Origin of the sequence: Nocardiopsis sp. NPDC006198, assembly GCF_040613895.1 — a bacterium.
Lineage (GTDB): Bacteria > Actinomycetota > Actinomycetes > Streptosporangiales > Streptosporangiaceae > Nocardiopsis > Nocardiopsis tropica.
Map to the genome: position 1 here is coordinate 1 of NZ_JBEXSY010000028.1, position 57,671 is coordinate 57,671.

A 57,671-nucleotide genomic window follows, 5' to 3' on the forward strand; every position below is an offset into this window, starting at 1 on the left:
TCACCAGGCCCGCCTCCACCTGGAGGATCTTCACCGCGGCGGAGATGAGCTTCTCCTCGGGGAGGTAGCAGTGGCCGTCGCCCGTGGACTCCGAGGCTCCCGGGCGCCGTCGCGCGCCTGGTCGGATCAGGGGCAGATCGTGTTCAGGTCGGTGGCCTCCGAGCCCACCTGGCGGCCCGGGTCGGCGGGCTCCTCCTCGTCCAGCCCGGTGTACTCCTGCCACTCGGTGCGGTCGTCGCCCTCCCCGGCGGCCTCCTCCGCGTCCTCGCCGCCCTCCTCGGGCGAGGCGGAGGGGGAGGCCTCGTCGGGCATGTCGTCGGTCTCCCCGCTCCCGGCGGCGATCGCCTCGGCGACCAGGTCCCTGACCTCGTCCCAGTCGGGGTTGGCGGTGTTGACCTGGGGCGGGGACAGCTGGAACGTGCTCATCCGCCCGGTGTCGGTGACCAGGTCGGCCAGTTCGATGAACGCGGGCACCTTGCTCTGGGGGATGTCCGTGCTCAGGGTCCGCTTGGTGGCGCCCGCGAGCCTGCGGTAGCTCGTCAGGATCGTCGTCGGCTCGACCTGTTCCGTGACGTACTTGATCAGGCAGCCCTGGCGGCCCATCCGCCCGTAGTCGTCGCTGTTGACCCGGGACCGCCCGTACCAGAGCGCCTCGTGGCCGTCGAGCCTGCGCAGGCCCGGCTCCAGGACCCCTCCGTGGACGCCGTAGGGGATCGGCTCCTCGATGCGGACCTGCACGCCGCCGATGGCGTCGATCAGGTCGCGGAAGCCCATCATGTCGACCATCGCGTAGTAGCCGATGTCCAGGCCGACGTTGTAGCCGATCACCTTTTTGAGGGTGTCGGCGGACGGGTCCCCCACGACGGGGTTGAGCGCCAGCTCGTCCGGCTCCTCGGCCACCGTCTGGTACACGTCGTTGAGGAGGAGGTCGAAGCCGTACGGCTCGGGGTAGCGCTCGGCGAGGGCGCTGTCCTCCGGGAACCGCACGTTCTCCAGGTTGCGGGGCAGGCCCACCAGGACGGCGTCGCCGGTCTCGGGGTCCATGCTGGCGACCATCATGGTGTCCGTGCGGACCCCGTAGCGGTTGTCCGCCGAGTCCGCGCCGATCAGCAGGACGTTGACCCGCTCCGCCCCGTTCCAGGGGTCGGCCGCGTCGTGGGGGGGCAGTTCGGGGTCCTCGTCGCCGCTGAACACGTCGGCGAGGGTCTCGTGGGCCGTGTACCCGCCGTGCAGGGCCAGCGCGGAGGGCGCCGCGATGGCCAGGCACAGGACCAGCACCACGGCCCCGCTGAGCAGCCGCCGGCCCAAGGGCATCCCCGCGGGTCTGGTGATCGTCCAGGAGTGGAGGACGACCGCCAGCCACAGGACCGCGGCCACGAACACCAGGCCCATGGCGCCCAGCAGCCAGCGGCTCTGGACCGCCATTCCGGCGAGCAGGGCCATGGCCCCCGACTCGTGTGCGCCGATGCGCCAGGCCGAGAAGGCCAGGGCCGCGATCCCGGCCAGGTACAGGCCGAGGATCACCGCCCCCGCGACCCTGCGCCGCATGCGCAGGTGGGCCAGGCCCGGGAGGGGGACCGACGCCGCGGTCCACAGCAGCGCCCGCCCCGTACTCAGGCGCGCGGGCGCCTCGTCCCGCTGATCGTCCTCCGCTGCCACCGACGATTCCTCTCCAGCATCGGGACGGCTGGGTCCGCCCCGTTCGGTTGTCCCCCGTCGCCCTCGCCGCGCGACGGTCACGCCCCGGGGCCCGGCTCCGTGTCCGGGGCCCCTGTCGGGTCCGCGTCCGGCGGGGCCGCGGGGAACCCTCCCCGGCGGCGCCCGTCACGTCGGACGCTCGGTGCGGTACGCCTCCCGCCCCGGGGCACGTGTGCCCTGCCGGAGCGGTGTGCGAGGGTCCGCAAGTTCAGTGTGGCGCTTTGTGAGAGTTGTGCGCACGACTACTCACTCAAGAGGGATGTTCTATACAAGTCTGTTATGTGGTCCCGACGCCGTGGTTGGGGGATTGGATGATGCTTTCGGGCCGATCAAAGGGGTGAATCAACCGATTTCTTTCGCGATCAGTAGTGAACGGGCTCCACAGCTGCGATGATCTGGCCGCAGGAGGGGGCGTCGTCCGGGGGAAGGGCGGCGTCATGGGAACGAAAGGCACCATCGTGCTTGATGCGGTTGACGCCGCGCTTATGCGCGCGTTGCAGGGGGACGGCAGAGCGACGTTCCAGGCGCTGGCCGACGGAGTCGGCCTGTCCCGGACGGCGGTTCGCGCCAGAGTGCGCCAGCTGGTCCAGTCGGGGGCGATCCGGATCGTGGGGGTGCTGCACGCCGGAGTCGTGGGCATGGAGGTCCTCGGTCATGTGTCGTTCCGGGTCAGCGGCCCCGTGGGGCCGCTGCTGGAGGCGCTGGGCGAGCGCGAGGCGGTGACCTTCGCGGCGCAGTCGGCCGGGAGGTTCCCGGCCGTCGCGCAGGTGCGGGTGGCCGACGACGGAGCCCTCACCAAGGAGCTCACCGACCTCCGCTCGCTGCCGGGGGTGGAGGGCGCGGAGGTCTTCCGCGCCAACGCCGTCTTCAAGGACGCCCACAGCAGCGTGCGGGAACTGCGCGACATCGAGTTGGACGCCCTGGACTGGCGTCTGGTTCGGCAGTTGCTGAAGGACGGCCGGGCCTCGTACGCGGACCTGGCCCGACAGGTGGGCCTGTCGCAGGCGGCGGCCCGCTCGCGGGTCGTGCGGCTCCTGAACTCCGGTGTGGTGCACGTGACCGCGCTGGTGGAGCCGTCGGCGGTGGGGGCCAACGAGCAGCTGGGCTTCGGCCTGCGCTGTCGGGGCGACGCCGAGGCGCTGGGCTCCGCGCTGGCGAACATGCCCCGCGTCTCCTTCATGGCCAGCGGTTTCGGCCGCTACGACATCATCGGCACCCTCACCGCCCCGGACCGCTGCCAGCTGGTGGAGGCGCTGGAGTCGGTGCGGTCCGCGCCGGGCGTGGGCTACGTGGAGACCTGGGACCACCTGTCCGTGCGCAAGGAGCGCAGGGGCGGGGAGCGGCCGGTGGAGTGGTTCCCCGGCTGAGCGGGGCCGTCCGGGCCGACCGGCCCCGACCAGGCGCGGGCCCGGTCGGGGCCGGCCCTGTGCGTGACGCAGGGTGGGAGGCCGCGTGCGCTTCGGGCTCATCTGTAACCATCGGTAGCATTTTTACGTGTTTCCGCCACGTATGGCTTGCGTCACGCTTAAGTTACCCGTGAGTATGGAGGAGGTCGGTCCGAACCGGCCGCACCGGGCGCGGGTGTAGTGGGAGGCTGACGTGGCGCTTGCGAAGACGTTGACGGCTGTGGGAACGGTGGCACTGGCCCGCTGCGGCGGCCGGCCCTTCGGCACGCACCTGTTCTCGGTCTGGCCGGGGGCCGCGTTCGCCGCGACCGCCTTCCCGGTGCGCTGTACACCGGGGGACAACCTCGCCCTCCACGTGGCGGTGGCCCAGGCGCCGCCCGGGGCCGCCCTCGTCGTGGACGTGGCGGGGGAGTCCGAGTACGGCTACGTCGACGAGATCCTCGCCGTGGCCGCCCGGACCCGCGGCGTGAGCGGCATCGTCCTGGACGGCTGCGTCCGCGACATCGCCGCCATCGCGCGCTGCGAGCTCCCCGTGTTCGGGGCCGGGGTCGCCGTCCGCGAGGCGGGCCACGAGGCGGGCGGCTCCGTCGGCCGGGAGATCAGCATGACCGCGAGCGGCCCGGCGCCCCTGCCGGTGCGCCGCGGCGACTGGATCGTCGCCGACGACGACGGCGTGGTCTGCCTGCCCCGGGGGCAGGTGAGCGCCATCATCGCCGAGACCATGAGCAGCCTCTCCCGGGAGCAGGAGATCATCGACGCCGTGTACGCGGGGGAGAGCACCCTGGACCTGCTCGGCCTGGACCCCTCGCGGGTCTCGGGCTGGGAGGGGGCCGCAGGGAGCGGGAGCCGGCCCGCAGCGGGGCGCTCCCGGGCCCTGGGCGCGGTGCGCCGCGACACCGCGTCACTCGCGGCCGAGGGCCACCCTGCGGCGGGGCGACCCCGTGTGGGGCCGCGCCCGGCCGTGGGCGAGGCCTACCGGGGAGACTGAGCCCCGTCCGCGTGCCCGGACCCGTCCTCTCCGGACCGGCCCGGGCTCCCGCCCCGCGCGGCGGCGCCGGCGCCGCGCGTCCGGGGCGTCAGTCCTCGGTGAGGGACAGCAGCTCGTCGATGTAGCAGGTGGCCTCCCGGGCGGCCGCCGCCGGGTCCGCGGAGCGGATGGCCTCGGTCAGCTTCGAGTGGTCCACGCCGTCGGTCTCGGACGAGGGCTGGTTCGTGGCGCCGTCGTTCTGCTCGTACGCCGTGTGCGCGATGCTGGCGTACACGACCTGGGCGATGTCGTCGTACAGGTCGATGAGCAGGGTGTTGTGGGTGGCGTTGACGACCGAGCGGTGGAACGTGAAGTCGGCCTCCACGAACGCGCTCATGTCGCGGTCGCGCCAGGCGGCCTCGCGCAGGGCCATCGCGCGGTCGATGTCGGCCATGTCCTCGTCGCTGTGGCGCAGGGCCGCCAGTCTGGCGGCCTCCACCTCCAGCGCGCGGCGCACCTCCAGGTTCTCCCGCAGGCGGGAGCGCTCCAGGCGGCGCCGGAGCGCGCCGCCGAGCTCGCTGGAGGCGCGGACGAAGGTGCCCGCACCCTGGCGGATCTCCAGCAGGCCCGCGTGGGCGAGGGCGCGGACGGCCTCACGCACGGTGTTGCGGCCCACCTCGAGCTGGTCGGAGAGCTCCGACTCGGTGGGGATGCGGTCGCCGACGCCCCATTCACCCGAGTCGATCTGCGCTCGTAACTGACTGATGACCTGGTCTACGAGACCGGTCCGGCGTGTCGAGGCGAGGGGCACGCGTTTACCTCCTAGGGGCGGGTCGCCGGATGACAGGGCCAGCGCACAGGTACGGAACGGTTAAGGCCGGAGCTTAGACCAGTTACCGTCGGGAATTGGCCTCGAACGGCAATGCGTTATCCTCATGAAGTACATCCGGTCATCCTACGAATCTGTGAGTCGCCTTCCATGAGCGCCGGATCAGCGCCCCACACGCCCGTGACGAGCGGTCCCCCCGCAGGCACGACCGCCCCCGCCCGCCCGCCGCGGGCCGTCCTCCTGCTCCTCGCGGCCGGCATCGCCCTCGCCGCCCTCAACCTGCGCACGGCGATCACCAGCGTCGGCCCCGTGCTCGGCGAGGTCACCGCCGGACTCGGGATGACCGCGGTCGGCGCCGGCCTGCTCACCACGCTCCCCGTCCTGTGCTTCGCCCTCTTCGGCGGCCTCACCCCGACCCTGGCCCGCCGCCTGGGGGAGCACCACCTGCTGGTCTACGCGCTGACCGCCGTCACCGTCGGCCTCGCCACCCGCGCGCTGGTGCCCGAGCCCTGGATGTTCCTGGCCCTGAGCGCCGTGGCGCTCTCCGGCGGCGCGGTCGGCAACGTCATCCTCCCCGCCCTGGTCAAGCAGCACTTCCCCGACCGCGTCGGCCTGATGACCACGGTGTACACCACCGCCCTGGCCCTGGGCACCACCATCGCGGCGGCCTCCACCGTCCCCCTGGAGCAGTCCACGGGGGAGTGGCGGATCGCCCTGGGCGCCTACGCCCTCTTCGGCGTCGTCGCCGCCGTGCCCTGGCTGCTGGCGCTGCGCCACGAGCCCGCCCCCGGGGACCCCTCCCAGGCGCTGGGCTTCCGCCAGGTGCTGGGCACCGGCATCGGCTGGCAGGCCATGCTGTACTTCGGCACGCAGTCCTCGGTGGCCTACATCATGTTCGGCTGGTACGCGCAGATGCTGCGCGACCAGGGCATGTCCCCCCAGACGGCGGGACTGGCCCTGTCCTACCTGACCGTCCTGGGCATCCCGATGTCCCTGGTGCTGCCCACCCTGCTCACCCGGCTCCGCGACCAGCGGCCGTTCGTGGTCATGTTCGCCGCCGCCTACCTCGCGGGCCTGGCCGGGCTGTGGTTCTCCCCGCTCTCGGGGGTGTGGGTGTGGACCACCCTCGTCGGCATCGGCATGGGCAGCTTCGTCTTCGCCCTGACCTCCTTCGCGCTGCGCACCCGCACCGGCGCGGGCACGGCCGCCCTGTCGGCCTCCAGCCAGAGCCTGGGCTACCTGATGGGCGGAGCCGGCCCCTTCCTGTTCGGCCTGCTGCACGAGGCGAGCGGCGGCTGGCACGCCCCGCTGCTGCTGGTGGTGGCCCTGGTCGCGGTCAACCTGGGTGTGGGCCTGCTGCTGGGCAGACCCGGCCACCTCGAGGACGCCATCCGGGACCGCGCGCTCAGAAGGGAAGCCAGTCGATCCGGCCGATGAGGTACACGGAGCCGACGAAGGCCACGATGTCGATGACGGTGTGCGCGACCACCAGCGGCATGACCCGCCCGTAGCGCAGGTAGAACCAGCCGAAGACCAGCCCCATCACCAGGTTGCCGAAGAACATGCCCACCCCCTGGTAGAGGTGGTAGAAGGCGCGCAGCACCGAGCTGGCGAGCACCGCCTTCCACGGCGCCCAGCCGAGCTGGCCCAGCCGGTGCAGCAGGTACCCGACGACGATGACCTCCTCCAGGACGCCGTTCTTGGCGGCCTGGAGCACGAGGACGGGCACGTCCCACCAGTTGCCCTCCAGGGTGCTGGGCACGATCGTCAGGGTCAGGCCCAGGTTCCAGGAGACCACGTACACGGCCAGGCCCCCCGCGCCGATCAGCGCGGCCAGGGCGGCGCCGGTGCCCAGGTCGAAGCCCGGCCTGCGCACGTCGAAGCCGATCGTGCGGGAGGACTCCCCCGAGCGGCGCATGAGGTAGGCCACCAGCAGCACCGGGGCCAGTGAGAAGACCAGCGCGTACAGCTGGCGGGACAGGTCCAGCCAGGGGCGGGCGTCGGCGCGCGGGTTCACCAGGCTCGCGGTCTGCTCGGCCAGGCCCCCCGGAGCCGTGAGCACGCCCGCGAAGGAGATGATCGCCGATACCGCGGACGCGCCCAGGGAGAGCGCGAGGACGCACACGACCTCCCAGCGCAGCAGGCCCCGCTCCGGCGGTGCTGTGGGGGAGGACGGCGTCCCCGCGTCCTCGGCGGTGTGCGGTGCTCGGGTCTTGTCGGTCACGCGTCGCAATCTACGCGCTGTGCGCCGGACGCGTGACCGGGGGGCTCAGGGACGGGGCTCCCCGGTGTCAGCCCTCGCCGTCGTCGTCCTGGTCGTCCTGGTCGTTCTGGTCGTCCTGGTCGTTCTGGTCGTCCTGATCGTCGCCGTCGCCGTCCTGGTCGTCGCCGCCGTCATCGCCGTCGTCGTCCTGGTCGCCGTCGTCCTGCTGCTCCGTGTCCACGTCCGGCAGGACGTCGTCGCAGGCGGCGGTGCCCAGGACCACGAACGCCGACAGGGCGCCCACGGCGAGGACGCGGCGCAGGACGGGAAGGGTCGCGAGGAGCGGGTCGAGGAGTTTCACGGGTGCCTCCTGGTCTCGTGGCGGGCCGGCGGGCGCCGACCCCGCGCGGTCGCCAGCCTAGGTCCCGGTACGGCGGGCGGCCAAAGCGACGCGTGCGCGAATCCGCGACGGAGGACGCCCGAAACCGGACACGGACAAGCCGCCGGCCATACGCGTGTGACACGGACCGCGTACGGCCGACGGCCAGGGGGCGGAGTCCGTCCCGCCCCGCCCCAGCCACGAAAGCGGGGAGGGACGGACTCCTGGGAACGAAGACCAGGTCAGTGAGCCGCTGAGAACTGGTCTTCTTCGGTGGAGCCGGTGAGAGCCGTGGTGCTGGCCTCGGGGGAGATGGTCGTGCTGATCGCGTCGAAGTAGCCGGTGCCGACCTCGCGCTGGTGGCGGGTGGCGGTGTAGCCGGCGGCCTCGGACGCGAACTCGGCCTCCTGGAGCTCGACGTACGACGTCATCCCGTTCCGGGCGTAGCCCTTGGCCAGGTTGAACATCGAGTGGTTGAGCGAGTGGAAGCCCGCCAGGGTGATGAACTGGAACTTGTAGCCCATGTGGCCCAGCTCGCGCTGGAACTTCGCGATGGTCGCGTCGTCCAGGTGCCGCTTCCAGTTGAAGGACGGCGAGCAGTTGTAGGCCAGCATCTGGTCCGGGTACTCCGCCTTGATGCGCTCGGCGAAGTCGCGGGCGACCTCCAGGTCGGGGGTCGCGGTCTCCATCCAGAGCAGGTCGGAGTGCGGGGCGTAGGCCAGGCCGCGGGCGACGCAGGCGTCCACGCCGTTGCGGAAGCGGTAGAAGCCCTCGGCGGTGCGCTCGCCGGTCACGAAGGGCCGGTCGCGCTCGTCGATGTCGCTCGTGATCAGGGTCGCGGCCTGGGCGTCGGTCCGCGCGATGACGAGGGAGGGGACACCGGCGACGTCCGCGGCCAGGCGGGCGGCGTTCAGGGTCTTGACGTGCTGGCCGGTCGGGATGAGGACCTTGCCGCCCAGGTGGCCGCACTTCTTCTCGGAGGCCAGCTGGTCCTCCCAGTGCACGCCGGCCGCGCCGGAGGCGATCATGCCCTTCATCAGCTCGTAGGCGTTGAGGACGCCGCCGAAGCCGGCCTCGGCGTCGGCCACGATCGGGGCGAGCCACTCGGGAGCGGTGTCGTCGCCCTCGGACCAGGTGATCTGGTCGGCGCGCAGCAGGGCGTTGTTGATGCGGCGGACCACGGCCGGGACCGAGTTGGCGGGGTAGAGGCTCTGGTCCGGGTAGGTGCTGCCGGAGAGGTTCGCGTCGGCGGCGACCTGCCACCCGGAGAGGTAGATGGCCTTCAGGCCGGCGCGGACCTGCTGGACCGCCTGGTTGCCGGTGAGGGCGCCGAGGCTGTTGACGTAGTCCTCGGTGTGGAGCAGGTCCCAGAGGCGCTCGGCGCCCCGGCGGGCCAGGGTGTGCTCCTCGGTGACCGAACCGCGGAGCTTGACCACGTCGTCGGCGGAGTAGGTGCGCTCGATACCGGCCCACCGGGAGTTGGTCTCCCAGTCGCGCTGGAGTTCGGCGCTGGCTTCCTGACGTCGAGCGCTGGTGCCCATGTTCGTTCCCGCCTTACGTGTAGTCCCCAAGGTGTTCGCACCGGTCGAGGGAGTTCCTGCCAGGACCAGGGGCTGAGCCCTGGGCGTATGTTCCCCGCCGGTAACTATGATTCTTGGTGAAGTTCCAGAGCTTTTCCACTTGAAATCGTGCGAAGATCAGCGATTCTTTCCGTAAGATGAACCCATGGCGTACTTTGGTGCTGAAGAAATACCGTCTTTGACAGGTGACCTAGATCTCGTCACCTTTGGTCAGCGGCTCCGTCATCTGCGGCGCGCGCGAGGTATGACCCTCTCCGACCTGGGAGAACGCGTCGGCAGGGCCCCCTCCCAGCTCTCCCTGCTGGAGAACGGCAAGCGCGAGCCCAAGCTCTCCCTCCTCACCTCCCTGGCCTCCGCCCTCGGCGTCTCCGTCGAGGAACTCCTCTCCAAGCAGCCCCCGAGCCGGCGCGCGCAGCTGGAGATCTCCGTGGAGGAGGCCCAGCGCGACTCCCTCTACCAGGAGCTCAACCTCCCCCACCTCAAGGTCGGCAAGAGGGTCCCCAACGACGTGCTCGAACACATCGTCGGCCTCTACGACGAGCTCAAGCGGCGCCACGCCAAGCCCACGGCCAGCCCCGAGGAGGCCAGGCGGGCCAACGCCGACCTGCGCCGGCAGATGCGCGAGCGCGGCAACTACTTCGAGCAGATCGAGAAGGCCGCCACCGAGACCCTGGACGCCGTCAACTACACCGCGGGCGCCCTCTCCCAGGGGCAGATACTCGCGATCGCGACGCACCACGGGTTCAGCCTCAGGTACGTGCAGGACCTGCCCCGCTCGGTGCGCTCCCTCACCGACCACGTCAACCGGCGGATCTACCTCAAGCGCGAGACCACGCTGGGCATGCACAGCCCGCGCACGATCCTCCTCCAGACCCTCGGCCACGTGGTGCTCGGCCACGGCCAGCCCCGGGACTTCGGCGACTTCCTGCGCCAGCGGGTCGAGGCCAACTACTTCGCGGCGGCCGTCCTCATCCCCGAGAGCACCGCCGTCACCTACCTCCAGGAGGCCAAGCACGCACGCGACCTCTCGGTGGAGGACCTGCGCGACGTCTACTCGGTCTCCTACGAGATGGCGGCCCACCGGTTCACCAACCTGGCCCACCGCCACCTGGACCTGGTCTGCCACTTCATCCGCAACGACGAGACCGGCATCATCTACAAGGCCTACGAGAACGACGGCCTGGTCTTCCCCACCGACGAGACCGGCGCCATCGAGGGCCAGCGCATGTGCCGCCAGTGGTCGGGGCGCCAGGTGTTCGCCTCCCCGGACCGCTACTCGATCTACTACCAGTACACGGACAAGCCCAACGGCACCCACTGGTGCGTGGCACACGTGGACCCGAGCCGGGAGCGCAACTACGCCATCACCCTCGGCGTGCCCTACAAGGAGTCGCGCTGGTTCCGCGGACGGGAGACCACCAACCGGACCCAGTCCAACTGCCCCACCGGCGAGTGCTGCGTGCGCCCGCCCGCGGACCTGGCCGCCCGCTGGGAGGGCAACGTGTGGCCGTCGGCCCGCGCCCACTCCCACGTGCTGTCGGCCCTGCCCTCGGGCACCTTCCCGGGCGTGGACGAGCACGACGTCTACACGTTCCTGGAGAAGCACAGCGTGGAGGACCGCGCCTGAGGCGCCGGAGGAGGACGGACGGAGAGGGGTCGGGGCCAGGGGTCCCGGCCCTTCGGTGTTCCCGCGGCGGGGACGGCCCTGCGGTCCCGCGGGCGGCCGGCGGAACCCGGCGACCCCGTCTCCGGGAAGGTCCTCGGCCGCCGCGGACGCCTTCCGCCGGCTGGAGCAACCGCACGTCAGGGGCCGGTACCGGGCGTACCAGCTCCTTGTCGTTTGCCCGAACCGCCTGTACCGGTAGTGGTACCGCCTTCGGGTGGTGCGTGTGCCGGTGCTCCGCCGAGGGGGAACCGCTTCGCGTGGTGCGCCGCTCCGTCCCCTTCGACACCCCTGAGAGGGAGCCCATGAACCTGCCCGCGAACATCCGCACCCTGATTCCCGTCATCGTCGGCGTCATCGTCGGCGCGGCCGTCCACCACGCCAGCTCACGGGGGATCGTCATCCCCGAGGGGTCCCTGGCCGAGGTGGTGACCCCGGTCGTGTCCGGTGCCGTCACCGTGGCCTACTTCGCGGCAGGCCGGTTCCTGGAGACCCGGGTCCCCGCCCGCGTGCGCACCGTGGGGCGTGTGCTGCTGACGTGGGGGCTCACCCGCCAGACGCCGGCGTACGGTCCGGCGGGGGAGGCGGAGGCCTCCCGCGCTGCCGCGTGAGGCGACCGTCCCTGATGCCCGACCTCCGATGAGCACGCCGTTCCCGAGCGTGCGTCCGACGGGTGGGGACCTGCCGGGCGGCGACCGGCCCCCGCGTCCTTTCCCGTGGGTTCCAGCGATCCCCGCAACACCCTGGATTTCAGGGAGTTGCGGGGACCCCGAGAATCCCCCCTTCCCGGACGCGGGGGCCGCTCTCGTGTTCCACCGTCCCGCTGAGTCCGGTCGAGGCGACTTCCCCTCGTGGTGCCGCTTCCCGGGTTCAGGGCTGCCCGACCTCGTGTCCGAGGGCGGCCATGTGCGCCATTGCCGCGGCAATGGCAGCGGCAATACTCGTCCCCGTCAAGCAGGGAAGGACCGGTGAATCCGAGTGACTCGACGGGTGCCCGCGCACCGCACACGACCCGTCCGAGACCCGGGTTGCACCGACGGAACCAGCGCTCCGACCTGCATGGACGTCACCGGATCGGCAGGCCGGTGACGGCGCGGCCGATGATGAGCCTCTGGATCTCGCTGGCCCCCTCGAAGATGGTGAAAATCGACGCGTCGCGGTGCCAGCGCTCCACCGGGTAGTCACGCGTGTAGCCGTTGCCCCCGAGGATGCGCAGGGCGTTCTGGGTGACGAAGGTGGCGGTCTCCGAGGCGTAGAGCTTGCTCATGGAGCCCTCCGCGTTCGTGAAGTCCTTGCCGTTGCGGGCCATCCAGGCGGCGCGCCACACCAGCAGGCGGGCGGCGTCGATGCGGGTGGCCATGTCCGCGAGGAGGAAGGCCACGCCCTGGTTGTCGCCGATGGGGCGGCCGAACTGCTCGCGCTGGGTGGAGTAGTCCCGCGCGTACTCGTAGGCGGCGCGCGCGGTGCCCACCGCCATGACCCCCACGCTCGGGCGGGAGGCCTCGAAGGTCTTCATGGCGGCCTGGCCCTTGGAGCTGCGGCCCTCGCGGGCGCGGGCGAGGCGTTCGTCGAGCTTGTCCTTGCCGCCCAGCAGGCACGAACCGGGGACCCGGACGTCGTCCAGGACGACCTCGGCGGTGTGGGAGGCGCGGATGCCGTGCTTCTTGAACTTCTGGCCCTGGGACAGGCCCGGGGTGTTCGGGGGCACGATGAACGAGGCCTGGCCGCGGGAGCCGAACTCCGGCTCGACCGAGGCGACGACGACGTGGACGTCGGCGATGCCGCCGTTGGTCGCCCACGTCTTGACGCCGTTCAGGACCCACTCGTCCTTGGCCTGGTCGTAGACGGCGCGGGTCCTGATGGCCGAGACGTCGGACCCGGCGTCGGGCTCCGACGAGCAGAACGCGCCGAGCTTGACGTCCTCGGCGCTGCCGAACATCTGCGGGACCCACTCGAAGAGCTGCTCCTGGGTGCCGTTGGAGGCGACGGAGACGGCGGCCAGCCCCGTGCCGGTGATGGACAGGGCGATGCCGGGGTCGCCCCAGTAGAGCTCCTCGAAGGCGACGGGGATGCCGAGCCCGCTCGGCTCCAGCCACTGGTTGGCGAAGAAGTCGAGGGAGTAGAGCCCGATCTTGGCCGCCTCCTGGATGATCGGCCAGGGGGTCTCCTCGCGTTCGTCCCACTCGGCCGCGGCGGGGCGGATGACGTCGGCGGCGAACCCGTGGGCCCAGTCCCGGACGTCGCGGACGTCCTCGCTCGGTTCCAGGCTGAAGGCGGGCGCGGGGGCCTCACTCATGCGCTTACATCCTTTGTCGGACCCTCCGGGGGCGGAGGGGCGGTCAATGCGTGTTACCAACGGTAACAGCAGGATCTTCCAGGCACAATCGTCCGCCGGGCGCGGCCTGCCCCTCGGCGGCGGAGGCAGGCCGCGCCCGGCGGGGCGAGCGGGTGCCGCCGGTCGCGCCCCCGCCTCCCCCGCCGTTCGACCGACCCCGCCCTGGCCGGATCCGGCCACAGCGCCCGGCAGTCCCCGTTCCGCCGAACCCGCGGCCACCGCGGCGGATCGTAGAAGGCCCGCGGAGAACGGGGACACGGCTGCCAGGGGCCTTCCCGACACCGCCGGGAGTCCTCCGGCGGGCACGAGCACCCCACCGGACGACACACCGACGAGCAGTACGACACCCTCCGCGCCGCACGGCGCGGGGAGCCCACCCGGCGGATACGCCGCGCCGGTCCTGTCCGCGGCCCCCTCCGGGCCGCGCCGGGCCCCGCGCCGCCCGCCCCGCCCGCCGTCACGACGAGACCGCCGACCGGACCGGTACACCGGCCGGCGGCGGAGCGGTCCACCTCATCGACTCCCACGACACCCCTAAGGACCCCCGATGACCCCCAACCGCACCACCACCGCCGCCCTCGCGACCGCCGCCCTCGCACTCGGCCTCACCGCCTGCTCCGTCAGCGTGGACCCCGACGAGATGGGGCTGGAGTACAACGCCGGCCTGTTCTCCTCCACCGCCTTCGACCAGTGCGTCGAATCCGGGAACCGGGAGTACTACGGCCCGGGCGACGAGGTGTACGTCTACCCCGGCGGCCAGCGCACGTTCACCTTCTCCGGCGGCGACGAGGCGGAGATGTCCTCGGAGACGGTCGTCACCGCCGACAACCTGGAGATGACCTCCACCGGCGTCGTGACGTTCCAGCTCAACCCCGACTGCGACGTGTTCCAGCAGATGCACGAGCTGGTCGGGACCAAGTACGAGGCCCACGAGGACGAGGGCTGGAACGAGATGATCCGCGACTACGTGGGGCAGCCGCTGCGCCGGGCCCTGGACGACGCCAGCGCGGAATTCGAGTGGCAGGCCCTGTACTCCGACGACGACGCGAAGCGGGAGTGGGAGTCCCGTGTCGGGGAGCTGCTGGTCGAGTACGTGACCGAGATGGGCGGCGGGGCGTTCTTCATCAGCCCCACCTACACCACCGAGGACGGCGACGACCTGGGCGCCCCGCAGCTCACGCTCCAGCGGCCCGTGCCGCCGGAGACCGTCCGGGAGGCCATGACCGAGGCCCACCAGGTCGCGGAGCAGATCCAGACCGCGGAGGCCCGGGAGGAGCTGGCGGACGCCGAGGCCGAGGCGATGCAGTCGCTCGTCGACCTGCTCGGCCCGGAGGGCGCGGTCCTGTACGAGGCCATCAAGAACGGTGACGTGGACGTGGTGGCGCTGTCCCCGGGCGCGGGGGTGTCGGTGACCGGGAGCGGGGACTGACGCGTCGGCGCGGGCCGGGGAGCACCCCGTCCCGCGCCGTGCCGTCCCGCCGTCCCGTGCGGGGCCGTGCGTGTGATGCCCGGCCGGCCGGACGGGCCGGCCCCCGCCCGTGTGCGCGCCGGGCGGTGCTCCGGCCGCGGGCGCCCTGACGGTCCGATTCATCCGACGTCTACGCTGGCGCCATGAACGCCACCACGGGCGAAGGCGCCCCCACCATCACCGTCCCCGCCGCCTACAACGGGCCGGACGGGTCGGGCAACGGCGGCTACACCGCGGGTCTGCTCGCCGCACGGCTCACCGGCGTCGGAGGGCCCGCCGTCCAGGTCACCCTGCGCACCCCGCCGCCCCTGGACCACCCCCTGGCGGTGGAGGGCGACCCCGCCGCCGGCCTCCGCCTCACCGACCCGGCGGTCGGTGAGGGGCAGCCGGGCCACCTGGTCGCCGAGGCCGCGGTCGCCGACCTCCCCGGCGGGCCAGGAGCCCCCGGGGTACCGGGAGGCCCGATCGGGCTCGCGGAGGCCGCGGAGGCCGAGAGCCGCTACGCCGGACTCGCCGGGCACCCCTTCCCGCGCTGCTACAGCTGCGGCCCCGAGCGCGCCGAGGGCGACGGCCTGCGCCTGTTCGCCGGTTCCGTGCGCCCCGGCGCCGGCCCCGGCGGCGCCGGGAACACCGTCGCCTGCACCTGGACCCCGCACCCCGGACTGGACGACGGGGCCGGCGCCGCCGAACCGGTCCAGGTGTGGGCCGCGCTGGACTGCCCCGGCGGCTGGTCCAGCGACGTGGTCGGCCGCCCCGCCGTGCTCGGCCGGTTCACCGTGCGGATCGACGAGGCCCCCCGGATCGGGAGCACCTACGTGGTGGCGGGCCACCTGGCATCGGTCGACGGGCGCAAGATCCACACCACCAGCGCGCTCCTCGACGGGACCGGAAGGACGCTGGCCCGCGCCGCCGCCACCTGGATCGCGCTCCGGGGCTGAGCCGGGGAGCGGTCGATCCGCCCTCCCACCTCGCAGAACCGCTACCGTGAACCCTTGTGGCCCTCGAACACCCGCGCCCGACCGCGCCGACCGACAGCACCGACGCCTCCGGAACCCCCGCCCCGGAGATCCCCCCGGCACGCGGGGGGCGCGGGGGCCGGGGACGCGACCCCGAACGGCGGCGCGCGATCCTGGACGCCGCCGACCGGGTGATCCAGCGCGACGGGCCGGACGCGTCGATGCTGGCCATCGCCGCCGAGGCCGGGATCAGCAAGCCGATCCTCTACCGCCACTTCGGTGACAAGGGCGGGCTGTACCGCGCCCTCGCCCGGCGCCACGTGGACCCGCTCATCGAGCGCATCCGCGAGGAGCTGCACCAGCACACCCGGTTCGAGGTGAGGGCGCGGGCCACCGTCGGCGCGTACCTGTCGATGATCTCCCAGAACCTCAACCTCTACCGGTTCCTCATGGACCGGGCCACGTCCGAGGACTCCCGCATGCGCGGTGACCTGGGCATGATGGTCCGCCGACTCGGTGAGGAGCTCGCCGAGCAGCTCCTCGCCGAAGCGCGGGTCGGCAGCCGCCTGCGGTCCCAGATCGTGGCGCACGCCGTGGTCGGCATGGTGCAGGCCGCGGGGGAGTGGTGGCTGGAGCATCCCGAGGTCAGCGAGCGGGAGATCATCGACGACCTCACGGACGCGGTCGTCGGTGCGATCCGGGGCGCACGCGGCTGAGCGCCCCGGCCGGGGGGAAGGCCCCCGCACGGGGAACTTTCCGACAATTCGTCGGAACCCCTTGACCTGGAGCGCACTCCAGGTCCCATGCTTCTCGACATGAGGGACTACTACACGCCGGGCGAGGTCGCCGAGAGGTTCGCACTGACCCTGGACACACTGCGCTACTACGAGAAGGCGGGCCTGCTCCGCCGCGTGGAGCGCTCGCCCAGCGGTCACCGCCGCTACAGGACCGACGACGTGGAACTCCTCCACCTGGTCCGCTGCCTGCGCGACACCGACATGCCCATCGCCCGCCTGCGCGACTTCGCCGAGCTGGTCCGCGCCGGTGACCACACGGTCCCCGACCGCGTCGAGGTGCTCCAGGGACACCAGCGCCGGCTGGACGAGCGCATCGCCGAGCTGCGCGACCGCCAGGCCGTCATCCAGCACAAGATCGACTACTACCTCGGCGTGCTCGCCGAACGCACCCCCGAACCGGTCGAGGAGACCATCTGATGCGCCACACCACCATCGGCGACCGCAGCGTCAGCGCCCTCTGCCTGGGCGCGATGAAGTTCGGCAGCCAGACCGACGACGCCACCTCCGCCGCACTGCTCGACCGCTTCGTCGAGGCCGGGGGCACCTTCGTGGACACCGCCGACTGCTACCAGTTCTGGGTGGAGGGGTTCGAGGGGCACGAGAGCGAGACCTTCCTGGGCCGGTGGCGCCGGGAGCGGGGGATCACCGACGAGGTCGTGATCGCGACCAAGCTCGGCGCCCAGCCCACCGTGCCCGGCACGGGGCCGGAGACGAAGGAGGGGCTGTCGGCGGCGGCCGTCGCCACGGCCGCCGAACGCAGTCGCGAGCGCCTGGGGGTGGACCGGCTCGACGTGCTCTACGCCCACCACGAGGACCGGTCGGTCCCGATGGAGGAGACCCTGGGCGCGTTCGCCAAGCTGGTCTCCGAGGACGCGGTCGCCGAGCTGGGCCTGTCCAACCACCGGACCTGGCGGCTGGAGCGTGCCCGCGCCGTCACCGAGGCCAACGGCTGGCCGCGCCCCCGCGTGCTCCAGTACCGGTACAGCTACCTCCAGCCCCGGTTCGACCGGCCCCTCGCCTCCACGGGGCACATGCACGTCACGCCCGAACTCCTCGACTTCGTGCGGGAGGAGGCCGCCGAGGGCCGGGAGCACACGCTGGTCGCCTACACCTCCTTGCTGTGGGGCGCCTACACGAGGCCGGAGAAGGCCGCCGGGCTCGACCCGGTCTACGACCACCCCGGGACCCCGGCCCGGCTGGCGGTCCTGGACGAGGTCGCGCGGGAGACCGGTGCCACCCGCAACCAGGTGGTCCTCGCGTGGCTGATGGACAGCGACCCGCGTGTCGTGCCGCTGGTGGGGGTGAGCAGCCTGGACCAGCTGAACGAGGCGATCGAGGCCACCGACCTGACGCTCAGCGCGGAGCAGTGGGGGCGCCTGGCGGACGCCGGGTAGCGGCCACGGGCCGCCGGGCCCGCCGGTCGGTCCCCCACGGCGCGGGGGCCCGACCGGCGCGGCAGCGCCTCCCCGTACCGGTGCGCGGCGGCCCACGGGACGGGAGAGGCGGTGCTCCGGGGGCGGGGGCTCCGCGGGGGACAGGGGTGGCGTGGCCGGGGCCGGTCAACAAGACCGGGGCAAAGTACGCATACGCGCACATAAAACTGTGTGTACGGTTTTTCTCAAGCCATGACCGGATACCTTCCCTAGTGGCGGCGGGGCGGCCGCGCCGCCTCGGTCCGCGAACCCGTGGGAGGGGCGACTTGCCCGAGAGCATGTACCACCAGATCCACTTCGCCTGGGCCGAACCCACCCTCCTCGGCAGAGTCGGACCCGGCCCCGCCTCCTCCTCGCTGCCCGAGACGGAGCAGCCCGTACTGCGCTCCTGGCGCGACCGGCTCATCCCCGCGCTCACCGCCGACTACCGGTCCGCACTGCCCGACACCGACCCCGCCGACTACCCCGAGACCCTGTGGGCGCACACCTACCCCGACGGGCAGGCGGCCCTGGTCTACCGGTGGCCCGGGGACGTCCGCTCCGCGCACGCCTGGGCCATCGTCGGCCCGGGGTACGGGCTGACCCTGCCGCGCGTCCTGGCGCTGCACGAGAACCCCAACACCCGCCCGGCGCAGCGCCGCCCGCCCGCCCCCGGCTGGGCCGCCATGGACACGCTGCCCGCCCCTGAGCCCTGGGAGCGCACCGCCGCGCCCGGCGCCGTGCGCACCCGCGACCGGCACGCCGCCGAGACCGCCGTCGGCGGAGAACCCCTCCTGGTCGGCGCGGTCGCCGCCGCCCTGGCACGGCCCGACCTGCCCGTCCACATCGCCCTGGCGCCGGAGCGCGCCGACCTGTGGCAGGCGGTACAGCTGCGCTTCCTGTGGGGGATGCACCGGGCGCTGCACGACGTGCTCACACCGCCCCGGGCGATCCCGGCGGCCGGGTGGAGCTGGTCGTTCTCCACCTACGACCCCGTGCTCGGCACCGCCGACGGCCGACACCTGGCCTTCGGTCCGCCCGCGGCCCCGGCGGCGACGCCGTTCCTCAACCCGCCGCCCCCGGACCACCGCAGGACCGCCGAGGCCCTGGTCGCCGTGCTCCGCGAGGAGGGCGGGGACGCGCTCGCCGCCCACCTGGCCGAACGGGGGATCCCGGAGGCCCCCACCTTCGCCGACCGCCGCGACCTGCTGGCCGACTGGCTCGCCCCGTCCCCCCGCCCGTCCCGGACCGTGCCCGCGGAGGCCCCGCAGGCCGTCCCCCTCCCGCTGTCCGACGCGGGGGCGGGCGCCGCGTCCCCGGAACCAGCGGAGGAGTTCGAGGCGCACAGAGCCCCGGAACCCGCGCCACCGCGCGGGTTCGGTGAGGAGGCCCCGGAGCCCCCGGCCGAGACCCGCGCCCCCGGATACGGCGATCTCGACGACGACCTCGGACTGGAGGACGTCCCCGAGGCCGAGGCGCTGCCGGACGGCGAACCGGAACCCGGGAGCGGGGACGGCCTCCCGGGTGCGCCGGACGCCGACGCGGACAGGGGGTCCGACGGCGACCGCTGTCCCGTCCGCGACCGGCACCCGGGCGGCGACCGCGCCCCGCACGGTGGACGCGGCTCCGCCGGTGACCGCGCCCCTGCCGGCGACCGTCGTTTCGACACCGCGTCCGAGCAGGACGACATCCCCCTTCCGGACCTCCCCGAGGCCGAGGCCCCGGGGGAAGAGGAGACCGGACCCCGCCCGCCCTCGGAGCCATGGGCGCCCGCCGAGCGCACCGAAGCGGCACGCCCCGCCCCCGGCGCCCGGCTGGGACAGGGCTCGCTCCGGGCGTTCGCCGAGGAGATCGCCCGGGCCGCGGACGCGGAGCGCGAGGCCGGACGCGCGCGGTCCGCCGCAGGGTCCGGACGCGACCCGGACGGGAACGCCCCGCAGGGCCGGACCAACGAAGCGCTCTGGCCCTCGTCCGACCCCGAGCCCCTGCCCGAGGCGCCGGAGCCCGTGGACGGGCCCGACGGCGCCGCCGAGGCTCCCCCCAGGGCCCGCATGCCCCGCATTGCCCCCGCGCCCGGGGAACCGTCGACCTCCGGCGCCCTCCGGACGGGGGAGGCGGACGGGGGCGAACGGCAGGGCGGACACCGGCGGACGACGGGGATCTTCGACGCCCCGGAACCCTACGCGCAGCCCGGGCCGGTTCCCGCCCGCGACCCCCTGGCGCCGCCCGCCTACTACGAGGCGGGCGAGATCGTCACCGACGACCCGACCCCGGTCGCCGGGCGGCCGCGCATGTTCGGCCGCACCCTCCGCAGGGCCGTCGACCGGGACGCGAGGGCCGCCCAGCGCCGCGCCGCCGAACGCCGGGAGGCCGAGGAGGCCGCCCGGGCTCCCGGGGCGGGGGAGGCGCCGGAGGTGCCCGAGGCCCCGGAGTCCCAGGAGCCCCCGGAGTGGCGGGAGCCGCACGAGCGGACGGTCGCCGTGCCCCCGGCCGAACGACGCGACCTCCCCGCAGACGCTCCCCCCGAGGACTTCGCCCCTCCGGCCCCGCCCGAGCCCGTCGCAGCCCCGGAACTCCGGGCCCCCGCCGACGCCCCGCCACTCGGCGTGGTCGCGGCGGCCGACGGGGAGAACGGGAACCGGGGCGGGGACGAACCCCTCGACTACGCGGCCGAGACCGAGCCCGGGTTCGACGACCCCTTCGACGAGGGGCCGGCCGACGACAACTGGCCCACCCAGTACGCGGACCTGCCCCTGGCCCGCCTGGAGCGCTGGCACTCCCGCCGCGGCCCGGAAGGGGCCCGTGTGGACGTGGTCGACGCCCGCGCCGCCGTCCGCGCCGAACGCGCCGAACTCCAGCGGGTGCGCGAGGAGCGCGACCACTACCACGCGGAGGTCCAGGACCTGCGGCGCGACGTCGCCCGGCTGGACCGCCCCTGGCTGGACCCCGAGGACGAGGAGGAGCACGACGCACCCCTCGCCCCCCGTACCCGCCGCCGGCTCCCGCGCGTCCTGGTGCCGATCCTCCTGGTGGCGTTCCTCGCCACCGGCCTGGAGGCGGGCGCCCGCCTCGACCTGGGCGCCCTGGACCTGCTCGCCCTCCTCGGCGACGGGATCGCCTCGCTGTTCGGGTGACCCCGCCCGGCTCCGGCCCCGAAGGCGACGACGTCCCGGCCCGGCCGTCCCCTCCCCTCCGGCGGGACGGCCGGCCGCCGCAGGCGCCCTCCACCGTTCCGTGCGTCCTCCGGTCGAGGTGCGCGGACGCCGTCCGTCCCGGCGCGCTGTGCCCGCGGCGGAAGAAGCCGCCCCCCTTTCTTCCGTTTCCGGTGAAACCCGTCGGGCCGGTGGTGCGGGCGGGACGGGAACGGCGATATGGGACCCGTGAAGGCGGGGGCGTTCATGGCGTGCGAAGGAAAACAAAAGTCGGCAATAAGAGGAGGCTGAAAGCATCCGTTCCGGCGCTCGAACGAGTGCGAACGATACGGAGGAACGACATGAACGTACTGCGTGCGGCCGCTGCCGCAGCCGCCTTCGGGGTCGCCGTGACCGCCGGGGCCCTGGTGGCATCCCCCGCGCACGCCGCCACCTACAACGGTGCCTGCGGTTCCGGGTACAACGTCGTCAACAGCGTCGCCGTCGGCAATTCCGGCACCACTTTCCTCACCTACAACAATTCCAATGGCTACAACTGTGCCGTCACGGTGCGCAACAACCCCGGAGCGGCCGTCGAGATGGTGGTCGCCCTCAAGCGGACGCAGGACGACGCGAGCCAGGCGGTCCAGGACGCCGGCTATTACACGACGTACGCCGGCCCGGTCTACCTCCACGCGGCCGGGAGCTGCGTCGACTGGTACGGCTACATCAACGGCGCCAACGGTTTCAAGAACGGGACCAACTGCGGCTGACCGGGCACCCGGATCCCGGGCCCGCACGGGCGCCGGGAGGGGCGTGCCGCCTCGCCGAGGCGGCCCGCCCGCCGGGCGCCGGTCCACTCCGGAGCCGGAACGGAGAACCCCACGGCCACTTCGGGCGTCGAACCCCGTCGTCAACGCGAGATCGTCGCGTCGAATGATGAGGAGCGGTTCGTGTTCGGAATCCTGCGCCCCTGTCGGCACACCCTGCCCGACGGTCTCGCCGAGGAGTGGATGTCCCACATGTGCGGGCTGTGTCTGGCCCTGCGCGACGACCACGGCCAGGCCTCCCGGGTCGCCACCAACTACGACGGGCTGGTCGTCTCGGTCCTGACGGCCGCGCAGTCCGAGAGGGAGGCCGACACCCGCGCCGCCGGCCGCTGTCCGCTGCGCGGCATGCGCGGCGCCCGGGCGGCCAACGGTTCGGGGGCGTACCTGGCGGCCGCGGTCTCCCTCATGCTGGCCTCCGCCAAGATCACCGACCACATCGAGGACGGCGACGGCCTCTACGGCCGTCGCGGCGTCCGCTCGCTCGCGGGCCGGGTGGCCGCGCGCTGGCGGCAGGGGGCCACGGAGGCGGGGGACAGGCTCGGCTTCGACGGCGCCGGGCTCGTCGCGGTGATCGACCGGCAGCGGGAGGTCGAACTCGCCGCGGGGGAGGGGACCGACATCCTCACGGTCACCGCCCCCACCGAGGAGGCCACCGGTGAGGCGTTCGCGCACACCGCACTCCTCGCCGACCGCCCCGCCAACGCCGCTCCGCTGCGTGAGGCGGGGCGCCTCTTCGGTCGTATCGCCCACCTGCTGGACGCGGTCGAGGACCGTGAGGAGGACCTGGCACGCGGCGCCTGGAACCCGCTCACCGCGACGGGCACCGGCCCCGACCGCGCCCGGGAACTGTGCGACGGAGCCGTCCTGGGTGTGCGCCTGGCACTGGAGGAGGCCGAGTTCACCGACGACCGCCTGGTCCGCGCCCTGCTGGTCCGCGAACTCGGCCGCTCGGTCGACAGGGTCTTCTCCCAGGCGGGGTACCCCGCGCCGGGGCCGCACGGTCCCCACCACCCTCAAGGCCCGCATCAGCATCAGGCCCCGGGGCCCCACACGCCCCGCTACTCCCACGGCCCCCACGACGCCTACGGCGTGGAAACCCCGCACCAGGGAGGAGGCCACCACCACGGGGGTCACGGACCCGGCGAGGGCGGCCACGGCTCCGGCTCCGGGGGCGGCAAGTCCGGAGGCGGAGGGTGCTGTACCGCCTGCTCCTGCGACACCCCCGCGGCCTCCCACCCGCCGAAGGCGCGAGGCGTCTTCAGCGGGTGCGCGGTGGCGCTGTTCATGTGCGGTACGTGCCAGTTCTGCTGCCGGGACCCGCACCCCGGGCCCTGGAGCGGCAAACCGCGGCGCTCCTGGTGCGACTACTGCGAGTGCTGCAACTGCTGCCAGTGCTGCCAGTGCTGCGCCTGTTGCGACGGAATCTGAGACGGGCCACCCCCGTACCCCTGGCCTCCGGCGGCGTACGCGACCGCGTCCGCCTCCGGAAGCCGGGGGCGCCCCGCCGCCCCCGAGCCCCGGGCAGGGTCTGTGCTCCTCCGGTGGTCGAGGGCGCTGCTCCGGGACAGCGGGGCGAGCAAGAGAGCGGTTCGCCCGGCCGGGGGCTCGCGAAGGGGTCCCGGTGGACGGGACCGGAGGCCACGGGCAGGCCGGTCACCGCAGGTCCGGGCCGCTCCTAACCTGGGAGCATGACCGACAGTGCACCCCTGCCCCCGTCCCCGCTCCCCCCGGAACTGGTGGGGGCCCTCTTCGAGATGGACCTGCCCCAGCGGTACCTGGACGACCTGGCGGCGGCCCCGGACGAGGCGGGGGAGATCCTCCTGAACGCGGCTCAGGGGCTGGGCCCCACGAACCCGCGGACGGCGCGGGATCTGCTGGAGACACTGCGGGAGTTCGCCCCGAACCCCGACCACCGCCAGTACGCGACCCACATGCTGGCGGCGTCCCTCCGCGCCGAGGGCCGCGTGGACGAGGCCGACCACCTGATCGAGGGGCTCATGCGCCCCGGGGTGCTCGGCCGTGCCACGGCCGTCGTGCTCGCCGACGAGTTCGCCCGCGAGGGAGACCTCGACAAGGCGCTGTACTGCTACAACGTCGCCTGTCGCGCCATCCTCGCCCAGCCCGCGCAGATCATCTCCCAGCTGGACCCGTACGGACTCCTGCCGCTCGTCGGCCGGGCCGTGGCCCGCGAGAGGCTCGGACTCGCCCCGGACGCCCACGACCGCGCGGCCCTGGCGGCGGACGGGGCGCCGTCGTCGCTGGAGACCGCCCTGGACCGGGCCGACGACGCCGTCCCCGGCCGGGGCCCGGTCGTCCACGCGGCCTTCGCGCGGGACGCCCTCCCCGAGGCCCGGGACCTCGGCCTCCTGTCCGACGACGCGGACACGGACGCCCACCACCACGGCGTCGAGCGGTCCCTGCGGGCGGAGTCCGCGGAACACGCCGGCGCCCTCCTGGCCACGGTCCTCACCACCCCGGAGGAACTGGGCGCCTTCGCCGGCGCCCGAGGACTCGACGCGGCGGACGGCGATGCCCTCCGGCTCTGGGCCGGGACGCTGTCCCCGGAGTCCGGTCGCCTGGCCCCCTGGCCCCCCGGGCGCAACCACCCCTGCTGGTGCGGTTCGGGGCGCAAGTACAAGAAGTGCTGCGGGTCCCCGTCCGTGCGCTGAGTCCCGCGGTCCCGGGCACGCCGCTCCCGCCCCTGCCGACGGACGGGGGCGGCGGATCGTCCGCCGCCCCCGGCTGACCGGCCCCAGGACCTGTTCGACGCCGCCGACGCGGTGGCCGGGGCCCGTTCTCACCCCTCCAGGCGCTTGAGGACCTCGGGCAGGTCGGAGGTGTGCGCGACCGTCAGCCGCCGGGTGGCGCGCGTGACCGCCACGTAGAGGTCGTTGGCGCCGCGCGGCTGCTCCAGCAGCGTGTCCGGTTCCACGACCACCACCGAGTCGAACTCCAGCCCCTTGGACTCGGTCGCGGTCAGCACCACCACCGACTCCTCCAGGGCGTCCCTGACCGGGCCGGGGCGGGCGGCGTCCGGAAGCGCCTCCGCGACCTCGGCGAGGCGGCGGTCGGACGTGACGACCGCGACGCGGCCCGCGCCGACCGCCGCCGCCTCCTCGGCCACGATCCCCGGCAGCCCCTCGGACAGCGACGCCAGCCGCACGGCGCGCGGCGGCTCACCGTCCTCGCGCACCGACTCGGGGACCTCCTCGCCGGGCGCCGCCTCGCGCAGCACGTCGGCGGCCACCGCCATGATCGGCGCCGGGGTCCGGTAGTTCACGAGCAGCCGCTCCACGTGCACCTTGCCGGGGGCGTAGGGCTCCAGGACGTCCGTCCACGAACGGGCGCCCGCCGCGCTGCCGGTCTGGGCCACGTCGCCGACCACGGTCAACGACCTGGTGGGCACCCGCCGCATCACCGTGCGCCACGCCATCGGCGACAGCTCCTGGGCCTCGTCCACGATCACGTGCCCGTACGCCCACTCCCGGTCCTCGCCCGCCCGCTCGGCGGTGGTGCGGCGCGGGCCGCTGTCGCGGTGCCGGTCGGCCAGGGCCTCCGCGTTCATCATCTCGTCCTCGGCCAGGCCGGTGAACTCCAGCACGCCCTGGGCGAACCGCACCTCCTCGGCGCGCTCCTCCTCGGCCCGGCGCTCCCGGATCCGCTCGTCGGTGTCGTCGCGCCCCAGGACGTCGGCGGCCTCGTCCAGCAGGGGAACGTCCTCGACCGTCCACGGCGACCCGGGGGAGCGCAGCAGCGCCGCCCGGGAGGCCTCGTCCAGGCCGACCCGCGTGCCGACGCGCTCCAGCGCCGCCGCGTCGGTGAGCAGTTCGCGGACCAGCCGCTCCGGCGACAGGTCCGGCCACAGCGCGTCCAGCGCCTGCCGCACCGGCGCCTCGTGCCAGAGCCGCTCGCCCACGAACGGCAGGTCGTCGTCCTGGACGGGGCGGGACAGCAGCACGGACTCGGCCCGCGCCAGCTCGCTCAGCAGGGTTCGCACGACGTACTTGCGCGCCGTGTTGTGGGCCAGCGGAAGCCCGCGCGCGGTGTCCAGCACCCGCCGGCAGGCCTCCTCCGGGACGGTGAGCGCTCCCGCGTCGGCCTCCACCACAAGGTCTCCCGACCCGAACGCCTCCAGCGGAGTGCGCTGGCGGTCGAGCACGGCCGCCGCGACGAGGTCCGCCATGAGCGGGGAGCCCTTGACCGCGGCGGTCGCGTACGCGTCGTGCGCGGTCGCCTCCACCCCCGGGAAGAGCTCCCCGAGGGTGCGCATCACCACGTCGGTCTCGCCGAGGGAGGGCAGCACGTCGCTCACGTAGCGCAGGAACGCCGTGTTGGGGCCCACCACCAGCGCCCCGCGGCGCTCCAGCACGTTGCGGTGGGTGTAGAGCAGGTAGGCGGCGCGGTGCAGGGCGGCGACGGTCTTGCCGGTGCCCGGTCCGCCCTGGACGACGAGGACCCCGGCGAGCCGGGCGCGGATGACCCGGTCCTGCTCGGACTGGATGGTGGCGACGATGTCGGCCATCCGCCCGGTCCGCTCGCGGTGCAGCGACTCCAGCAGGGCCGCCTCCCCGACCAGCTGGCGCCGGTCGCCCTCGGAGAGGCCGGCGGAGTCGAACACCTCGTCGTCGAGCCCGGTCACCCTGCGCCGACGCACCCGCAGGTGGCGGCGGCGAGTGAGCCCCTGCGGGTCACCGGGGGTGGCGGCGTAGAACGGCCGGGCCGCCGGGGCGCGCCAGTCCACGAGGATGGTCTCGTGCTCGGTGTCGCGCAGGCCGATCCTGCCCACGTAGCGGGCCTCGGGGCCGTCGTCGTGGGAGAAGTCGATCCGGCCGAAGCACAGCCCCTCCTCGACCGCGCTGAGCTGGGCGCGGCGCCGGGCGTGCTCGTAGGCGCGCGTCTCGCGCTCCACGAGCGCCGCGTAGCCGGTCTGCGCGTCGAGCTGGACCTCGGCGAGCTGCTCGGCGGTGCGGGCACGCAGGACGTCGAGCCGCTCGTACATCGTGCCGACCCGGGCCTGTTCCGCGGCCAGTGCGGACTGCTCCGGTGACGCCTCCCCGGCGCCGTCTTGACAGAACTGCATGTGCTTGATATCCTACCTGTTGCAGGTAACTATGTTTTTGCTCGGAAAGGCACAGTGGGTTCCGAAGCTTAGCACAGTCCTGCGCTCCCCGACCGACCGGCTCGTCCAGCGTCCCGCACTCCTCCTGCGGGACACGGGCGCCGACTTCCCCGTCGGACTCCCCGAGCCCCCTCGCACCCGCTACACTCGGGCCCATGCGAACCACCTCGCCCCGAGCCCAGTGGTGGCGCCGCCTCTAGGCGGTGCTCCGATTTCGCATACCCCAGCGACCGCCCCGGACCGGCGGTCGTTCGTGTTTTCACGGCCCCGGCCGGTGCGGTCACCCCGTCCGCACACTGCGCAAAAGGACCGGCCGTGAACGCCAGCGCCACACAGACCACCACGTACAGCACCCCGGGCGGCGTGACCGTCCACCGCAGCGCCACCCCCTGCGACCCGGAGGTCCTCACCGACCTCGTCCGGTCGGTCGAGTACCGGCGCGGGGGCGTCCTCTCCTCCGGGATGGAGTACCCGGGCCGCTACGACCGCTGGCACCTGGGGTACGTGGACCCGTGCCTGGAGATCACCACCCGCGGACGCCGCGTCACCGCCACCGCCCTCAACGACCGCGGACGCGTGCTCCTGCCGGTCCTGGCCCGGGCGCTGGGCACCGTCGGCGCCACCGACGGGCGCGACCGCGACCAGGTCTGCGTCGTCGTCCCCGAACCCGACCCCGACGCGTTCTTCACCGAGGAGGAGCGCAGCCGGCGCCCCAGCGTCTTCACCGCGCTGCGGGCCGTCATCGCCTCCCTGCGCAGCCCCGAGGACGCCAACCTGGGCCTGTACGGGGCGTTCGGCTACGACCTGTCCTTCCAGTTCGAGCCGATCGAAGAGCACATCGAGCGCGACCCGGACGACCGCGACCTGGTCCTGCACCTGCCCGACGCCGTCATCGTCCGCGACCGCAAGCGCGAGACCTGCGTGCGCTACACCTACGAGTTCACCGTCCCCGCCGAGGGGGACCGCCCCGAGGCCACCACCGAGGGCCTGCCGCGCGAGACCGAGCCGACCCCGCCCGTGGTCGCCTCGGAGGTTCCCGAGGGGCCCGAACCGGGCTCCTACGCCAAGGTCGTCGCCCGGGCCAAGGAGAAGTTCCGCCGGGGCGACCTGTTCGAGGTCGTCCCGGGCCACCGCACCTACGCCCGCTGCTCCTCGCCCGCGCGCTTCTACGAGCTGCTGCGCGAGCGCAACCCCGCGCCCTACGAGTTCTTCTTCAACCTGGGGGAGGGCGAGTACCTGGTCGGCGCCTCCCCGGAGATGTTCGTGCGGGTCACCGGTGAGCCGGGGACCGGCCAGCGCGTGGAGACCTGCCCGATCTCCGGCACCATCCGGCGCGGGGAGGACGCCCTCGGGGACGCCGAGAACATCCAGGAGCTGCTGTCCTCCGTCAAGGAGAAGTCCGAGCTGACCATGTGCACCGACGTGGACCGCAACGACAAGTCGCGCGTGTGCGAGCCCGGCAGCGTCCGGGTGATCGGCCGCCGTCAGATCGAGATGTACTCCCGCCTCATCCACACCGTGGACCACATCGAGGGCACCCTCCGCCGCGACTTCGACGCGCTGGACGCCTTCCTGACCCACATGTGGGCGGTCACCGTCACCGGCGCCCCCAAGACCTGGGCCATGCGGTTCATCGAGCAGAACGAGTCCAGCCCCCGCCGCTGGTACGGAGGCGCCGTCGGCGTCGTCAACTTCGACGGCTCCATGAACACCGGCCTCACCCTGCGCACCGCCCACATCCGTGACGGCGTGGCCGCCGTGCGGGTGGGCGCCACCCTCCTCTACGACTCCGACCCCGAGGCGGAGGAGCGCGAGACCTTCCTCAAGGCGCGCGCACTGCTGGAGACCCTCGCCCTGGGAGAGGAGGCCGCACGCCGGGAGGCCCTCGCCGCCGAGGGGGCGCCCGCGGTCCCGGAACCGGTCGCGGCCCCCGCGGCGGACCTGCCCGGCGAGGGGATGAGGGTCCTGCTCGTCGACCACGAGGACTCCTTCGTCAACACCCTCGCCGACTACGTGCGCAGGCACGGGGCCGAGGTCACGACCGTCCGCTACGGGTTCGACCCGTCGCTCCTGGACCGGCTCGCCCCCGACCTGGTGGTGATCTCGCCCGGCCCCGGCCTTCCGGAGGACTTCGGGATGTCCGCCCTGCTGGACGCCCTCGCCGCCCGGAACCTGCCGGTGTTCGGGGTCTGCCTGGGCCTCCAGGGCATGGTGGAGCACGCCGGCGGCGAGCTGCGCACCCTGGCCGATCCGGTGCACGGCAAGCCGGGCCGCGTCAGGGTGTCCGGCGGGCGGCTCCTCAGCGGGCTGAGCGAGGAGGAGGCCTTCCCCGCGGCCCGCTACCACTCCACCTACACCCTTCCCGACCTGGTGAAGGGCTTCGAGGTCACCGCCGTCCTGGAAGACGGCGCGGACGGGGAGGAGGTCGTGATGGCGATCGAGGACCCGGCGACGCGCCGGTACGCCGTCCAGTTCCACCCCGAGTCGATCCTGACCGCGAGCGTCGGGGAGGGGATCGTGGCGCGGGCACTGCGCCTGGCGCGGGACTGACGCCTCCGGAGGGGACGGCGGATCCGGGCCCGCGCGTGGCCTGTGCCACGTGCGGGCCTCCTCACCTGCACCGATGCCACCAAAGCAAAACAAATCACCGCACGCTGTTTGATGATTTCGTTATAGGACAGTGGTTGTGTATGGGTATTTTGCTAACGATCCTCGGAATCATCCTCATCGTCGCCGGTGTTCTCGGAGTGCTGCGGGGACAGCTCCTCTGGGGCATCATCTCCATCGTCGTCGGGCTGGTTCTGGCCCCCGGTACCTTCTACGGCCTCTAGCCGGTGAAGGCAGGCCCGCCGCCGAGCGGGAAACCTCCACCACGCCGACACCACCGATACCGGTCCGAGGGCCGGGTGTCCTCCCAGGAGGACACCCGGCCCTCTCCCGTCCCCGGACGTGTACCCTCGGGTGAGGCTAATCGGCCCCGCCCCCACACACGCCCCCGTGCCCCCGGAACCCCTGGTCACGGCGTTCACGCGTGCCCGGAGGCGGGGCCCACCGAACGGGAGGCAGTGCTGTGAAGAGGGTCGAGCCGCAGGTTCGTCTGGTCGCGCGTCCGCAGGTCGACTACGACGCGATCACCGACTACCTCAAGGAGGTCGGCGGTGAGGCGTGGATCGAGCGGTTCGACCGCGGCGAGCTCGACGCGCACCTCAACGATCCGCAGAACCTCGCCGAGTTCGCCGGGCGCCTGTGCTACCGCTCCTGGGAGCCGGGCCTCAACCCGAACGTCACGCGCGTGCGCACCGACCAGGACCAGTACCTCGGCAACATCCTGGCCAGCCTGCACGGCTCGGTCCTGGAGCACGTCAGCTTCAGCTTCGTCCTGCACAACGTGTCCCGGGTGCTCACCCACGAGCTGATCCGGCACCGTCCCGGCGTCGCCGTCTCGCAGGAGTCGCTGCGCTTCGTGCGCCTGAGCGACCTGCCGTTCTGGTTCCCGGACTGGGCGGAGGAGGACCCGGAGCTGATGGAGCGGGCCACGGCCATGCTCCAGCAGATGGAGGAGTTCCAGCTCTGGATGGCCGACCACTTCGGCCTGGACGACGACGGCGTCAAGTTCGCGGAGAAGAAGCACAAGACCTCCTTCATGCGCCGCTTCGCCCCCGAGGGCGTCGCCACCGGCCTGGTGTGGACCGCGAACGTGCGCACCCTGCGCCACACCCTGGAGGCGCGCACCGCCCCGGGCGCCGAGGAGGAGATCCGCCTGCTCTTCAACCTGATCGGCGAGACCCTCAAGAAGGAGGCCCCCGCCCTCTTCGGCGACTACGAGGTCGAGGACGGCGCGTGGGTGCCGCGGTGGCGCAAGGTCTGACCCCTTTCCGCGCGCGACCGGCCGGTCCGGTCCCGCGCCGGCACACGGCCCGTCCGCCCCGGTTCGCCCGAGGGCGGGCGGGCCGTTCGCACGGGGGCGCGGCACCGTGTCCCCGCGCCGCGCCGGGGGACCGCGTCCGCTAGGTTCGTGGGCACGGAGCACCCGAGCGGAAGGACCGTGGACATGGGCGGCGAGGAACCGCGTACCGACCGGGGGACCAGGACGGTGCGGGCGTCCGCCGCCGCGGTCTACCGCGCCATGACCGATCCGGGCTCCCTCGAGGCTTGGCTGCCGCCGGAGGGGATGACCGGCCGGATGGAACGCTTCGAGCCGTGGGCCGGCGGAGGTTTCCGAATGGTGCTGACCTACCTCGACCCGGCCGCCGGACACGGCAAGACCTCCGATGCCAGCGACGTCACCGAGGTCGGCTTCGCCGAGCTGGTCCCGGGGGAGCGGATCGTGCAGCGCGTCGCCTTCGAGTCCGAGGATCCCGCGTTCGCCGGGACGATGACGATGACCTGGCGGCTGGCCGGGACGGAGGACGGCACCGAGGTGACCGTCGAGGCGACCGACGTGCCCCGGGGCATCTCGCAGGCCGACCACGAGGACGGTCTGGCCTCGTCCCTGGCCAACCTCGCGGCCCACGTCGAGGCCTGAGCACCCGCCGGCGCGCACGCCTCAGCCGTCGGCGGCCAGCCGGAGCAGCCGCGCCTCCACCTCTTCGGCACGGGGGTCGCCGTGGTCGCGCAGGTAGTCCAGGGCGGCTCCCAGCGCCTCCCTGGCGCCCTCCCCGTCACCGAGGGCGACGCGGGCCTCCGCCAGCCCGATCAGTGCCACTGCCCGGCTGTCCCGGTCGTCACGTTCCTCGAAGACCTCGATGGACGACAAGTACTCCGCCACCGCATCCCCGGCCCGAGCCGAACCGGTGAGGATCCGCCCCAGCGTGCAGCGTGCCCACGCCGTACTCCACACGTCACCGATGTCCTCGAACATCCGAATCGCGGCCCGGCAGTGTCCGAGTGCGGTGTCGAACCCGCCGAGGTCCGCGCGGAAGTCGGCCAGGCTGAGCAGTCCCATGGCCTCCCCCCGCCGCTCTCCCGCCTCGTGAAAGACCCCGATGGCCCGTTCGACGGTCTCCACGGCGCCGCCGCGCTCGCCGCGTTGCCAGGCCACCACACCGAGTTGGCGCAGAGCGAACCCCTCCACCCACGGGTCACCGGCCTCGCGGTTGGAGGCCAGGGCAGCCCGGTAGTGGCGCACGGCCGCGTCCAGGTCGCCCAGCAGCCATTGGGCGTCGCCCATCCCCAGGTGGTTGCGAGCCGTCCCGAAGGCGTCGCCCGCGCTCTCGGCCGCCCGCAGACCGAGGGTGTGGAGGTCACGCCACTCGTGCCAGTACCGGCGCAGCTCGAACAGACCGTAAACGGTCGCGGGCAGTCTCCAGGCGGTGCCGTGGTGGCCGTGCTCCAGAGCGGCACCCACAACGGCGACCAGGTTCGTACGCTCGGTCTCGAACCAATCCAGCGCGTCACGGACAGAGTCGAGCCCGGGAAGCTCGTGGCCCTGCCCGTCTCCCGGCACGGCGGGGAATTCGGGGTGCTCCGCGAGCTGTGCCCGGGCGGCGGCGTGCGTGTACCACTTCGCGACCCTTCCCACCGCCTCGCCCACGGCCCCGGCCTCCTCCTCGGCGCGGACCCGCTCGACGGCGTAGAGCCGCACCAGATCGTGCAGACGGTAGCGGTTCTCCCGCAGACGCTCGACCAGGTTCGCGCGGGTCAGGTGGTCCAGGCGCCGACGGGCCTCGGGCAGTGGGGTGTCGGTGAGCGCGGCAGCGGCCTCGCCGGAGAACTCCGACCCCGGATGCAGTCCCAGCCGTCGGAAGAAGCGGGTGGTGTCGTCGTCCAGGGCCTGGTACGAGGCCGTCATCACTGCACGCAGATCACTCAACTCGTCCTCCTCGGCGAGGGCGTCCAGACGGGAATCCTCGGCGGCGAGTTCGCTCACGAGGGCGCTCAGCGTCGCGTCCGGCCGGGCGATGAGGCGTTCGGCGGCCACTCGGAGAGCGAGGGGGCCGTGTATGGTCCGGTGGTTGTCGAGGCCGGTCGCAGGGGGCGCATGTCGGCGTCGAAGGGCCTCTGGTACTCGGTGCAGGGGGGAAGACCGGTGCAGTGCCCGGTCGCGCACCGTGTTGGCCCGGACGATCGGTCTCCGGGCCGGAGACCAGTTCGGGTGCGGGCGTGGTGGCGTACGGGACGTAGTTCATGCGCACCAGCCGGTAGGAGTCGAAGAGCCGGTATCGGATCTCGAAGCTAACACGAAAGCCCTGCTCCGTGAGGCTTTCGGTCCTTTCCGTCCTACTCCTCCAGGTGCCTTCGCCGTATCCGTTCCACTTCGTCCCCATCGTCCTCGCAGGACGCGCGCACGAGCCGTCTGACATCGGAGGCGAGCGCGTTGCGCCGGGCCCGGAGCTGGGCCGTGTGCCGAAGGTCGGTGTACCCTCCGTGACCGTTCCTCGGATCCCTGCCGACATGTCTCCTGCCTGGACAGGCCGAGCGTACAGGGAGCGGAGCTCGGAGCGCTGTGGTTTTCTGAGCCCCGCATCCGGCCCCACCTGCGGTGCTGCGCGGTCGGAGGCGTAGCATTCGCCGCGCGTCCGGGGCCGGTCGGTCCCCGGCGCACGCACCGGCACCCGTGTGGAGAGGCCCACCATGGACGAACAGCCCCGTACGACGGTCTTCCGCGACCTGCGCCCCCTGGGCGGCGACCCCGTCGACCTGGTCGTGGTAGACGGAAACGTGGCCGCGGAAGCCGAGGGGGAGACGGCCGTCGTCGACTGCGGAGGACTGATCGCCCTGCCGACCCTGGTCGACGCCCACATCCACCCGGACAAGACGACCTGGGGCGAGCCCTGGCACTCCCGGAGCCCGGCACAGGGCATCGCCGGGTTCGGGGCCCAGGACGCCGAGCTCTTCCGGAACTCGCCCACGCCGGTCGGTGTCCGCGCGGAGCGGCTCATGGCCCACGCCGTCACCCGGGGCACGCGGGCCATGCGCGCGCACGCCGACGTCGCGCCCGTCTACGGGCTCGAGGGCCTGGAGGGGGTCCGGCGGGCGGCGCGCAACCTGGCGCACGCCCTGGACGTCCAGACCGTCGCCTTCCCCCAGCACGGCGTCCGACGCTCGCCCGGGACCGACCGCCTTCTGGAGGAGGCCGTCAGGTCGGGGCTCGCCGACCTGGTCGGCGGCATCGACCCGGAGGGCTTCGACGGGGACCCCGACGGCCAGCTCGACCTGGTCTTCGACATCGCGGACCGCCACGGCGTCGGCGTCGACATCCACCTGCACGACCGCGGCGACCTGGGCGTGCGCACCATGGACGCCGTCATCGAGCGCACCCGCGCCCTCGACATGGGCGGCTCCGTCACCGTCAGCCACGCCTTCTGCGTGGCCCAGGCGGGTGACGGCTTCGACCGGCTGGCCGCCCGGATCGGCGCCGCCGGAATCTCCCTGACCACGGTCGCCTCCGACGCGGCCCGGGTCCTGCCCGCCGCGCGCCTGCGCGAGCACGGTGTCCGCGTGGGCGTCGGCTCGGACGGTGTCCGCGACTCCTGGAGCCCCTTCGGGGACGCGGACATGCTCCACCGCGCCCACATGATGGCCAGGGCGCTGCGCTCGCGCCTGGACGGGGAGCTGTCCGACGCCTACCTCACCGCCGCGCACTCCGGCGCGGAGGTGGTGGGGCTGCCCGCCGCCGACCTGGACGTGGGCTCTCCCGCCGACTTCCTGCTGGTGGACGGGGAGTGCCTGCCGCAGGTCGTGGTGGACCTCCCCCCGCGCCGGACGGTCGTCCGTGCCGGGCGCGTGGTCGCCCGGGACGGACGCCTGGTCTGACCCGGGCGCGGCCGGGGACGCCGGTCCCCGGCCGTCAGTAGAGGTCGTCCAGGGCCCGGAGGAGGGCACGGAACTCACGGGCACGGCGGGAGGTCATGCGGTGGGCCACGGCCTCCAGCAGGACGCGGGCCTCGTGGGGGTCGCCGCAGCACTCCCATACGCCGCAGCCGCCGTCGCCCTCCTCCCACAGCCGGTGGTACGGGGAGCGCACGAACCGCCGCCAGATCCCGACCAGCTCGCGCGTCCACCCCGGGGACATCTCCGGGTGCCGGTGTTCGAGCCGCGAGATCTCGGCCATCGCGGGTCCGGAGAGGCCGTCGATCGCGGTGTGTGGTCGCCGTTCCCGGGGCGGGGCCCCGGAGCGGACGTCTCCCGGCCGCCTACGCGGCACGGTCCTCTCGGTCGTCGTGCATGGGACGGATTGTGCCAGAACCCCTGTCTCCGCGGCCAGACCCGTGTTCCGTGCGTAGTTGCACGGCTACCCGGAATGCGCTTTCCGTGTTAGGTTCCGGACTCCTGGGAGCGCTCCCTGTCCCCGCTCACCCCTCCCGGGACGCAACCGTCCCGGAGTTCGCACAGGAGAAGCACCGATGACACCCACCCCCACCACCGGAGGGCGCGGCCGGACCCGCGCCGCCGGACCGCGACGACGCGCCCGCCGCCTCCTGCTGAACGCGGCGCTCGCCGCCGGCCTCGCCCTGGGAACGGCCGCCGCGGCCGTTCAGGCGCCGGCCGCACCCGAGCCCCACGACATCCGGAACGCGGGCAGCGACCGAAGCACCGCGGCCGCCGCGTGCGGCGACAGCGGCTTCGACGCCGAGGCCTACCTGCTCGGCTCCACCTGGGTCGCGCGCAACGGCGGCACCGTCCTCTACGAGGGCGGTGACATGCTCACCGCCATGCGCACGGCCGTCGGCAGCCTCACCCCCGGCCGCTCCTCCCAGGAGCGCGTGGTGGTGTGGCAGTCGGGCACCGTCCCGGGCAACGCCTCGCTCGACCTGCCGAGCCACACCTCCCTGGAGGTCTGCGGCACCATCCACGTCTCCGGCGCGGTCGCCGCGGACCACGCCCCGGTACGGGTGCGCAACGCCCAGAACGTCTCCGTGCCCCACCTGTCGGTCACCGGCGCCCCCTACTTCGGGGTCTTCGTGCGGGGCTCCCAGCAGGTGCACCTCGGCCAGATCGACCTGCGCCTCTCCTCGGGCCTGGGCATACGCGTCGACAGCCGGGGCAGCGACGCCGCGCGCACCACCCGCGACATCACCATCGACGACGTCTACGTCTCCGGCACGAACAACCACGGCGTGGAGACCTACAGCGTCGACGGGCTCAGCATCGGCACCGTCACCGCCCGCGACACCGGGTACTCCGGTCTGCTCCTCAACAACACGGTCAACGCCGACGTCGGCCTGGTGGACGCGGTGGACGCCGGAACGGGCACCGGCTACGCCGCCTTCCGCATGGCCAACCGCAACGGGCGGATCGGGAACGGATACCCGGACAACATCCGGGTCGGCGAGGTGCGCGCCCGGGGAGGCGGCCGCGGGATCTTCTGCGTCTCCGAGAGCGGAGGCGCGGTGATCGAGCGCGTCGACATCGCGCAGACCGGGAGCAACGCCGTCCTGGTCGAGAACTGCCACAACGTCACCATCGCCGAGGACGGCGGGACGATCGCCGGTCCCGGCGACATCCGGATCGCCGCCCGCTCCGAGTTCGCCAACACCTCGGACATCACGTTCGAGAACCTGAGGCTGGTGAACACCGCGCTCAACGAGAACCCGTGCGCGGCGGGCACGGTCGTCCGGAACATCACCTGGGACAACAGCCGGGACAACACCTGCTGATCCCGTACGGCGACGACGCCGGGGGCCCGCCGGACCGCTCCGGACGGGCTCCCGGCCGCGCCCCGGGCCGTCTATCCTTCTACGCACCCGACGCCCGGCCCCCGTCGGGCGCGGAACGGAGGAAGCCGAGCCCGTGAAGACCATCGCGACCGTCACCCCCGACGACGTGCTCCGGCGCTTCCGCGCCACCCACCCCGTGAGCGACGAGGTCTCCCGGCGCACCAACGAGTACGCGGAGGGGATCCTCGACCTCGCCTCCCGCCAGCTGGGCGGCACGTGGCACAGGGTCGCCCTGGACCGCGAGGACGTCCTGGCCACGGTCCTGCCCTGGCACACGGGGGAGGGCGGCGAGCTGGTGCTGGTCGACCCCGAGGGGACGACCGTGGCCGACGCCGCGGCCACCCTCTCCTCGTGGGAGGGCCGCTACACCGAGAGCAACCCGGTGTGCTGGGGGAAGCTGGCCTGGCACGCCGCGGCCGACCCCAGCCCCGTCTTCCTGAGCTCCTCGGCCGTGGACCACCCCTACTACGAGAGGCTCGAACGCACGGACGCCCTGACCCACCTGGACGGCCTGCACCGCATGCTCGCCTGGGCGCTCTGGGGGCGGCTGCCGGACGGGCCCCGCCTGGAGGCCTACGTGGCCGGCCCCCTGTAGGCCCACGGCCCCGACGGAGCGGGTGCGCGCACGCGCCCCCGTGCGCCCTCCCCGGCCCGTGTCCCCCTCGGGCCCGCACCCCGCTCCCGGAGCCCCGGGGGCAGGGCCCAGCCGTCGCCTCCCTCCTCCGTCGCCCCGGCGCCCTCGGGCCGGGCACGGGTCAGGGGCAGACCGAGGCCAGGGAGCGTGCCAGGGCCGCTGCGCCGACCCGGTCGAGCCCCCGCTCGTCCGCGACCTCCCGGGTGCTCCGGGCGAGGTCCGCCCCGCAGTCCGGCGAGCGCAGGGCGGGGCCGGCGTCGGCCAGCGCACGCACCAGCTCGGGGGTGAGCCGGTCCAGTTCGGCCCGGACCCGGGAGAGGTCGGGTTCCGTTCCCGGCCCGCCGCCGGGGTCCGTGTGCCATCGGGTGTGCAGGCTCCGCTGAACCGTCTTGTTCGCCTCGATCTGGTCGCGCACCACCGCCGCGACGGCCTCCGGCTCCACCCCGAGCGCCGACGCGTGGCGCTCGGCCGCGGCCAGGACCTCCCTCTCGCGTTCGGGGGAGTCGACCGGGTCGCCGCTGTGCCACTTGGCCGCCGCCACGGGCAGGGCCGTCGCGAGCCGGTCGGCGGACAGTTCCACGACCGCGCCCGGCCCCACGGCACGGGTGGAGCCGGCGGCGGGACAGGCGAGCAACACGACGGCCAGCGGGACGGCCACGGCTGGGCGCACGGCGGATTCCTTCGGACGGTTCTGGCGGGGACCCCTGGAGTGTATCCGTGCGTGTTCGTCCGCATGCCAAGAGTGACCGGTCGTGGTCGAACGTCCATGGAGGACAGCGGCGCCCCTCGCGCGGGTCAAGGACGGGAGGCCGGGAAAAACTTCTGCTCAATTCTCGGCCTCGGCCCGTTAGCGGCTCCCTTTCACGGCTCTTCCCGCAGGCCACGAGGGGTAGGGGTGAGGTCGTACGAGGCCGGGACACCCGGTGTTCCGGCGGGGGACCGCAGAGAAGGGGAGGGACCATGGCACGCGACCGCGCACCCGGAGATCTCATCGGACACCACGTCCTGGACGAGGAGGGCCACAACGTCGGCAAGATCAAGCAGGTCTATCTGGATGACGAGACGAACGAGCCGAGCTGGGTGTCGGTCGAGACCGGCCTCTTCGGCCGCAACGAGACCCTCGTGCCCCTCCAGGGCTCCCGGCCCAAGGAGGAGGACATCCAGGTGCCCTTCGACAAGTCCACGGTGAAGGACGCCCCGAACATCGACGCGGACAGGCACATCTCCCCTGAGGAGGAGCGGCTGGTCCGCGACTACTACGCCCGCCACGGCAGCGCGGACGCCTCCGGCGGCGAGCGCGCGGGCGGCGTTCCCCCGGCGGGCATGGGGGACCGCGCCGGCACGGCTGGTACCGCGGGAACCGCCGGGGCGGCCGGCGACACGGGCCGGCCCGAGGCGGACGACATCTCCATGGTCCGCTCCGAGGAGCGTGTGGACATCGGTGTGGAGCGCCGCGAGGCCGGCCACGCCAGGCTCCACAAGTACGTGGAGACCGAGCAGTACGACGAGACGGTCCCGCTCCATCACGACGAGCTCCAGATGGAGCGCCGTCCGGTGACCGACGAGACCAGGGCCGACGACGCCGGGGACATGCACGAGGAGGATCAGACCTTCACGCTCTACGAGGAGCGGCCGGTCGTCTCCAAGGAGCGCGTGCCCGTCGAGGAGGTCCACGTCCGCAAGCGCGACGTCACCCGTGAGGAGCACGTCCAGGGTGAGCGCCGCAGGGAGAGGATCGAACTGGAGGACGAGGACGGGGAGCCCTCCGGCTCCTGACCGGAGCCGGGGCCGAGCGGTTCCGACCGAGGGCGGGGTGTCGTCCCCGGGCGCGGCCCGGGGACCGCCTACAGTCGCTCGTGTCGGTCACCGGCACGGAGGGGGAGTTCCATGACTGACCCGGGTGACGCGGGCGGGGAGAACACGCAGGGGGAGGACGCCGGACGGGAGGCCGGGAGCGAGCAGGTCGAACCGCGCGGGCGCGAGGCGGGCCCCGGGCGCGGCCACACCGTCGTGGTGGGCGCCGGCATGGCCGGACTCGCCGCCGCGGACCGCCTGGCGCGGGAGGGGGAGCGCGTCACCGTCCTGGAGGGCCGCGACCGCACCGGCGGGCGCATCCACTCCGTGCGCGACTGGGGCGGCTCCACGACGCTGGACGTGGGCGCCTCCTGGATGCGGGGCGAGGAGAACAACCCCCTCGCCGACCTGGTCAACGAGATCGGTCTGCGCACCGCCGTGTTCAACAGGTCCACCGAGACCGCCTACGACCCCAAGGGGCGGAGGCTGCTCTTCGACCGCCACCGCCGCAACATGGAGGACGTCCACCTCCTCCAGGAGCACATGTACTGGGGGACCGTGGGCGCCAACCCCCAGGAGTCGATGGAGGAGGGCATCAAGCAGGCCCTCTACGACGCCAACCTGGTACGCGCCCGCGCCCGCGACGCCGACGAGATCGTGCACCGCATCGCCGAGAGCGACCACGGCGCGGACGCGGAGGAGATCGCCTTCTCGGCGGTCGCCGCCCGGCACGAGTTCAGCGGTGACGACGTGGTCTTCCCCGACGGGATGGACCGGATCACCGACCACCTGGCGCGCGGTCTGGACGTCCGCCTGGAGCACGTCGTGCTGTCGGTGGGCCACGGCGGCGACGGCGCCAGGGTGCGGGTCGACACCCCCGAGGGGGAGAGGACCCTGACGGCCGACCGCGTCCTGGTCACCGTGCCCCTGGGCGTCCTCAAGGCCGGGCAGGTCGGGTTCGACCCCCCGCTGCCCCAGGAGAAGCGGGACGCCGTCGAGCGCCTGGGCAACGGCAGCCTGGAGAAGCTGTTCCTGCGCTTCGACGAGGTGTTCTGGGGCGACGCGGAGGTCATCGTCCACCTGGGCGCGGAGGAGGGCACCTGGTTCCACTGGTACGCGGGCCAGCGGGTCCTCGGGGCGCCGGTCCTGGTCAGCCGCAACGGCGGCAACGCGGCCCGGTTCCTGGAGGGGAAGGAGGACGGCGAGGTGGTCGAGCACGCGATGGCCACCCTGCGCGGCATGTTCCGCAAGGCGCCGGACCCGGTGGACCACCTGGTGACCCACTGGGGGGACGACCCGTTCGCGCGGGGCGCCTTCTCCTACACGGCCGTCGGCTCGGGCGACGCGGACCGGGTGGCGCTCGACAACCCGGTGGGGGACAGCCTGTTCTTCGCGGGGGAGGCGACCGAGATCGAGCACACCGCCACGGTGCACGGCGCCCTGCTGTCGGGCCGCCGCGCGGCCGACCGCATCCTCACGCTCTAGCGGCTCCCGCGGTGTCCGGGGGAGCGGCCGCGCCGGGGGAGGCCCGCGCGGCCGGGAACCCCGGGGGAGGCCCGCGCGGCCGGGAACCCCGGGGGAGGCCCGCGCGGCCGGGAACCCCGGGGGAGGCCCCTTCGTTGGAACCCGTGGGAGGGAGCGGGCGCCGTGGCCGGAGGCGGGCCGGATACGCGTCCGTGCTTTCCGAAACAGACACTGCGCTGGTAAAAGGCCCAAAACGTACACGGTACGATTGGCGGACGATCGTCCCTCGGGCCACGTCGGGGCCGTCGGCCCCCGTGATGGCGGGAAACGACCCACCCGCCCGTTATCGTGGGCGCCATGGGGCGATCCGCGGAAGATGGCAGACTCGAGGCGGGGGGCGATGTGGCCAGCCCGGCGGTCAGTGACCGCATCTGGACGGTTCCCAACCTGCTGAGCATGCTCCGGCTGTTGGGCGTGCCGCTGTTCCTCTGGCTCGTCCTGGTACCCCAGGCCGACTGGTGGGCGCTGCTGGTGCTCGGCTTCGCCGGGCTCAGCGACTGGCTCGACGGCAAGATCGCCCGCGCCTGGAACCAGACCTCGCGCCTGGGCACGGTCCTCGACCCGCTCGCCGACCGGCTCTACATCTTCGCCGCGCTGCTCGGCCTGGTGATCCGGGACATCGTCCCGTGGTGGCTGATGGCCATCCTCGTCCTGCGCGACGTCCTCATCCTCGGCGCGCTGCCGCTCCTGCGCCACTTCGGCTACGGGCCCCTCCCGGTGAACTTCGCCGGGAAGGCCGCCACGCTGTGCCTCCTCTACTCGTTCCCCCTGCTTTTCATCGCGGGCTACGAGTCCACCGTGGCGGATGTGGCGAGAATTATAGGTTGGGCCTTCGCGCTCTGGGGAACTGCTCTCTACTGGTGGGCCGGACTGCTCTACGCCGTACAGGGCCTGCGCCTGATGGCCCAGACCCGCCGCGACGAAAGCGCTGATCACCACGGGGACCGACCGGTCGCCGGAGACAGCGACCACGTCCGCGGCCACGACACGGATCGACCCGATCCAGCCACATCGGCGGCCGCTGACGGCGATCCTGGAGCGGTGGCCGAAGGCTCGGACCGGCCGAGCCGCCCGGATCAGGGACGGACCGGACCCTGATCCACCGACGGACCGGCTCACCGCGAGTCCTGTCGGATCGAAAGGGAGTGTCGTCTCCGTCATGAGAACATGTCCCACCGCGCGCCACGGCGCGCGCTCCGAGAACCCGTCCCCCGCCGCGTCCTCCCACGGCACCGTCCTACGGAGGCACCGGCGATGAGCACCCACGAGGAAACCCCGGAGAGCGCTTTTCAGGCGCCTCCCATGAAGGCCGTCGTGATGGCCGGCGGCGAGGGGACCCGCCTCCGCCCCATGACCGCCAACCAGCCCAAACCCCTGCTTCCGGTGGTCAACAAGCCCATCATGGAGCACGTGCTCCGCCTGCTGCGCAAGCACGGTTTCACCGAGACCGTGGTCACCGTCCAGTTCCTGGCCACCCTCATCCGCAACTACTTCGGGGACGGCGAGGAGCTCGGGATGAAGCTCCACTACGTCGCCGAGGAGGTCCCCCTCGGCACCGCGGGCAGCGTCAAGAACGCGGAGGAGCACCTGCGCGGGGAGCCGTTCATCGTCATCTCCGGCGACGCGCTCACCGACATCGACCTCACCGACATGGTGCGCTTCCACAAGGAGAGCGGCGCCAAGGTCACCATCGCGCTCAAGCGGGTCCCCAACCCGCTGGAGTTCGGCATCATCATCGTCGACGAGCAGGGCCGGATCCAGCGCTTCCTGGAGAAGCCCACCTGGGGCCAGGTCTTCTCCGACACCGTCAACACCGGCATCTACATCATGGAGCCGGACGTCCTGGACCGGGTCGCCGAGGGGGAGGTGGTCGACTGGTCGGGCGACGTCTTCCCCCAGCTCCTGGAGGAGGGCGAGCCCCTCTACGGCTACATCGCCGACGGCTACTGGGAGGACGTGGGCACCCACGAGAGCTACCTGAGCGCCCAGGCCGACGTGCTGTCCGGCAAGGTGGACGTCGACATCGACGGCTTCGAGGTCTCTCCCGGGGTGTGGGTCGGCGAGGGGTCGGAGGTCGACCCCCGCGCGATCCTCAAGGGCCCGCTCTTCATCGGCGACTACGCCAAGGTCGAGGCGGGCGCGGAGCTGCGCGAGTTCACCGTGGTCGGCAGCAACGCCGTGGTGCGGTCCGAGGCCTTCTGCCACCGCACGGTCCTGCACGACAACGTCTTCGTCGGCCGGGGCGCCAACCTGCGCGGCTGCGTCGTCGGCAAGAACACCGACGTCATGGCCGCCGCCCGGATCGAGGAGGGGGCGATCGTCGGCGAGGACTGCGTCATCGAGTCCGAGGCCTACGTCAACGCCGACGTCAAGGTCTACCCCTTCAAGACCATCGAGGCCGGCGCGGTCGTCAGCACCAACGTCATCTGGGAGTCGCGCGGGCAGCGCTCGCTGTTCGGCCCCCGCGGCGTGTCCGGGCTGATCAACGTCGAGATCACCCCCGAGCTGGCGGTGCGCCTGGCCAACGCCTACGCCACCACCCTGAAGAAGGGCGCGCTCGTCACCACGTCCCGTGACGTGTCCCGGGCCGCCCGGACGCTCAAGCGCGCGGTGATCAGCGCGCTCACGGCCGCCGCCATCGACGTGCGCGACCTGGAGGTGGTGCCGCTGCCCGTGGCGCGCTTCCACACCTCCCAGAGCGGGGTCAGCGGAGGCATCACGCTCCGCACCACCCCGGGCGACCCGGAGTCGGTGGACATCCTCTTCCTGGACGGGGGCGGGGCCGACCTGTCGCCGGCGGCGCAGCGCAAGCTCGACCGGGTCTTCTCCCGCGCCGAGTACCGCAGGGCCTTCCCCGGGGAGATCGGGGAGCTCACCTTCCCCTCGCGCGGTGTCGAGAACTACTCGCACGACCTGCTGCGCTCGGTCGACACCTCGGGGGTCGCCGAGGCCGGGCTCAAGGTGGTCGTCGACTGCGCGGGCGGCAGCGGCTCGCTCATCCTCCCCTCCCTGCTGGGGCGGATCGGCGTGGACGTCCTCACGGTCAACAACCGGCTCGACGAGGCCTCGCCCACCGACACCGTCGCCAAGCAGAACCGCGACCTGGAGCGGCTGGGCGAGCTCGTCTCGGGGTCGGGAGCCGACTTCGGGGTGCGCTTCGACCCCGTGGCCGAACGGCTGGCCATCGTGGACGGCAACGGCGAGCTGGTCGACAACGACCGCGCCCTGCTGGTCGTCCTGGAGCTGGTCTGCGCCGAGCGCGGGGGAGGCCGGGTGGCGCTTCCCGTCACCACGACCCGGGTCGCCGAGACGGTGGCGGCCGCGCACGGGGTCGAGGTGCACTGGACCGCCACAGCCACGGGCGAACTCACCAAGGCGGTCCAGAGCGGGGGCGAGGACGTCGTTCTGGCCGGGGACGGCCGGGGCGGTTTCGTCGTCCCCGAGTTCAGCCCGACCAGCGACGGCATCGCCGCGTTCGTCCGGCTGCTGGGACTGGTGGCCAGGGACCGCCGCTCGCTGAGCCAGATCGACCGGGCGATCCCCCAGGCGCACCTCCTGCGCCGTTCGGTGCCCACCCCCTGGGCGGTCAAGGGGAGCGTCATGCGCGCCGTCGTGGAGGCGGCTGGGGACCGTCGGCTGGACACCACGGACGGCGTCCGCGTCCTGGAGTCCGACGGTAGCTGGGCGCTCGTCCTCCCGGACACGGCGGAGGCCGTGACCCATCTTTGGGCCGAAGGTCCCGACTCCGACACCGCTCACCGCCTGCTGGACGAGTGGGCGGCCGTGGTCGAACGGGCCGAGGGCTGACCGGTGCGACGCGCGGGCGAGGGCGGTCCCCCCGTCCCCGCCCGTGCGTCGCGGCCGGGGCGGTCACGGCCCTCCGGGCCGCCCTTTTGAGGGATAAAATGGACATATCACCAGGTTGAGGCCGTCCGATGACGGCAGTGCGAATCCGTGGGGTTTCACCGAGAACCAAATCCCCCGGAGGAGCATCAGCATCAGGACAGGTGTTTCACTGTCCCGGGGCCGGCCACCGGTGGAGGCGGCGCCCCGGGCGCCGAGTCCACCGATCCCCGCGCCGCACGAGCGGCCGGGGCGTCTACGGCAGGCCGAGGAGGAGCGAAACCCTTCCTGGACAGGGATATGGTTTAAAGTCGAGTGTTCCCTGGAGCGCCGCGTCGCCCACCGGACCGGGTATCCCGGCAACGGCGGACACCCTGACCGGGGGTGACGAGGAGTACGACACGGGGGATGAGACCTAGCGACCGACCGTGTGAGGCGCACCGCTGCCGCGACAGCGAACCGCCCCACCACGTGCCGGGCGACGTGTGGACCAGGTGTCCGCGCGGGACCCGGGACGTGTCACCGATCAGCCGAATCAAGCACCGCCCCGTGCGGTAGGAGGCCGAGCCGACCTATGTCGAGCGTTTACTGCACGCAGTGCGGTCACGCCGTTGCGGATGATGCCCGTTTCTGCTCCCACTGTGGAACCCCCGTCCGCAGGGCCGAACAGCAGGGCCCCCGACCCGGTTCGGGTGGGGACGCCGCCGGAGACGTCACGTCCACCATCTCCATCTCGGGGATACAGGCCCTGGAGGAGGAGGAGTCCGGCGACGAGCTGGGCGGTGACGACCCCGCCAACGCCGACGCCCTGCCTCCGGGCACGGCGCTGCTCGTTGTCAGGCGTGGCCCCAACGCGGGAAGCCGCTTCCTGCTGGACAGCGACGTGACCACCGCCGGACGGCATCCCAACAGTGACATCTTCCTTGACGACGTCACCGTGTCCCGACGCCACGTGGAGTTCTTCCGCCGCGGCGACGGGTTCGGCGTCCGCGACGTGGGCAGCCTCAACGGCACCTACGTCAACCGTGAGCCGGTCGACGAGGCCCAACTCGGTGGTGGGGACGAGATCCAGATCGGCAAGTTCCGCATGGTTCTGCTGACCAAGCCGCGCCGCTGAGGGGTCGCTGACCACGGACGACGGCGGCGGGCGGGCCGATGAGGTTTGCGGCCCCCCGCCGCCGGAGAGCTTTGTAACGAAGGGTGCCGATTTCGCCTTCGGGTCCTGAATCCGACGGCGGTCAGGTGACGAGCGCCCATCCGGTATGACGACGCGTGGGACGGAGCCGCTGTGAAGCACATGGAGGTTGTCGGCGTCCGGGTCGAGATGCCCTCGAACCAGCCGATAGTCCTGCTCAAGGAATCCGAGGGGGACCGCTACCTGCCGATCTGGATCGGCGGCGTGGAGGCGACCGCGATCGCGCTGGCGCAACAGGGCGTCGCGCCGGCCAGGCCGCTCACCCACGACCTGTTCAGGGATGTCCTGGACGCCCTGGACACCGGCCTCACCACGGTGAACATCACCGGTCTCAGCGACGGCATCTTCTACGCCGAGCTGGTCTTCAGCAACGGCGTGGAGGTCAGCGCCCGCCCCTCCGACTCCATCGCCCTCGCCTTACGCACGGGTGCGCCGATCTACGCCCACGAGGACGTGATCGCCGAGGCCGGGATGCCGATCCCGGACGAGCAGGAGGACCAGGTCGAGGCGTTCCGGGAGTTCCTGGACAACATCTCGCCCGAGGACTTCGGCAGGAAGGCCGAATAGACCGCTGCGGGGTCCGTGCGGCGAGGGCTCCGACCAGCGTGGAAGCAGAAGGGACACAGCTGCGACCTGCGGCTTTGTCCGACGTGCCGGTGATAGATTGGGCTGGGGAAGTGACCGTGGCGGTCAGGGCCGAAACCCGTGGAGGCGCACAGGGCGCCTCCGGGAGGGCCCCGGGGCACCAACGGCGCGCGCACTTGGCGACGCGCCGGGTCCTGTCGTTGACGCTGCCGGTCGGTAGTCCTACCGTCAGTGCAGTGGAACCCGCGGCGCACCCATCCCCTGAGTGGATATCCCCTGTCGAGGCCGCCGCGGGACGAGAAGCCGGAGGTCGGCGTGGCGGTAGCGAGCGGCAAGCGGAATCCCCATGACAGGCGGTCCGCGCTGCGGCTAGCGGGGCAGCAGGGCCTACTGTGCGAAGAGGACGTGGTGGCGCGGCCTATGGACGTCGGGTATCGGGGCCCAGCGGCGTGTACCGCCGCCGGGATCACCTACCGTCAGCTCGACTACTGGGCGAGAACCGGCCTGGTCGAGCCGAGCGTGCGTACCGGAGCCCAGAACGCCCCTCTGTACAGCCTGCCCGACATCCTGATGCTCAAGGTGGCCAAGCGGCTGCTGGACACGGGCATATCGCTGCAGCAGATCCGGACCGCGGTGGACCACCTGCGCGGACGCCCCGCCCCCGACCTGGCCCGCATCACCCTCATGAGCGACGGCGTCAGCGTCTACGAGTGCACCTCCCCCGACGAGGTCGTGGACCTCATGCAGCGCGGCCAGGGCATGTTCGGCCTGGCGCTGGCCCACGTGTGGCGTGAGCTGGAGGAGGCGCTGGGCGTGGTCCCCGACGAGGAGCGGACCGAGCTCCCCTCCGCGCCCCCGCCGGTGGACGAACTCGCCAGGCGGCGCAGGGAGCGCCGGACGGGCTGACCCCGGGGACCTCCGGGCATCCACCGGTGTCGCCCGCGCGCGCCGGAGCAGGCAGGAATTCGAGAGCCGTTCCCCGACCGTGTTGTGCCCGGCCCGTGCCCGGGCGACCGCGGGCCTGCGGTGTGCCCGGGGCCGGGAGGGGAGCGGGCGCCCGACCGGTCCGCCGTCGAGGCCCCGGGCGCGGGGACCCGGCGCCCGAGGCCGCCCCGTCGGCGGCGGGGACCGTTCCGGCGACCGCACCGGCAGGGCCCGGGTGTACGCGGACCCCGGACGGGCGGCGGACCCCTGTGCGCACCGGTGCGCGCAGGTGGCCGAAACGCGTGGGCGGGCTCTGCGCCTGCGGTGATGATCGAGTACCGTCGTACTCACAACAGGGACGAAGGGTGGAATTCGCCCTGTCCCCACATGCGTACATAGCGTCAGCAGGCTGTCAATACCGCGCGGGAGAGACCCCGACAGGGGCGCCGACGGGGCAATACTCCCCAGTAACCTCTCAGGCACCACGGACCGCGCGGAGGAGGCCGCTCTGAAGCCGGGGCACGTCCGTGCCCGGTGACAGAGGGGGAGACCGTGAGGAACACCGCCGAGTCGACTCGGCCATGTCACCAGGAGGTCTCCGTGCCCGATCAGCCCGTGAACACCCCCGGCGCGCCCGCCCGGGTGTTCGCCGACCGCCACATCGGCCCCACCCCGGCCGAGATCCAGGAGATGCTCAAGACGGTCGGCCACGGCTCCACCGCCGAGCTCATGGCGGCGGCCGTACCGGAGTCCATCCTCACCGGCCCCGGCAGCAGCGCCCCGCTCGCCCTCCCCGACGCGATCGGGGAGGCCGAGGCCCTGGCCGAACTCCGCGACCTGGCCGCGCGCAACGACGTGCGCACCTCCCTGCTCGGCCAGGGCTACTACGGCACCTTCACCCCGCCGGTCATCCTGCGCAACATCATGGAGAACCCGGCCTGGTACACGGCCTACACGCCCTACCAGCCCGAGATCTCCCAGGGCCGCCTGGAGGCCCTGCTCAACTTCCAGACCATGGTCTGCGACCTGACCGGCCTGCCGGTCTCGGGCGCCTCCCTGCTGGACGAGTCCACCGCGGCGGCCGAGGCCATGACGCTGGCCCGCCGGGCCTCCAAGAGCAAGGCCGACGTCTTCGTCGTCGACGCCGACGTCTTCCCGCAGACCCTCCAGGTCCTGCGCACCCGAGCCGAACCCCTGGGCATCGAGGTCGTCGTCGCCGACCTGACGCAGGGCCTTCCCCAGGGCGACGCCTTCGGCGTCCTCGTCCAGTACCCGGGCGCCGGCGGCGCCGTGCGCGACCCGGGCGACGTCATCGCCGCGGCCCACGAGCGCGGGGCCCTCGCGGTGGTGGCCGCCGACATCCTCGCCCTGACCCTGCTGCGCAGCCCGGGCGACCTCGGCGCCGACATCGCGGTCGGCTCCACCCAGCGCTTCGGCGTCCCGCTCGGCTTCGGGGGCCCGCACGCCGGCTACATGGCCGTCGGGGAGAAGCTGCGCCGCCAGCTGCCCGGCCGCCTGGTCGGGGTCTCGGTGGACAACGCGGGCAAGCCCGCCTACCGGCTCGCCCTCCAGACACGGGAACAGCACATCCGCCGCGAGAAGGCCACCAGCAACATCTGCACCGCGCAGGTGCTCCTGGCCGTCATGGCGGGGATGTACGCGGTCTACCACGGCCCCGACGGCCTGCGCGCGATCGCCCGCCAGGTGCACACCCGCACCGCGGCGTTGGCCGACGCCCTCGTCGAGCGCGGTTTCGAGATCGTCCACTCCGCCTACTTCGACACCCTGCGCGTGCGCGTGCCCAGCGCCGCCCGCGTCGTGGAGACCGCACTGGAGGCCGGGTACAACCTCCTCCCCGTCGACCAGCACACGGTCGGCGTGAGCGTGGACGAGACCACCTCCGTGGCCGATCTGGAGGCGGTTCTGGCGGCCTTCGGCGAGGCCGAGCGGGGCTCCGCCAAGGGTCTCCCGGACGTGGACCCGGAGGCCGCACGCCTCCCCGCCGAGCTGGCCAGGGAGGTCGACTACCTCGCGCACCCGGTGTTCAACACCCACCGGAGCGAGACCTCCCTGCTGCGCTACATGCGCCGCCTGTCCGACCGCGACCTGGCCCTGGACCGCACGATGATCCCGCTGGGCTCGTGCACCATGAAGCTCAACTCGACCACGGAGATGGAACCCGTCACCTGGCCCGAGTTCGCGGGCCTGCACCCGTTCGCGCCGATCGACCAGGCCGCCGGGAGCATGACCGTGATCCGCGACCTGGAGGCCTGGCTGGCCGAGGTCACCGGCTACGACGCCGTGTCCCTCCAGCCCAACGCCGGGTCCCAGGGCGAGTTCGCCGGACTGCTCGCCATCCGGGGCTACCACCGCTCGCGCGGCGAGGCCCACCGCGACGTGTGCCTCATCCCCAGCTCCGCGCACGGCACCAACGCCGCGAGCGCCGTGATGGCGGGTATGCGCGTGGCCGTCGTCGCCTGCGACGACAACGGCAACGTCGACCTGGACGACCTGCGCGCCAAGACCGCCGAGCACGCGGACGACCTGGCCGCGATCATGGTCACCTACCCGTCCACGCACGGTGTGTACGAGGACACCATCACCGAGGTGTGCCGCCTGGTCCACGAGGCCGGCGGCCAGGTGTACGTCGACGGCGCCAACCTCAACGCGCTCCTCGGCTGGGCCAAGCCGGGCGAGTTCGGCGCCGACGTCAGCCACCTCAACCTGCACAAGACGTTCTGCATCCCGCACGGGGGCGGCGGTCCGGGCGTGGGGCCGGTCGCGGTCCGCTCGCACCTGGCCGGCTTCCTGCCCAACCACCCGGCCCAGTCCGAGGCGGGCCCGCACACGGGGGTGGGACCGGTGTCGGCCGCGCCGTTCGGTTCGGCGGGCATCCTGCCCATCTCCTGGGCGTACGTCCGGATGATGGGGGAGGAGGGCCTGCGCTCGGCCACCGAGGTCGCGGTCCTGTCCGCGAACTACCTGGCCAAGCGGCTGGAGCCGTACTTCCCGGTCCTCTACACCGGTGCGGGGGGCCTGGTGGCCCACGAGTGCGTCATCGACATCCGCCCGCTCCAGAAGGCCAGCGGGATCAGCAACGAGGACGTGGCCAAGCGCCTCATGGACTACGGGTTCCACGCCCCGACGATGTCCTTCCCGGTCAACGGCACCCTCATGGTGGAGCCGACCGAGAGCGAGAACCTCGCCGAGCTGGAGCGGTTCGTGGAGGCGATGATCGCGATCCGCGCCGAGATCGACCGGGTGGCCGGCGGGGAGTGGGACGCCGAGGACAACCCCCTGCGCAACGCCCCGCACACCGCCGAGGCGGTCACCGCCGAGAAGTGGGAGCACGGCTACACCCGGGCCGAGGCCGCGTACCCGCTGCCGTCGCTGCGCACGGACAAGTACTGGCCGCCGGTCGGCCGTATCGACCAGGCCTACGGCGACCGCAACCTGGTCTGCTCCTGCCCGCCGCCGGAGGCCTTCGCGATGTAGGCGAGCGGGACGGACGAGGGGCGCCGGTCCGCGGACCGGCGCCCCTCCGCGTGTCCGGGCCGGGGCCCCCGAAAGTGAATCTACGTCGTAAAGGCACCGCATGGACAAGTGCCCCATCCGGTGAAGGGACGAGCACCGGACCGACATCCCCACAGGGCCGCCGCCTCCGGGCGTGAGCCGCGTTAGAGTTGCGGCGACCCGGTCCCGCGTCCCACCGCGAGACCCGCCGCCCCCATGGAAAGCGGAAGCAATGACCACGACGTCCGGACATCCCGCACGCTCTGGCCCCGCCGACCCGCCCCCGGCCGCCGACCCCCAGGACACCGGGGAGACCGACGCGGTCTCCGCCCAGGACGCCGCCGACGTGTGCGACCAGGCCCAGGACCTCGCCGAGAACGGCCACCTCAAGCGCGCCGCCAAGCTCTACCGCAGAGCCGTCGCCGCGGACCCGCACCCGCGGGTGCTCGCCCGCGCCCTGCTGGGCCTGGCCGTGGTCGAGGACCAGCGGGGGGACCTCCCCGCCTCCCGTGAGGCCGCCCGCGGGGCGGTGGCCACCGGCGACCCCCGGTACGCCCCGCGCGCCGCCTACCACCTCGGCCTGTCCCTCGAACAGGAGGGCGAGCACGTCGAGGCCGAGGGCGTCTGGCGCAGGCTCGTCGACCTGGGGGACCCCTCCTACGCCGCCGTGGCCCACTACGGTCTGGCGAGGTCGGCGGAGGACCGCGGGGACCCCGGAGCGGCCGAGGAGCACTGGGAGGCGGCCCTTCGCCTCCCGCGCGGCTCCGACCCCATCGGCCGCCTGCACGCGGCCACCGTCGTCGAAGCGGCCCGGGACCTGGCGGGCCGCCTGCTCGGCCGGGGGCTGCCGGGCGCCGCCTCCGCGGCCGTCGAACGGGGGCTCTCGGTCGCGGACGACCCCGGCCTGCGCCTGCTGCGCGCGGCGGCCCACCTCGAACACGCCATCGCCGACGTCGACGCGATCGTCGACCCGGGCGAGGGGGAGCGGGACGCGCCCGCCCCGGACGCGGGGACCTCGGCCTCGGCGGTGGAACTCCTCGCCGGGCTGCTCGCCCTGCGCGGGGAGCCCGAAGGCGCCGAGCGGGTCTGGCGCGCGGGCCTGGGGGACGGGGACCCGGAGACCGCGCACGAGGTGCGCCGTCGGCTGCGCCGGGGGTTCGCCGCCCCGGAGGACGAGGGGGCGGGCCCGTGGTGGGAGCCCTACCTGGAGGAGGCCGCGGCGACGGCCACCGCCCCGGCGCTGGCGGGGGAGCTGTTCGCCGTCATCACCCGGATGCACGCGCTGCTGGCGCTCCCGGTGGTGGAGGGGGAGTCGCGCGCCGACGCGCTGCGCGCCGCCATGGAGCAGGCCCTGCGCACCCCGAGCGGCCTGGTGTGGGGCGCCGACGTGCACGCCGACTTCCGGAGCCGGCTGCGGGAGGCGATGGGGGGAGAGGACGTCCTGCCCGAGGGCTGGCCCGACCTGTGACACGGAACCGCCCGGGGCTCGTCGCCTTCCGGGCGGGTGTGCGTCGGCCGGGGACCGCGCCGGCGGTGGCCCGGGGCCGGCGGCGGGCGGTGTCGCCCGCTTCCGGTGTGTGGGCGGGGCGGGTCCCTGGCCGTGTTCCCCGGTGTGCGGGGTCAGGCGGCCACGCGGGGCCGGTGCGGGGCGACAACCGCCCCGTCGGGCAGCAGTTCGCCGGTGTCGTCGAAAAGGACGACCCCGTTGCAGAGCAGGCTCCATCCCTGTTCAGGGTGGCTGGAGACGACCCGTGCGGCTTCGCGGTCGGTGTCCTCGAAGGACGGGCAGGCGGGTTGGTGGCTGCACATGGGACAGGCCTTTCGTTCCAGAAGAGCTCGTCGTTGAGCTGACGCCAACTTTAGTGGCTCACATCACATGCTTGCTCTGGTTTAGGCCCACCGCAGTGGTCCCGGTGTCGTCGTCCGCTCTCACACGGTGAGATACCCGCAGGCAGGCAATGGTTCCGGTGTGTCCGGCTCCGGCCAGAACGGTTTCAGTATCCGCCGCGCGTTCGGCGTGCCGCTGGACGGCTGCGCATCCCCGCCCCGGCGAGCCCGCCGCGCTGGAAGGCCCGCACCAGCTCCCCGCCGAGGTTGACCCCGGCGCCCAACGCCAGGCCCACCATGACCGCCTCCACCACGCTGAGCAGGCCCGACACCGCCGTGCCCTGGGTGATCTCGATCAGTCCCCGGTACAGGATGCTGCCCGGGAGCAGCGGCGCGATCGACGGGACCAGGTACGGCAGGACCGGGCGTCTCGTGCGTCTGGCGAGCCAGTGCCCCACGACGCCCACCGCGACGGCGCCGGCCATCGTGCCCACGACCGGCGGCACGTCCAGGAGCGAGCGCAGACCCGCGTAGATCACCCAGATCATGACGCCCAGGGCACCGATCGTCGGGAGCATCCGGGGCGGGACCGCCAGCGAGATCGCGAACGCCATCGCGATCCCCGCCGCACCGATCAGGACGGGGACCTCCAGGGAGGTTCCCGCCGAGGGCAGGCTGTCGAGGTCGACCGGCACGCCCAGGCGGATCGCCGTGTAGGCCACGGCACCCACCCCCGACACGATCGCGCCCAGGATGAAGAAGGTCTCCAGGAGGCGCGCCGCGGACGACACGTAGCTGCCGCTGATGCCGTCCTGGAGGCTGGACACCAGGGGCCGCCCGGGGAGCAGGGCCATGATGTTGCCGGTGATGATCGCCGCGGCCTGCAGTCCCAGGTCCAGCGTGGTGCTCACCCAGAGCAGGGCCACGCCGATGGTCGCCGCGACCACCGCCGCCGCGGCCATCTGGTAGAACTCGGCGACGCCGCGCCGGGCCAGGAACACCGCGGTCCGGTCGCCCAGCACGGTGGCGAGGAACGCGGCGGCGGCCACGACCAGGCCGCCGCCCATCATCACACTGGCGCTGGAGGCGATCAGGCCGAACCCGAACACGATCACCCAGTTCGGGTACGGCATGCGGGCACGCCGGATCTGGGACAGCCGGGCGGTGGCGTCCTCCAGTTCCAGCAGCCCCAGCGCGGCCTGCTGCACCAGGGTGTGCAGCTCGTTGACGCGGAAGTAGTCCAGGGAGCGCCGGCGCACGACCCGTTCGCCGGTGACGGGCGGCTGGTCGCCGCCCGGGTGGGTGGACAGGGTGATCGTGGTGAAGGTGACCGACACCTCGGACCGGGGCAGTTCGAAGGCGACCGAGAGGCTGAGCATCGACTCGCTGACGGCCTCCGTGCCCTCGCCGCTGGCCAGCATGAGCTCGCCGACGCGCAGGACCAGGTCCATGGCCCTCGCGTCGGGCAGGTTGACGGCCTCGTTGTCGTCGAGGCCGTCCGGGGTCAGTTCCCGTTCGTGTTCCGCTCGCCAGTCCCGCATCCTGCTGAGCAGGCGGTCCTCGCTCGGGGGGACCGGTCGCTCCCGCTTGCTTGGCATCCCTGTTCTCCGTTCCCTCCCCGCCTGTACCCCGTGGTGGTCGGCGCGTCGATCACAACCCCAGAGGGGACGCAGTCCGGACGTGTCGGGTTCGCCTGGAACAGGAGCGGGCGCCGGTGAGTTCGATCACCGGCTCATCCTGTCAAGGCGGGATGGACTCCGACAGCGACGCGCCGGGGCCCGCGGGGCGGGTGGCCCGGTGCCGCGGCGCGCCCGGACGGCACCGTGCCTCAGCCGTCCCCGTCGGGCCGTCCGGGCCTGACGAGTCCGTGTTCGTAGGCGTAGACCACGGCCTGTACGCGGTCCCGCAGTCCCAGTTTGGTGAGGATGCTGCCCACGTGCGACTTGACGGTCGTCTCGCCCAGGACGAGGTGGGCGGCGATCTCGGCGTTGGACCAGCCGCGCGCCACCAGCCGCAGGACCTCGTGCTCGCGGGCGGTCAGGGCCGCGGCCGGGGCCTCGTCCCCGGCCGCGGGGGGCAGCAGCGGCGTGAAGCGGTCCAGGAGGCGGCGCAGGACCGGTGGGGCCACGACCGCGGCGCCGCTCGCGACCACCTCCACGGCGGTCACGAGATCGGCGGGCGGGGAGTCCTTGAGGAGGAACCCGGTCGCGCCCGCGCGCAGGATCTCCACCACGTACTCGTCCAGGTCGAAGGTGGTCAGTGCCAGGACCCGCACGCTGTGTCCCAGCGGCTGGGCCCAGGACGTGATCCGGCGGGTGGCCTCGACCCCGTCCATGCCCGCCATGCGGATGTCCATGAGGACGACGTCGGGCACCAGGGTCCGGGCGGCCCGCACCGCCTCGCGGCCGTCGGAGGCCTCCCCGACGACCGACAGGTGCGGGGCGGACTCCAGGATCATGCGGAAACCGGCGCGGACGAGGGGCTGGTCGTCGACCAGCAGTACAGAGACGGGCACACGGCCGATTGTGCCTCATCGGGGGGCTTGTCCGGTCCCCGCCGTCCGGGGCGCGGGCGGGGGCGCGGCGGGCGGGGCCGGGCCGCGGCCGGTCAGGCGGTGGGCAGCGGCGGCGGGGTGCCGCCGAACTCGGGGCACAGGGCCTGGTGCTCGCACCAGCCGCACAGCTTGCTCTTGCGGGGCGCCCACACGCCGGTCCGTCCGGCCTCCTCGATCCGGGCCCAGATGCCGGAGATCTCCTCCTCCGCGGCCCGGAGCTCGTCCTCGGTCGGGTCGTACCAGCGCACGGCCCCGTCGCCGCCGAGGTAGACGAGCTGGAGGCGGGTGGGGACGACGCCGAGGTCGCGCCAGATCATCACGGCGTAGAAGAAGATCTGGAAGCGGGCCTTGTCCTCGAACCTGGGGTGCGGGGACTTGCCGGTCTTGTAGTCCACGATCCGGATCTGTCCGGTCGGGGTGACGTCGAGGCGGTCGACGTAGCCGCGCAGTTTGAGCCCGGTGGGCAGGGCCACGTCCAGGCGCATCTCGCGGTCGCGGGGCTCCAGGGCCGTCGGGTTCTCCAGGTCGAAGTAGCGGCGCACCAGGTCGCGGGCGGACTCCAGCCAGGTGTCGCGCTCCGCCTCGTCGGCGAAGAGCTCATCGACCTCGGGCTTCTTCTCGCGCAGAGCGGTCCACTGCGGGTCGACGAGGGCGGCGGCGTTGTGCGGGGTGCGCGACTCCGCGGGGAGTTCGTAGAGGCGTTCGAGGCAGGCGTGGACGAGGGTGCCGCGCAGCGCCGCCGCGCTGGGAGCCTCCGGGAGCCGGTCGATGGTGCGGAACCGGAACAGCAGGGGGCACTGGAGGAAGTCGGAGGCACGCGAGGGCGAGAGGGCGGACGGAAGGGGCGCGGTGGTCATGGGACGAGCCTATGAGAAGGTCGCGACAGGCCGGGCGCGGTAGCCCCGTACCCTGGGGACGTGACCACCGGTAGTGAGCCCTCCGCGCCCAGAACCCGCGACCGCGCCAAGAGCAAGGGGCTGCTCCTGGGCCGCCCCTTCGGGATTCCCGTGTACGTGACGCCGTCGTGGTTGATCGTGGCGGTGCTGATCACCCTCGTCTACGGGGGGATCGTCGAGGGGCGGCTCGCGCTGGGGCCCGCCTCGTACCTGTTGGCGTTCGTCTTCGCGGTCCTGCTGTACGCCTCCGTCCTGGTGCACGAGCTCGCGCACTCGGTGGTGGCGCGCATGTACGGGCTGCCGGTGCGGCGGATCGTGCTGTACGTGCTGGGCGGGGTCTCCGAGATCGAGCGGGAGGCGCCCACCCCGGGGCGGGAGTTCTGGATCGCGTTCTCGGGTCCGCTGTTCTCCCTGATCCTGGCCGCGGGCGCCTTCGGCCTGTACCAGTTCGCCGACCCGTTCAGCGTGGTGGGCGAGCTGCTGTTCCAGCTGTGGATCGCCAACTTCCTGGTGGGCGTGTTCAACCTGTTGCCCGGGCTGCCCCTGGACGGCGGCCGGCTGCTGCGCGCCGGGGTGTGGAAGGCGACCGGCAGGCAGGTCGCGGGGAGTGTGGCGGCGGCCTGGGGCGGCCGGGGGCTGGCCCTGGTGGTGGTGGCGATCCCGTTCGTCCTGGCGTGGTCGTCCGGCGGGCGGTTGAGCCCGTGGGCGGTGGTGTGGGGCCTGCTCCTGGGCGGGTTCATGTGGATGGGCGCCACCGACGCCCTGCGGGCGGCCCGGGTGCGCGAGCGGGTGCCCGGCCTGAGCGCGCGCGACCTGGCCCGCCCTGCGGTGCGGGTGCCGTCCGACACCCCGCTGGCCGAGGCGCAGGGGAGGGCGCGGGAGGCGGGGGTCGTGGAGATCGTCGTGACCGACGCCGACGGCACCCCGACGTCGATCGTGCACCCGGCCTCGGCCGCGGCGATCGCGGAGGGGCGCCGGGCCCGGGTACCGGTGTCGAGTGTGGCGCGGGCGGTGACGGACTCCTCCCTGGTGCCGGTGGACCTGAGGGGCGAGGAGCTGCTCGACGCGCTGACCGGGCACCAGCTGCCGGAGTACCTGGTGGTGGACGAGGCGGGCGGCGGGGTGTTCGGCGTGCTGCGCGCCGCCGACGTCAACGCGGCGATGTCCGGCCGGGCCTGACGCGGCGGACGGCCACGCCGGCGCCGGGCCGCCGCTGAGCGCTCCCGGGGCAGGCCGCGCCGGCCGGCGGTTCCGATGCGGATCACGGGTACCCCCCGCAGCTCCCCGCCCCCTGACCAGGGGCCCCGATACCGGTCATGAGCGACGTGAGCCGGCGGTCCAGGTCGTCGACGCATCCGGCCCGGGGCCCCCGGTACCCGCGCCTGAACCTCCGCACCCGTCCGATCACCCGCTCGGAGTCGAAGCGCACCCCCGTGGCGAGCGCCTCCCGCGCCAGGTGGAACGCCTCGTCCACGTCGCCGGCCTCGGCGTGCGCCGAGGCCAGTTCGACCTGGAGGACCGCCGCCTGCTTGGCGTTGGCGGCCTTCTGGGCGAGGGCCTCCGCGAAGGCCTCGCGGGCCTCGTGCGGGCTCCGCAGGCGCACCCCGACCAGGGCGCGGTAGCCGGCGACCTTGGCCTGGTCGAAGGCGAACACCCACGGCCAGGGCGGGTCGGTGTTGGTCGTGCGGGCGGCCTCCTTCTCCGCCCTGCCGATGGCGCGGGAGGCGGCGGCCCCGTCGCCGGTGCCCGCGTGCGCGAGGGCACCCACGCAGGCGAGCCAGGCGCGGGCCGTGGGGTGCGCGGAGGGGCCCAGGACGTGCTCGGCCTCCCGCACCAGTCCCAGGCCCAGTTCGGGGTCCTCCGCCGTGTCGATCTCGAAGGCGGCCAGGGACCCCAGCATGTACACGTCGAGCAGGCGCATCCCGGCCTGGCGGGCCCGGACGACCGCCG

At 73.2% G+C, this 57,671-nt stretch carries 46 protein-coding genes and 1 riboswitch (1 of these 47 running past the window's edge); of the genes, 31 read left to right on the top strand and 15 right to left on the bottom strand.

What is annotated here, in order from left to right:
- Nucleotides 1-126: 126 nt before the first annotated feature.
- A complete protein-coding gene (locus ABZ234_RS19570; RefSeq protein WP_352984925.1) occupies nt 127-1,659 on the bottom strand; it encodes an LCP family protein in 1,533 nt (510 codons plus the stop codon).
- A gap of 497 nt (nt 1,660-2,156) precedes the next feature.
- On the opposite strand from ABZ234_RS19570, the gene ABZ234_RS19575 reads away from it, so the two are divergent.
- Both ABZ234_RS19575 and ABZ234_RS19580 read left to right on the top strand, forming a co-directional pair.
- Nucleotides 2,157-3,065: an Lrp/AsnC family transcriptional regulator gene (locus ABZ234_RS19575; RefSeq protein ID WP_352984927.1), complete on the top strand. Its 909-nt coding sequence runs from the start codon at nt 2,157-2,159 to the stop codon at nt 3,063-3,065.
- A 259-nt stretch (nt 3,066-3,324) separates the two neighbouring features.
- Nucleotides 3,325-4,092 carry an RraA family protein gene (locus ABZ234_RS19580; protein WP_267950433.1) on the top strand — a complete coding sequence of 256 codons (768 nt, stop codon included), beginning with the start codon at nt 3,325-3,327 and terminating at the stop codon, nt 4,090-4,092.
- A gap of 88 nt (nt 4,093-4,180) precedes the next feature.
- Here the strand turns inward: ABZ234_RS19580 and ABZ234_RS19585 are convergent, their stop codons facing one another.
- Nucleotides 4,181-4,882 (bottom strand): FadR/GntR family transcriptional regulator, encoded by a 702-nt coding sequence (locus ABZ234_RS19585; RefSeq protein ID WP_267945391.1) that lies wholly within the window; start codon nt 4,880-4,882, stop codon nt 4,181-4,183.
- 168 nt (nt 4,883-5,050) lie between these two features.
- On the opposite strand from ABZ234_RS19585, the gene ABZ234_RS19590 reads away from it, so the two are divergent.
- Complete coding sequence (locus ABZ234_RS19590; protein ID WP_355013022.1) at nt 5,051-6,337, top strand: MFS transporter; 1,287 nt, start codon at nt 5,051-5,053, stop codon at nt 6,335-6,337.
- Here the strand turns inward: ABZ234_RS19590 and ABZ234_RS19595 are convergent.
- The 3 genes from ABZ234_RS19595 to aceA form a co-directional block, all read right to left on the bottom strand.
- A complete protein-coding gene (locus tag ABZ234_RS19595) occupies nt 6,306-7,124 on the bottom strand; it encodes a CPBP family intramembrane glutamic endopeptidase (RefSeq protein ID WP_344180759.1) in 819 nt (272 codons plus the stop codon). The genes ABZ234_RS19590 and ABZ234_RS19595 overlap by 32 nt on opposite strands.
- Before the next feature lie 67 nt (nt 7,125-7,191).
- Entirely contained in the window at nt 7,192-7,464 is a 273-nt protein-coding gene (locus ABZ234_RS19600) for a DNA primase (protein ID WP_355013023.1), read from the bottom strand.
- A gap of 260 nt (nt 7,465-7,724) precedes the next feature.
- Nucleotides 7,725-9,023 (bottom strand): isocitrate lyase, encoded by a 1,299-nt coding sequence (gene aceA, locus ABZ234_RS19605; RefSeq protein ID WP_355013024.1) that lies wholly within the window; start codon nt 9,021-9,023, stop codon nt 7,725-7,727.
- A 217-nt stretch (nt 9,024-9,240) separates the two neighbouring features.
- Between aceA and ABZ234_RS19610 the strand changes: the two genes are divergently transcribed.
- Together ABZ234_RS19610 and ABZ234_RS19615 are read left to right on the top strand one after the other, a co-directional pair.
- Nucleotides 9,241-10,689, top strand: coding sequence for a helix-turn-helix domain-containing protein (locus tag ABZ234_RS19610; protein WP_355013025.1), 1,449 nt, complete (start codon nt 9,241-9,243; stop codon nt 10,687-10,689).
- A 296-nt stretch (nt 10,690-10,985) separates the two neighbouring features.
- Nucleotides 10,986-11,336 carry a hypothetical protein gene (locus ABZ234_RS19615; protein ID WP_355013026.1) on the top strand — a complete coding sequence of 117 codons (351 nt, stop codon included), beginning with the start codon at nt 10,986-10,988 and terminating at the stop codon, nt 11,334-11,336.
- Between the two features lie 455 nt (nt 11,337-11,791).
- Here ABZ234_RS19615 and ABZ234_RS19620 read toward each other — a convergent pair whose 3' ends face one another.
- The gene (locus tag ABZ234_RS19620; RefSeq protein ID WP_267945384.1) at nt 11,792-13,021 is read right to left on the bottom strand and encodes an acyl-CoA dehydrogenase family protein; all 1,230 of its coding nucleotides are present in this window, start codon (nt 13,019-13,021) and stop codon (nt 11,792-11,794) included.
- Between the two features lie 586 nt (nt 13,022-13,607).
- Between ABZ234_RS19620 and ABZ234_RS19625 the strand changes: the two genes are divergently transcribed.
- From ABZ234_RS19625 to ABZ234_RS19665, 9 genes are all read left to right on the top strand, one after another.
- Complete coding sequence (locus ABZ234_RS19625; protein ID WP_344180752.1) at nt 13,608-14,489, top strand: SPFH domain-containing protein; 882 nt, start codon at nt 13,608-13,610, stop codon at nt 14,487-14,489.
- 182 nt (nt 14,490-14,671) lie between these two features.
- A complete protein-coding gene (locus ABZ234_RS19630; protein WP_355013027.1) occupies nt 14,672-15,466 on the top strand; it encodes a hypothetical protein in 795 nt (264 codons plus the stop codon).
- A 56-nt stretch (nt 15,467-15,522) separates the two neighbouring features.
- Complete coding sequence (locus ABZ234_RS19635) at nt 15,523-16,200, top strand: TetR/AcrR family transcriptional regulator (RefSeq protein WP_355013028.1); 678 nt, start codon at nt 15,523-15,525, stop codon at nt 16,198-16,200.
- Between the two features lie 99 nt (nt 16,201-16,299).
- The gene (locus ABZ234_RS19640; RefSeq protein WP_267945380.1) at nt 16,300-16,698 is read left to right on the top strand and encodes a MerR family transcriptional regulator; all 399 of its coding nucleotides are present in this window, start codon (nt 16,300-16,302) and stop codon (nt 16,696-16,698) included.
- Entirely contained in the window at nt 16,698-17,675 is a 978-nt protein-coding gene (locus ABZ234_RS19645) for an aldo/keto reductase (protein WP_355013029.1), read from the top strand. Before ABZ234_RS19640 ends, ABZ234_RS19645 begins: the two co-directional genes overlap by 1 nt.
- A gap of 305 nt (nt 17,676-17,980) precedes the next feature.
- Nucleotides 17,981-20,827 (top strand): hypothetical protein, encoded by a 2,847-nt coding sequence (locus ABZ234_RS19650; protein ID WP_355013030.1) that lies wholly within the window; start codon nt 17,981-17,983, stop codon nt 20,825-20,827.
- Nucleotides 20,828-21,186: 359 nt separating this feature from the next.
- Entirely contained in the window at nt 21,187-21,597 is a 411-nt protein-coding gene (locus ABZ234_RS19655; protein WP_344180742.1) for a spore-associated protein A, read from the top strand.
- Between the two features lie 180 nt (nt 21,598-21,777).
- Nucleotides 21,778-23,082: a DUF5685 family protein gene (locus tag ABZ234_RS19660; RefSeq protein WP_355013031.1), complete on the top strand. Its 1,305-nt coding sequence runs from the start codon at nt 21,778-21,780 to the stop codon at nt 23,080-23,082.
- Nucleotides 23,083-23,342: 260 nt separating this feature from the next.
- Nucleotides 23,343-24,323 carry an SEC-C domain-containing protein gene (locus tag ABZ234_RS19665; RefSeq protein WP_355013032.1) on the top strand — a complete coding sequence of 327 codons (981 nt, stop codon included), beginning with the start codon at nt 23,343-23,345 and terminating at the stop codon, nt 24,321-24,323.
- A gap of 128 nt (nt 24,324-24,451) precedes the next feature.
- Here ABZ234_RS19665 and ABZ234_RS19670 read toward each other — a convergent pair whose 3' ends face one another.
- On the bottom strand, nt 24,452-26,734 hold the full coding sequence (locus ABZ234_RS19670) for an ATP-binding domain-containing protein (protein WP_267945367.1): 2,283 nt from the start codon (nt 26,732-26,734) through the stop codon (nt 24,452-24,454).
- Between the two features lie 354 nt (nt 26,735-27,088).
- Here ABZ234_RS19670 and ABZ234_RS19675 point away from each other — a divergent pair, with 354 nt between their 5' ends.
- The 4 genes from ABZ234_RS19675 to ABZ234_RS19690 all read left to right on the top strand — a co-directional run bounded on the left by ABZ234_RS19675 (nt 27,089) and on the right by ABZ234_RS19690 (nt 31,298).
- A complete protein-coding gene (locus tag ABZ234_RS19675; protein ID WP_355013033.1) occupies nt 27,089-29,323 on the top strand; it encodes an anthranilate synthase component I in 2,235 nt (744 codons plus the stop codon).
- 140 nt (nt 29,324-29,463) lie between these two features.
- Nucleotides 29,464-29,604, top strand: coding sequence for a GPGG-motif small membrane protein (locus ABZ234_RS19680; RefSeq protein WP_267945365.1), 141 nt, complete (start codon nt 29,464-29,466; stop codon nt 29,602-29,604).
- A gap of 239 nt (nt 29,605-29,843) precedes the next feature.
- Nucleotides 29,844-30,641 carry an FAD-dependent thymidylate synthase gene (thyX, locus tag ABZ234_RS19685; protein ID WP_330162378.1) on the top strand — a complete coding sequence of 266 codons (798 nt, stop codon included), beginning with the start codon at nt 29,844-29,846 and terminating at the stop codon, nt 30,639-30,641.
- Between the two features lie 183 nt (nt 30,642-30,824).
- On the top strand, nt 30,825-31,298 hold the full coding sequence (locus ABZ234_RS19690) for an SRPBCC domain-containing protein (protein ID WP_355013034.1): 474 nt from the start codon (nt 30,825-30,827) through the stop codon (nt 31,296-31,298).
- 21 nt (nt 31,299-31,319) lie between these two features.
- On the opposite strand, the gene ABZ234_RS19695 is transcribed toward ABZ234_RS19690, so the two are convergent.
- Complete coding sequence (locus ABZ234_RS19695) at nt 31,320-32,693, bottom strand: hypothetical protein (protein ID WP_355013035.1); 1,374 nt, start codon at nt 32,691-32,693, stop codon at nt 31,320-31,322.
- A gap of 653 nt (nt 32,694-33,346) precedes the next feature.
- On the opposite strand from ABZ234_RS19695, the gene ABZ234_RS19700 reads away from it, so the two are divergent.
- Nucleotides 33,347-34,528 carry an amidohydrolase gene (locus ABZ234_RS19700; protein WP_355013036.1) on the top strand — a complete coding sequence of 394 codons (1,182 nt, stop codon included), beginning with the start codon at nt 33,347-33,349 and terminating at the stop codon, nt 34,526-34,528.
- Between the two features lie 34 nt (nt 34,529-34,562).
- Here the strand turns inward: ABZ234_RS19700 and ABZ234_RS19705 are convergent, their stop codons facing one another.
- Nucleotides 34,563-34,826: a hypothetical protein gene (locus ABZ234_RS19705; RefSeq protein ID WP_355013037.1), complete on the bottom strand. Its 264-nt coding sequence runs from the start codon at nt 34,824-34,826 to the stop codon at nt 34,563-34,565.
- Between the two features lie 292 nt (nt 34,827-35,118).
- Here ABZ234_RS19705 and ABZ234_RS19710 point away from each other — a divergent pair, with 292 nt between their 5' ends.
- Entirely contained in the window at nt 35,119-36,372 is a 1,254-nt protein-coding gene (locus ABZ234_RS19710; RefSeq protein WP_355013038.1) for a right-handed parallel beta-helix repeat-containing protein, read from the top strand.
- A 133-nt stretch (nt 36,373-36,505) separates the two neighbouring features.
- On the top strand, nt 36,506-37,027 hold the full coding sequence (locus ABZ234_RS19715; protein WP_355013039.1) for a DUF6309 family protein: 522 nt from the start codon (nt 36,506-36,508) through the stop codon (nt 37,025-37,027).
- 160 nt (nt 37,028-37,187) lie between these two features.
- Here the strand turns inward: ABZ234_RS19715 and ABZ234_RS19720 are convergent, their stop codons facing one another.
- Nucleotides 37,188-37,736 carry a chorismate mutase gene (locus tag ABZ234_RS19720; protein ID WP_355013040.1) on the bottom strand — a complete coding sequence of 183 codons (549 nt, stop codon included), beginning with the start codon at nt 37,734-37,736 and terminating at the stop codon, nt 37,188-37,190.
- Between the two features lie 290 nt (nt 37,737-38,026).
- Here ABZ234_RS19720 and ABZ234_RS19725 point away from each other — a divergent pair, with 290 nt between their 5' ends.
- The 9 genes from ABZ234_RS19725 to ABZ234_RS19765 all read left to right on the top strand — a co-directional run bounded on the left by ABZ234_RS19725 (nt 38,027) and on the right by ABZ234_RS19765 (nt 51,912).
- A complete protein-coding gene (locus ABZ234_RS19725) occupies nt 38,027-38,842 on the top strand; it encodes a PRC and DUF2382 domain-containing protein (protein WP_267945353.1) in 816 nt (271 codons plus the stop codon).
- A gap of 111 nt (nt 38,843-38,953) precedes the next feature.
- A complete protein-coding gene (locus ABZ234_RS19730) occupies nt 38,954-40,345 on the top strand; it encodes an NAD(P)/FAD-dependent oxidoreductase (protein WP_352984954.1) in 1,392 nt (463 codons plus the stop codon).
- Nucleotides 40,346-40,726: 381 nt separating this feature from the next.
- A complete protein-coding gene (locus ABZ234_RS19735) occupies nt 40,727-41,482 on the top strand; it encodes a CDP-alcohol phosphatidyltransferase family protein (RefSeq protein ID WP_267950432.1) in 756 nt (251 codons plus the stop codon).
- Nucleotides 41,483-41,686: 204 nt separating this feature from the next.
- Nucleotides 41,687-44,191, top strand: a complete 2,505-nt coding sequence (locus ABZ234_RS19740) for a mannose-1-phosphate guanyltransferase (protein WP_344180772.1) — start codon at nt 41,687-41,689, stop codon at nt 44,189-44,191.
- Between the two features lie 610 nt (nt 44,192-44,801).
- Entirely contained in the window at nt 44,802-45,344 is a 543-nt protein-coding gene (locus ABZ234_RS19745; protein WP_267945351.1) for an FHA domain-containing protein, read from the top strand.
- Nucleotides 45,345-45,515: 171 nt separating this feature from the next.
- Nucleotides 45,516-45,989 (top strand): bifunctional nuclease family protein, encoded by a 474-nt coding sequence (locus ABZ234_RS19750; RefSeq protein WP_267945350.1) that lies wholly within the window; start codon nt 45,516-45,518, stop codon nt 45,987-45,989.
- 438 nt (nt 45,990-46,427) lie between these two features.
- Nucleotides 46,428-46,913: a MerR family transcriptional regulator gene (locus ABZ234_RS19755; protein WP_267945349.1), complete on the top strand. Its 486-nt coding sequence runs from the start codon at nt 46,428-46,430 to the stop codon at nt 46,911-46,913.
- A 431-nt stretch (nt 46,914-47,344) separates the two neighbouring features.
- A riboswitch (glycine riboswitch) is annotated at nt 47,345-47,433 on the top strand.
- A 98-nt stretch (nt 47,434-47,531) separates the two neighbouring features.
- On the top strand, nt 47,532-50,426 hold the full coding sequence (gene gcvP / locus ABZ234_RS19760; RefSeq protein WP_355013041.1) for an aminomethyl-transferring glycine dehydrogenase: 2,895 nt from the start codon (nt 47,532-47,534) through the stop codon (nt 50,424-50,426).
- Between the two features lie 250 nt (nt 50,427-50,676).
- Nucleotides 50,677-51,912 carry a tetratricopeptide repeat protein gene (locus ABZ234_RS19765; RefSeq protein ID WP_355013042.1) on the top strand — a complete coding sequence of 412 codons (1,236 nt, stop codon included), beginning with the start codon at nt 50,677-50,679 and terminating at the stop codon, nt 51,910-51,912.
- A 152-nt stretch (nt 51,913-52,064) separates the two neighbouring features.
- Here the strand turns inward: ABZ234_RS19765 and ABZ234_RS19770 are convergent, their stop codons facing one another.
- The 4 genes from ABZ234_RS19770 to ABZ234_RS19785 form a co-directional block, all read right to left on the bottom strand.
- Complete coding sequence (locus tag ABZ234_RS19770) at nt 52,065-52,253, bottom strand: DUF5999 family protein (RefSeq protein ID WP_267945346.1); 189 nt, start codon at nt 52,251-52,253, stop codon at nt 52,065-52,067.
- Nucleotides 52,254-52,438: 185 nt separating this feature from the next.
- Complete coding sequence (locus ABZ234_RS19775) at nt 52,439-53,869, bottom strand: threonine/serine exporter family protein (RefSeq protein ID WP_267945345.1); 1,431 nt, start codon at nt 53,867-53,869, stop codon at nt 52,439-52,441.
- A gap of 230 nt (nt 53,870-54,099) precedes the next feature.
- A complete protein-coding gene (locus tag ABZ234_RS19780; RefSeq protein WP_267945344.1) occupies nt 54,100-54,786 on the bottom strand; it encodes a response regulator transcription factor in 687 nt (228 codons plus the stop codon).
- A 92-nt stretch (nt 54,787-54,878) separates the two neighbouring features.
- Entirely contained in the window at nt 54,879-55,682 is an 804-nt protein-coding gene (locus tag ABZ234_RS19785; RefSeq protein ID WP_267945343.1) for a RecB family exonuclease, read from the bottom strand.
- 150 nt (nt 55,683-55,832) lie between these two features.
- Here ABZ234_RS19785 and ABZ234_RS19790 point away from each other — a divergent pair, with 150 nt between their 5' ends.
- Nucleotides 55,833-56,900 (top strand): site-2 protease family protein, encoded by a 1,068-nt coding sequence (locus ABZ234_RS19790; RefSeq protein ID WP_344180770.1) that lies wholly within the window; start codon nt 55,833-55,835, stop codon nt 56,898-56,900.
- Between the two features lie 82 nt (nt 56,901-56,982).
- Here ABZ234_RS19790 and ABZ234_RS19795 read toward each other — a convergent pair whose 3' ends face one another.
- A protein-coding gene (locus ABZ234_RS19795; RefSeq protein ID WP_355013059.1) for a helix-turn-helix transcriptional regulator crosses the window boundary here: on the bottom strand, nt 56,983-57,671 show its 3' portion. It continues 604 nt past the right edge of the window; 689 of the gene's 1,293 nt are visible here — the last part of the coding sequence; its start codon lies beyond the right edge, outside the window; the stop codon is at nt 56,983-56,985.

Coding starts and splice junctions, on each gene's coding strand:
- ABZ234_RS19765 (WP_355013042.1), top strand. CDS start 50,677: ATGACCACGACGTCCGGACATCCCGCACGCTCTGGCCCCGCCGACCCG.
- ABZ234_RS19645 (WP_355013029.1), top strand. CDS start 16,698: ATGCGCCACACCACCATCGGCGACCGCAGCGTCAGCGCCCTCTGCCTG.
- ABZ234_RS19700 (WP_355013036.1), top strand. CDS start 33,347: ATGGACGAACAGCCCCGTACGACGGTCTTCCGCGACCTGCGCCCCCTG.
- ABZ234_RS19725 (WP_267945353.1), top strand. CDS start 38,027: ATGGCACGCGACCGCGCACCCGGAGATCTCATCGGACACCACGTCCTG.
- ABZ234_RS19755 (WP_267945349.1), top strand. CDS start 46,428: ATGGACGTCGGGTATCGGGGCCCAGCGGCGTGTACCGCCGCCGGGATC.
- ABZ234_RS19740 (WP_344180772.1), top strand. CDS start 41,687: ATGAAGGCCGTCGTGATGGCCGGCGGCGAGGGGACCCGCCTCCGCCCC.
- ABZ234_RS19705 (WP_355013037.1), bottom strand. CDS start 34,826: ATGGCCGAGATCTCGCGGCTCGAACACCGGCACCCGGAGATGTCCCCG.
- aceA (WP_355013024.1), bottom strand. CDS start 9,023: ATGGGCACCAGCGCTCGACGTCAGGAAGCCAGCGCCGAACTCCAGCGC.
- ABZ234_RS19745 (WP_267945351.1), top strand. CDS start 44,802: ATGTCGAGCGTTTACTGCACGCAGTGCGGTCACGCCGTTGCGGATGAT.
- ABZ234_RS19640 (WP_267945380.1), top strand. CDS start 16,300: ATGAGGGACTACTACACGCCGGGCGAGGTCGCCGAGAGGTTCGCACTG.
- ABZ234_RS19730 (WP_352984954.1), top strand. CDS start 38,954: ATGACTGACCCGGGTGACGCGGGCGGGGAGAACACGCAGGGGGAGGAC.
- ABZ234_RS19620 (WP_267945384.1), bottom strand. CDS start 13,021: ATGAGTGAGGCCCCCGCGCCCGCCTTCAGCCTGGAACCGAGCGAGGAC.
- ABZ234_RS19785 (WP_267945343.1), bottom strand. CDS start 55,682: ATGACCACCGCGCCCCTTCCGTCCGCCCTCTCGCCCTCGCGTGCCTCC.
- ABZ234_RS19690 (WP_355013034.1), top strand. CDS start 30,825: ATGGGCGGCGAGGAACCGCGTACCGACCGGGGGACCAGGACGGTGCGG.
- ABZ234_RS19775 (WP_267945345.1), bottom strand. CDS start 53,869: ATGCCAAGCAAGCGGGAGCGACCGGTCCCCCCGAGCGAGGACCGCCTG.
- ABZ234_RS19770 (WP_267945346.1), bottom strand. CDS start 52,253: ATGTGCAGCCACCAACCCGCCTGCCCGTCCTTCGAGGACACCGACCGC.
- ABZ234_RS19670 (WP_267945367.1), bottom strand. CDS start 26,734: ATGCAGTTCTGTCAAGACGGCGCCGGGGAGGCGTCACCGGAGCAGTCC.
- ABZ234_RS19625 (WP_344180752.1), top strand. CDS start 13,608: ATGACCCCCAACCGCACCACCACCGCCGCCCTCGCGACCGCCGCCCTC.
- ABZ234_RS19590 (WP_355013022.1), top strand. CDS start 5,051: ATGAGCGCCGGATCAGCGCCCCACACGCCCGTGACGAGCGGTCCCCCC.
- ABZ234_RS19680 (WP_267945365.1), top strand. CDS start 29,464: ATGGGTATTTTGCTAACGATCCTCGGAATCATCCTCATCGTCGCCGGT.
- ABZ234_RS19630 (WP_355013027.1), top strand. CDS start 14,672: ATGAACGCCACCACGGGCGAAGGCGCCCCCACCATCACCGTCCCCGCC.
- ABZ234_RS19710 (WP_355013038.1), top strand. CDS start 35,119: ATGACACCCACCCCCACCACCGGAGGGCGCGGCCGGACCCGCGCCGCC.
- ABZ234_RS19655 (WP_344180742.1), top strand. CDS start 21,187: ATGAACGTACTGCGTGCGGCCGCTGCCGCAGCCGCCTTCGGGGTCGCC.
- ABZ234_RS19665 (WP_355013032.1), top strand. CDS start 23,343: ATGACCGACAGTGCACCCCTGCCCCCGTCCCCGCTCCCCCCGGAACTG.